At 58.2% G+C, this 57671-nt stretch carries 46 protein-coding genes, 6 tRNA genes and 2 rRNA genes (1 of these 54 running past the window's edge); 6 read left to right on the top strand and 48 right to left on the bottom strand.

The window, feature by feature from the left end:
- The 3 genes from ACTNA2_RS03055 to ACTNA2_RS03045 all read right to left on the bottom strand — a co-directional run.
- Positions 1-647, bottom strand: partial view of an HAD-IIB family hydrolase gene (locus ACTNA2_RS03055; RefSeq protein WP_441048579.1) — the 5' portion only. It extends 151 nt beyond the left edge of the window; 647 of the gene's 798 nt are visible here — the first part of the coding sequence; its start codon is at positions 645-647; its stop codon lies off the left edge, out of view.
- An 83-nt stretch (positions 648-730) separates the two neighbouring features.
- Positions 731-1309: an urease accessory protein UreE gene (locus ACTNA2_RS03050; protein WP_441048578.1), complete on the bottom strand. Its 579-nt coding sequence runs from the start codon at positions 1307-1309 to the stop codon at positions 731-733.
- 3 nt (positions 1310-1312) lie between these two features.
- Positions 1313-1741 (bottom strand): FKBP-type peptidyl-prolyl cis-trans isomerase, encoded by a 429-nt coding sequence (locus ACTNA2_RS03045; protein ID WP_117640821.1) that lies wholly within the window; start codon positions 1739-1741, stop codon positions 1313-1315.
- 120 nt (positions 1742-1861) lie between these two features.
- Between ACTNA2_RS03045 and ACTNA2_RS03040 the strand changes: the two genes are divergently transcribed.
- Together ACTNA2_RS03040 and ACTNA2_RS03035 are read left to right on the top strand one after the other, a co-directional pair.
- On the top strand, positions 1862-2875 hold the full coding sequence (locus tag ACTNA2_RS03040) for a dipeptidase (protein ID WP_441048577.1): 1014 nt from the start codon (positions 1862-1864) through the stop codon (positions 2873-2875).
- 74 nt (positions 2876-2949) lie between these two features.
- Positions 2950-3726, top strand: a complete 777-nt coding sequence (locus ACTNA2_RS03035; protein WP_441048576.1) for a M48 family metallopeptidase — start codon at positions 2950-2952, stop codon at positions 3724-3726.
- Between the two features lie 6 nt (positions 3727-3732).
- Here ACTNA2_RS03035 and folB read toward each other — a convergent pair whose 3' ends face one another.
- The 40 genes from folB to uvrA form a co-directional block, all read right to left on the bottom strand.
- Complete coding sequence (gene folB, locus ACTNA2_RS03030) at positions 3733-4218, bottom strand: dihydroneopterin aldolase (RefSeq protein ID WP_441048575.1); 486 nt, start codon at positions 4216-4218, stop codon at positions 3733-3735.
- Between the two features lie 43 nt (positions 4219-4261).
- Positions 4262-4843, bottom strand: a complete 582-nt coding sequence (locus tag ACTNA2_RS03025; protein ID WP_195838586.1) for an HD domain-containing protein — start codon at positions 4841-4843, stop codon at positions 4262-4264.
- A gap of 2 nt (positions 4844-4845) precedes the next feature.
- Positions 4846-5403: a GTP cyclohydrolase I FolE gene (gene folE / locus ACTNA2_RS03020; protein WP_441048574.1), complete on the bottom strand. Its 558-nt coding sequence runs from the start codon at positions 5401-5403 to the stop codon at positions 4846-4848.
- Between the two features lie 67 nt (positions 5404-5470).
- Positions 5471-6052, bottom strand: coding sequence for an anaerobic ribonucleoside-triphosphate reductase activating protein (gene nrdG, locus ACTNA2_RS03015; protein WP_441048573.1), 582 nt, complete (start codon positions 6050-6052; stop codon positions 5471-5473).
- A 426-nt stretch (positions 6053-6478) separates the two neighbouring features.
- A complete protein-coding gene (gene nrdD, locus ACTNA2_RS03010; RefSeq protein ID WP_427718616.1) occupies positions 6479-8701 on the bottom strand; it encodes an anaerobic ribonucleoside-triphosphate reductase in 2223 nt (740 codons plus the stop codon).
- A gap of 567 nt (positions 8702-9268) precedes the next feature.
- Positions 9269-9463 carry a hypothetical protein gene (locus tag ACTNA2_RS03005; protein WP_195838587.1) on the bottom strand — a complete coding sequence of 65 codons (195 nt, stop codon included), beginning with the start codon at positions 9461-9463 and terminating at the stop codon, positions 9269-9271.
- A 204-nt stretch (positions 9464-9667) separates the two neighbouring features.
- Positions 9668-9742: transfer RNA gene (locus ACTNA2_RS03000), tRNA-Val, on the bottom strand.
- Between the two features lie 3 nt (positions 9743-9745).
- Positions 9746-9821 (bottom strand) — tRNA-Gly (locus tag ACTNA2_RS02995).
- A 185-nt stretch (positions 9822-10006) separates the two neighbouring features.
- Positions 10007-10510 (bottom strand): alpha-amylase family glycosyl hydrolase, encoded by a 504-nt coding sequence (locus tag ACTNA2_RS02990; RefSeq protein WP_441048572.1) that lies wholly within the window; start codon positions 10508-10510, stop codon positions 10007-10009.
- Between the two features lie 365 nt (positions 10511-10875).
- Positions 10876-10951: transfer RNA gene (locus tag ACTNA2_RS02985), tRNA-Gly, on the bottom strand.
- Between the two features lie 42 nt (positions 10952-10993).
- Positions 10994-11067: transfer RNA gene (locus ACTNA2_RS02980), tRNA-Cys, on the bottom strand.
- A 35-nt stretch (positions 11068-11102) separates the two neighbouring features.
- Positions 11103-11178: transfer RNA gene (locus ACTNA2_RS02975), tRNA-Gly, on the bottom strand.
- Positions 11179-11283: 105 nt separating this feature from the next.
- The gene (locus ACTNA2_RS02970; RefSeq protein WP_441048571.1) at positions 11284-12030 is read right to left on the bottom strand and encodes an anti-sigma factor antagonist; all 747 of its coding nucleotides are present in this window, start codon (positions 12028-12030) and stop codon (positions 11284-11286) included.
- Between the two features lie 81 nt (positions 12031-12111).
- Positions 12112-14457, bottom strand: a complete 2346-nt coding sequence (locus ACTNA2_RS02965; RefSeq protein WP_441048570.1) for a GAF domain-containing SpoIIE family protein phosphatase — start codon at positions 14455-14457, stop codon at positions 12112-12114.
- Between the two features lie 59 nt (positions 14458-14516).
- Positions 14517-14606 (bottom strand) — tRNA-Leu (locus tag ACTNA2_RS02960).
- A 594-nt stretch (positions 14607-15200) separates the two neighbouring features.
- On the bottom strand, positions 15201-16229 hold the full coding sequence (locus ACTNA2_RS02955; protein WP_154517434.1) for an ABC transporter ATP-binding protein: 1029 nt from the start codon (positions 16227-16229) through the stop codon (positions 15201-15203).
- The gene (locus tag ACTNA2_RS02950; protein ID WP_154517437.1) at positions 16230-17321 is read right to left on the bottom strand and encodes an ABC transporter ATP-binding protein; all 1092 of its coding nucleotides are present in this window, start codon (positions 17319-17321) and stop codon (positions 16230-16232) included.
- A 2-nt stretch (positions 17322-17323) separates the two neighbouring features.
- Positions 17324-18214 (bottom strand): ABC transporter permease, encoded by an 891-nt coding sequence (locus ACTNA2_RS02945; protein ID WP_370450642.1) that lies wholly within the window; start codon positions 18212-18214, stop codon positions 17324-17326.
- Between the two features lie 59 nt (positions 18215-18273).
- Positions 18274-19311 carry an ABC transporter permease gene (locus tag ACTNA2_RS02940; RefSeq protein ID WP_304212150.1) on the bottom strand — a complete coding sequence of 346 codons (1038 nt, stop codon included), beginning with the start codon at positions 19309-19311 and terminating at the stop codon, positions 18274-18276.
- A gap of 157 nt (positions 19312-19468) precedes the next feature.
- The gene (locus ACTNA2_RS02935; protein WP_441048569.1) at positions 19469-21145 is read right to left on the bottom strand and encodes a peptide ABC transporter substrate-binding protein; all 1677 of its coding nucleotides are present in this window, start codon (positions 21143-21145) and stop codon (positions 19469-19471) included.
- 295 nt (positions 21146-21440) lie between these two features.
- The gene (secG, locus tag ACTNA2_RS02930; RefSeq protein ID WP_006236144.1) at positions 21441-21695 is read right to left on the bottom strand and encodes a preprotein translocase subunit SecG; all 255 of its coding nucleotides are present in this window, start codon (positions 21693-21695) and stop codon (positions 21441-21443) included.
- Between the two features lie 164 nt (positions 21696-21859).
- Entirely contained in the window at positions 21860-23413 is a 1554-nt protein-coding gene (gene gpmI / locus ACTNA2_RS02925; protein WP_441048568.1) for a 2,3-bisphosphoglycerate-independent phosphoglycerate mutase, read from the bottom strand.
- Between the two features lie 5 nt (positions 23414-23418).
- Positions 23419-24186: a triose-phosphate isomerase gene (gene tpiA, locus ACTNA2_RS02920; protein ID WP_154517452.1), complete on the bottom strand. Its 768-nt coding sequence runs from the start codon at positions 24184-24186 to the stop codon at positions 23419-23421.
- Positions 24179-25369: a phosphoglycerate kinase gene (locus ACTNA2_RS02915; RefSeq protein WP_304212190.1), complete on the bottom strand. Its 1191-nt coding sequence runs from the start codon at positions 25367-25369 to the stop codon at positions 24179-24181. Before ACTNA2_RS02915 ends, tpiA begins: the two co-directional genes overlap by 8 nt.
- A gap of 140 nt (positions 25370-25509) precedes the next feature.
- Positions 25510-26535, bottom strand: a complete 1026-nt coding sequence (gap, locus tag ACTNA2_RS02910; protein WP_154517458.1) for a type I glyceraldehyde-3-phosphate dehydrogenase — start codon at positions 26533-26535, stop codon at positions 25510-25512.
- A 193-nt stretch (positions 26536-26728) separates the two neighbouring features.
- A complete protein-coding gene (gene whiA, locus ACTNA2_RS02905) occupies positions 26729-27658 on the bottom strand; it encodes a DNA-binding protein WhiA (RefSeq protein ID WP_441048567.1) in 930 nt (309 codons plus the stop codon).
- Positions 27659-27664: 6 nt separating this feature from the next.
- Positions 27665-28585, bottom strand: a complete 921-nt coding sequence (gene rapZ / locus ACTNA2_RS02900; protein WP_427718645.1) for an RNase adapter RapZ — start codon at positions 28583-28585, stop codon at positions 27665-27667.
- Positions 28586-28684: 99 nt separating this feature from the next.
- Positions 28685-29371: an N-acetylmannosamine-6-phosphate 2-epimerase gene (locus tag ACTNA2_RS02895; protein WP_154517496.1), complete on the bottom strand. Its 687-nt coding sequence runs from the start codon at positions 29369-29371 to the stop codon at positions 28685-28687.
- Between the two features lie 70 nt (positions 29372-29441).
- Entirely contained in the window at positions 29442-30407 is a 966-nt protein-coding gene (locus ACTNA2_RS02890) for an ROK family protein (protein ID WP_427728775.1), read from the bottom strand.
- A gap of 170 nt (positions 30408-30577) precedes the next feature.
- On the bottom strand, positions 30578-31498 hold the full coding sequence (locus ACTNA2_RS02885; RefSeq protein ID WP_427718650.1) for a dihydrodipicolinate synthase family protein: 921 nt from the start codon (positions 31496-31498) through the stop codon (positions 30578-30580).
- A gap of 68 nt (positions 31499-31566) precedes the next feature.
- The gene (locus tag ACTNA2_RS02880; RefSeq protein WP_154517502.1) at positions 31567-32418 is read right to left on the bottom strand and encodes an acetylxylan esterase; all 852 of its coding nucleotides are present in this window, start codon (positions 32416-32418) and stop codon (positions 31567-31569) included.
- Complete coding sequence (locus ACTNA2_RS02875; RefSeq protein WP_441048566.1) at positions 32411-33388, bottom strand: acetylxylan esterase; 978 nt, start codon at positions 33386-33388, stop codon at positions 32411-32413. Before ACTNA2_RS02875 ends, ACTNA2_RS02880 begins: the two co-directional genes overlap by 8 nt.
- Positions 33389-33468: 80 nt before the next feature.
- Positions 33469-34296, bottom strand: a complete 828-nt coding sequence (locus ACTNA2_RS02870; protein ID WP_154517508.1) for an ABC transporter ATP-binding protein — start codon at positions 34294-34296, stop codon at positions 33469-33471.
- A complete protein-coding gene (locus ACTNA2_RS02865) occupies positions 34297-36312 on the bottom strand; it encodes a dipeptide/oligopeptide/nickel ABC transporter permease/ATP-binding protein (protein WP_154517511.1) in 2016 nt (671 codons plus the stop codon).
- 3 nt (positions 36313-36315) lie between these two features.
- Entirely contained in the window at positions 36316-37272 is a 957-nt protein-coding gene (locus ACTNA2_RS02860) for an ABC transporter permease (RefSeq protein WP_370450641.1), read from the bottom strand.
- A 157-nt stretch (positions 37273-37429) separates the two neighbouring features.
- Complete coding sequence (locus tag ACTNA2_RS02855) at positions 37430-39037, bottom strand: ABC transporter substrate-binding protein (RefSeq protein WP_427718660.1); 1608 nt, start codon at positions 39035-39037, stop codon at positions 37430-37432.
- 364 nt (positions 39038-39401) lie between these two features.
- Positions 39402-41288, bottom strand: a complete 1887-nt coding sequence (uvrC, locus tag ACTNA2_RS02850) for an excinuclease ABC subunit UvrC (RefSeq protein ID WP_154517564.1) — start codon at positions 41286-41288, stop codon at positions 39402-39404.
- 60 nt (positions 41289-41348) lie between these two features.
- The gene (gene murJ, locus ACTNA2_RS02845) at positions 41349-43646 is read right to left on the bottom strand and encodes a murein biosynthesis integral membrane protein MurJ (protein WP_427728764.1); all 2298 of its coding nucleotides are present in this window, start codon (positions 43644-43646) and stop codon (positions 41349-41351) included.
- Positions 43647-43649: 3 nt separating this feature from the next.
- The gene (gene ybaK / locus ACTNA2_RS02840; protein WP_427718664.1) at positions 43650-44150 is read right to left on the bottom strand and encodes a Cys-tRNA(Pro) deacylase; all 501 of its coding nucleotides are present in this window, start codon (positions 44148-44150) and stop codon (positions 43650-43652) included.
- Between the two features lie 134 nt (positions 44151-44284).
- Entirely contained in the window at positions 44285-47164 is a 2880-nt protein-coding gene (gene uvrA / locus ACTNA2_RS02835) for an excinuclease ABC subunit UvrA (RefSeq protein WP_427728763.1), read from the bottom strand.
- A gap of 193 nt (positions 47165-47357) precedes the next feature.
- Between uvrA and ACTNA2_RS02830 the strand changes: the two genes are divergently transcribed.
- The 4 genes from ACTNA2_RS02830 (at position 47358) to ACTNA2_RS02815 (ending at position 53480) form a co-directional block, all read left to right on the top strand.
- The gene (locus ACTNA2_RS02830) at positions 47358-49511 is read left to right on the top strand and encodes an LTA synthase family protein (RefSeq protein WP_441048565.1); all 2154 of its coding nucleotides are present in this window, start codon (positions 47358-47360) and stop codon (positions 49509-49511) included.
- 145 nt (positions 49512-49656) lie between these two features.
- Positions 49657-50487: an Mrp/NBP35 family ATP-binding protein gene (locus ACTNA2_RS02825; RefSeq protein ID WP_441048564.1), complete on the top strand. Its 831-nt coding sequence runs from the start codon at positions 49657-49659 to the stop codon at positions 50485-50487.
- Positions 50488-51759: an NAD(P)/FAD-dependent oxidoreductase gene (locus tag ACTNA2_RS02820; protein WP_427718675.1), complete on the top strand. Its 1272-nt coding sequence runs from the start codon at positions 50488-50490 to the stop codon at positions 51757-51759.
- A gap of 80 nt (positions 51760-51839) precedes the next feature.
- Entirely contained in the window at positions 51840-53480 is a 1641-nt protein-coding gene (locus tag ACTNA2_RS02815) for an NAD(P)/FAD-dependent oxidoreductase (RefSeq protein WP_441048563.1), read from the top strand.
- A 65-nt stretch (positions 53481-53545) separates the two neighbouring features.
- Here ACTNA2_RS02815 and uvrB read toward each other — a convergent pair whose 3' ends face one another.
- From uvrB to ACTNA2_RS02790, 5 genes are all read right to left on the bottom strand, one after another.
- Positions 53546-55786 (bottom strand): excinuclease ABC subunit UvrB, encoded by a 2241-nt coding sequence (gene uvrB / locus ACTNA2_RS02810; RefSeq protein ID WP_441032771.1) that lies wholly within the window; start codon positions 55784-55786, stop codon positions 53546-53548.
- A gap of 51 nt (positions 55787-55837) precedes the next feature.
- Positions 55838-56419, bottom strand: a complete 582-nt coding sequence (locus tag ACTNA2_RS02805; protein WP_154517536.1) for a lytic transglycosylase domain-containing protein — start codon at positions 56417-56419, stop codon at positions 55838-55840.
- Complete coding sequence (gene coaE / locus ACTNA2_RS02800; protein ID WP_154517538.1) at positions 56412-57053, bottom strand: dephospho-CoA kinase; 642 nt, start codon at positions 57051-57053, stop codon at positions 56412-56414. Before coaE ends, ACTNA2_RS02805 begins: the two co-directional genes overlap by 8 nt.
- A gap of 192 nt (positions 57054-57245) precedes the next feature.
- Positions 57246-57361, bottom strand: a 5S ribosomal RNA gene (gene rrf / locus ACTNA2_RS02795).
- A 148-nt stretch (positions 57362-57509) separates the two neighbouring features.
- Positions 57510-57671, bottom strand: a 23S ribosomal RNA gene (locus ACTNA2_RS02790); the annotation flags it as partial.

Here is a 57671-nt window from a genome sequence, read left to right as displayed (position 1 = left end):
AACGCCATCATTTCGTTAGGTGAGATCCCCAGCGCACGACCATAATCGGCAAGCGCGGACCCCTTGCCCGAATCAAAGCCGATAAAGTCGGTCCATTCGGTTCCCGACGTCATCACATCGACCCGGTCGCCAAAGCGACGGACGAAATACTCCAGCGCCGTCGGCTGCTCTGTCTCGGGCGTTTGAAACGCGATCTTAATGACGTCCTCGTCGATGTCCTCGGGGCGGTCGACCACCGCCACATCGCAATGGACCTCGTAGCGCAAATGGTCGACGAATGCATCGTTGCCGCTCATGGTGTAGAGGTGTCCCTCGCAGGAAAGGGTCACGTCGGCATGGGGATACGCAACCACGGCATTCGCGATATCCATAGCAAGGTTACGCTCCATGGAACGCTTGACAACGGCACGCCCCTCGCTCATCACGAGGGCTCCGTTTTCGCATACATAGGCGAGCTCATCGGCCACCGGGGCAAACAGATAGCGCAAGCTCGCATATTGACGGCCGCTCGCCGGCATAAACACGATGCCACGACGATGCAGCTCATCGATGAGCTCAAAGGCCTCGGAACGCGGCTCGCACTCCCCCGGATGCAGCAACGTGCCGTCCAAATCGCATGCAATCAGCTTGATTCCCTCAAGACCCATATGCTTTCCCCCACAGCACCTCATCAACAGCAAGACGGACTTTGAATAGCTGCCTCTCAAAGTCCGTCTTGCCCATACGCACGTTAACCGCGCGCCTTTTTTACAATCGTAAAGTCGGGAGCCATGCTCACAACGGCATACGCCGCACTCGACGCAAAACGCCGGTCCGTATCGAGTTCACGGCTAACCACCGAGAGCATAACGCCCTCGACGCCCCGGAGCATGCGGCCCAAAACAGGCTGCACCGGCGTATACATGCGCACGGTATGCTCGTCCGAATCGCCTCGGAAAAGCGGCGCATGCATGTTGCCGATCTCCCAGCACGCATGCGCGAGCGCAATCGGATCCATGCGGTCGACTTCGACCAAATAGACCTCGGCGCTGCGCAGGCGCACGACAACCGCCACGGGCACCATGCCCGAACGGTCGATGGCGAGCACGTCGCCGTCGGCAAGACGACTGCCGTCGGCAGCATCTAGCCGAACATCGACCGTGCGCCCCAGCTCCGTCACGCCCGCAAACGCGCATACGTCAGCCTGGTCCCAATCGAGCAGCAGCTCGTCAACTTCAAAGATGCCACCCAGCTCCCGACGAAGCAGGAGTTCATAGGACGGATCGTTGAGATTTCCCAAGCATGTCGTCGAAACCAAGCGTTCAGGCATACTCTAATCCTCGACCTCGACGAGCTCGATATCAAAGTTGAGATCCTTGCCGGCCAGCTCGTGGTTAGCATCGAGCGTCACGGCCTCGGGCGTCACATCGATGACAACGGCAGGGACAGGCATGCCGCTCGGCGTGGACAGGAAGAGCTTCATGCCCTTCTCGATCTGCTCGATGTTGGGAACCTGCTCGGCCGGGAAGGTGATAACCATCTCGGGATTGTGCTCGCCGTAGGCATCGGCAGCAGGAATGTGCACGGTCTTCTTCTCGCCCACCTGCATGTCGACAACGGCGGCATCGAAGCCCTTGATCATCTGACCGGCACCGCAGGTGAACTCCAGCGGCTCGCCGCGATCGTAGGAGCTATCGAACTGCGTGCCGTCGTCGAGCGTGCCGCGATAATGAGTCTTGACCTTCTTGCCCTGGTTGGACATGGAAACCTCCGTGATAAGGGCGGCACACAACGCGGGCCGCCATGAACGTATGGCGCTAACTATACCCTAGTCATACAATTCGAAGACAGTTTGCAAAGAAACGCTGCAACCGGAGGAACCATGGCATATCCCGTATTTGACTTGCACTGCGACACCGCCGACCGCATCGGCTGGGCCACGCTCGATCTCGACCTGCGCTTTACCGCCGGCACCGACGGTTATTTCCCCGGCGACGAGACGCATCCGCAAGATTTCGACCTCATCGAGGGCAACGCCTGCGCCATCTCGCTCACAAAGATCGGCAACACACCGTGGGCACAGTGCTTCGCCACGTTTGTCCCCGACGAGATTCCCTCCGCCCACGCCGCGCGCTTCCAGGCACAGATCATGGCGCATATGAGCGGCCAGGCCATGCTCAACCACGATCGCATGGTCAACGTGCGCAGCGCCGCAGACATTCGTCCCGCGCTCAAGGACGGCAAGGTCGCCTGCATCCACACCATCGAAAACGCCACGTTCTTTGCCGAGGACCCCGCACTGATCGAGGTGCTCAAGAGCTTGGGCGTACTCATATCATCACTCAGCTGGAACGCGCAGGGGCCGCTCGCGAGCGGACACGATACCCACGCCGACCTCACCGCCGCCGGCATCGAGGCACTTACGCAGATGGAGCACGCCGGCATGGTGCTTGACGTCTCCCATCTCAACGATGAGTGCTTTGACGAGGTCGCCGTCCGCGCCACGCGTCCCTTCGTCGCCAGCCACTCCAACTCCCGTGCGGTTTGCGGCGCCAAACGCAACCTTACCGACGACCAGTTCCGCACCATTCGCGACATGGGTGGCATCGTCGGCCTCAACTACTGCAGCGAGTTCCTTTCCAACGACGCAACCGACAAGACCGCCGCAGACGTCACCTTCGATCAGCTGGCGGCACATATCGAGCACTGGCTCGACCTGGGCGGCGAGGACGTCATCGCGCTCGGCGGCGACTGGGACGGCGCCACGGTGCCCGCTTTCCTCTCCGATGCCAGCAAGATGCCCGAGTTCCAGAACATGCTCTCCAAGCATTTTGGCAAGACCGTGATGCAAAAGCTCTGCAGCGACAACGCGCTTGCCTTCTTTGAGCGTTATTAATTTCACATCCCTTGAGCGGGCCGGCATGCCGAACGGTCGACATGCCGGCCCGTCCCCAATCTGAAGGACCGCTTTTGACGCAGCAGTTTACGATTTCCGTATCCCGACCGGATGGGATGCCCATCCCCGTCGTCGTTACCAAAAAGCGTGTCAAGAACTTCAACCTACGCGTCACATCGAGCGGTGAGGTCCACGCCAGTGCGCCGCTCGGTGCCAGCCGCGAGCGTATCGAAGCATTTGTGAAGCGCAACAGCGCCTGGATTATCAGCCGACTTGCCCAGCGCGAGCAACGTCAGGCGACGGAGCGAGAGCCGCTCAGCCCCTCGTCCATCATTGCGCTTTGGGGCAAGCCCATCACGGTACAAGATGCGCTCGATCACAACTTTGCATTACCCGCACCGCGACCCAAACAGGCCACCTTCGCAAGTTTTATGGGTACCGACGAGCCAAGTGGGCGCGCGCAGGCAAAGCAGCGCACGGCCCTCGACGGCCTAACGCCCGATGAGCTCCAAGCCCGCATCGACCAGCTCTATACATCCGAGGTCACCACGGCGCTGCGCGATATGGTGCGCACATACGAAATCGCAATGGGTGTCGCCGCTTCCCGCGCTTCCGTGCGCAGCATGAAAACGCGCTGGGGCTCGTGTACGCCCAAAACCGGTGCCATTCGCATCGCACGCGAGCTTGCCGCCTACCCCGTCGAGTGCCTTGACATGGTTGTCGCCCACGAGCTCGTCCACTTGCTCGAGCCAAGCCACAATCAGCGGTTTCACGCCCTGCTCGACACGTACTGCCCCAACAATAGAGCTCTGTCGCAGCGGCTCAAGCAGCCACCCATAGAGACGTATTAGAACCGGTTAGCGCACGCGCTCGATCTCGACACCGCAGCTTGCCAGGGGAAGACCGACGGGCGCCCAAGGCTTATCGAGCTTAACACGCACACCGAGCAGCAGAGGGTAACGACGTAGCAGCATCTGGGCCACGCCCTCGGCTGCGGCCTCGATGAGCTTAAACGTATGCTCGCGCAGATAGCCATCGACATCGTGGCACACCGAGCCGTAGTCAATCGAGGCATCCAGGTTATCGTGCTCCCCTGCTGCACGCAGGTCGGCATAGAGCACCAAGGACACGATGAACTTCTGACCCAGGGCGTTCTCCTCGGGATACACGCCGTGGTTGGCAAAGACCTCAAGACCTTCAACGGTGATGCGATCGGCATGGCGCAGATCGTCATAGCTCACGTGGGGCACCGCCGTTGCGGTGGATATTTCGCCCCTTCCACGGCGGGCGAGCTCGGCGCCTTCAGTCTTGGTTGCATTCTCGGGCAGTTTCTTGTTACCCATCGCGATCGTCTCCTTCGTTTAGAACCCCGACCGCGCAAACCAACTACACGCGAATCGACAGGTTCTTTTTATCATCGCTCCAGTTGCAGGCATTGCGCGCGGGGCATGCAAAGCAGGCGCGCGACGCTTTGTCGGCTGCATAGAGCAGACGCTCAAGCGGTTGGCTGTTCACGCGCAGCTTTCTATGGCCTAAAATGGCCGTCTTAATGGCCGCGGCATCGGCCGGATCAAATGCCACGTCATCGGGCATGCCGCCAAGAATCGCATCAGCGACGCGCTCGCTTGCAACATCATGGGATATACCCGATTCATACTGTTCATCTTTGCCGATATCGTGAAGAAGTGCCGTGGCGTAGATGACCTCGCGGTCAAATTCGAGCTGTTCCTCAAGATTCTTAATCCACATAATGCGCGCGACATCCAGCAGATGGTCAATACCGTGGCGGCAGAAGATGCGCCCCGATTCCAACTGTGCAATGTTGCCCAGGTGCCGCCGGAACAGCCCGTTGGCACAAATGTAATCAATGCGAGGCATGGCGCCAAAGGGAGTCAGGCCCGAAGCCATAAAGCCGCGACGCGGCGTCCCCTCATCGGTCTTCGATGTAAAGTCGTTGACGACTCTCATGGTTAGCGGTCCAGCATCCTAAAGAATCGCTCCTCGAGCGCGGGATCGGTCTCAAAGACACCGCGACGAGCAAGCGTTACGGTCTTGGTACCGGGCTTTTGCACGCCGCGCATGGTCATGCACATATGCTCGGCTTCCATCAGCACGATCGCCCCTTGGGGAGCAAGATATTCCATGAGGGCATCGGCAACCTGCGCGCACAGCTGCTCCTGCAGCTGCAGACGACGGGCATAGACCTCAACCGTGCGAGCAAGCTTAGACAGACCCGCCACGCGACCGTTAGGGATATAGCCGATCGCAGCCTTGCCATAAAACGGCAGCAGATGGTGCTCGCACAGCGAGTAAAACGTAATGTCGCGCTCGATAACCAAATCGTTCGAAGCGACGGCAAAGGTTTTGGACAGGTGCTCCTCGGCACGCCGGCCCATACCGCCGGCAATCTCGCCATACATACGGGCGACGCGTGCCGGGGTCTCCAGCAGGCCCTCACGAGTTGGGTCCTCGCCTATACCTTCAAGCAGCAGCTTAATAGCAGTCTCGACTTTTTCCTGATCGACCATCTGGGCCTCACTTTTTTCGATTTCGCGTTCGCGCTATGGTACCACGCTGGCACGCAACCTCTTCCAGCTACATAGTATGGGTCGAATAGACCGGATCGTCCCGCCAAAGCTCCACAGCGTCGCAAAGCGCAACGCCCTCGCGCGCAGCACGAGCGCGCGAGGCGTTCATGTCGATCACGCGCTGATTGCTCGAGCCCCTAAAGCGCAACGAGATATCGTACAGATCTTGAACGAACGGACCGTCCACCAGCATGTCGAGGCAAGCAAGGATACGGTCCGTCACGTCGGTATGGTGACGGCCACCCGGCATTAGTTCCTCGAGCACGTCACCGGTAAAGCACCAAATGGTCTTCCCAGACTCCACAGGGTAGGTCGCACGCACGCGTTCGATAAAATCAACGAGCCCCGCCTGGTTCTCGGGTTCCATAGGCTCCCCGCCCAGAATCGTCAGGCCATCAATAAAGGGATGATCAAGACTATCGATGATTTTGTCCTCGACGGCACGATCGAACGGTTCACCCGCGGCAAAGTCCCACGCGACGGAGTTAAAACAATTCTTGCACCCACGACGGCACCCACTCACAAACAGAGAAGTACGAACGCCTTCTCCATCAGCAATGTCGAAATACTTAATGTTCGCGTAGTTCATAGGTAACCTTCCTGGGGGTCTGGAGCATATCATCCCGTCCTCAAACATTCTCGGCCTTCGGTCTGCGAAACTGCGGGCGGGACGATATGCTCCAGATCCCTCGCGAGCGACACTCGGTGAACAAAGCGAACATCGAGCATAGGGTTCGAGGTCCAATAAAAACTGGGTCGCGGCTCAACCGCCATCGCAAGTAAATCGCAGCTGCAGCTCGAATTATTACCGCCAAGAACTTCGAGGAGTGGGCAGACCGCATGCTGCATCTCAGCTACATCAACTTGGCTGCCCCGTAGCGAGGCCCCGGACCTTTGCTCGATATGAGTTCCGCACGAACAGGAGGCGCCAGTGGCGCCTCCGTCGTGAGCCAGGACTGTCCGAAATAGCGAGTAAAGGTCCGGGGCCTCGCTACGGGGCAGCCTGGGGTGGTTATTAGAGATGCAGCACGCGGTCGCGGATCTCCTCGGTTCGACCCTGGTTCCAGAACTGGGTACCGATGTAGCCGCACGTGCGACGGGCGACATTCATCTTCTCCTGGTCACGATTGCCGCAATTGGGGCACTCCCACACCAGTTTGCCATCGTCCTCGACAATGCGAATCTCACCGTCATAGCCGCACACCTGGCAGTAATCGCTCTTGGTGTTGAGCTCGGCGTACATGATGTTGTCGTAGATGTACTGCATTACGCGAATGACCGCCTTGAGGTTGTCCTGCATGTTGGGAACCTCAACGTAGGAGATAGCACCGCCCGGCGAAAGCTGCTGGAACATGCCCTCAAACTTAAGCTTGTCGAAGGCATCGATCTCCTCGGACACGTGGACGTGATAGCTGTTAGTAATGTAGCCCTTGTCCGTCACGCCCGGGATAATGCCGAAACGGCGCTGCAGGCACTTGGCGAACTTGTAGGTCGTCGACTCAAGCGGGGTGCCGTACAGCGAGAAGTCGATATCGCTTTCGGCCTTCCACTCGGCGCACTTGTCGTTCATGTGCTGCATGACGGCCATGGCAAACGGCGTGCCCTCCTTCTCGGTGTGGCTGTGGCCCGTCATGTACTTGACGCACTCATACAGACCGGCGTAACCCAGGCTAATGGTGGAATAGCCGCCCACGAGCAGCTTGTCGATCGTCTCACCCTTCTTAAGGCGCGCCAAGGCACCGTACTGCCAAAGAATCGGCGCAGCATCCGAAAGCGTGCCCATCAGGCGCTCATGACGGCACAGCAGGGCGCGGTGGCACAGCTCAAGGCGCTCATCGAAGATCTTCCAGAACTTGTCCATGTCCTGATGCGAGCTCAGCGCAACATCGGGCAGGTTGATGGTCACAACACCCTGGTTAAAGCGACCATAGTACTTAGGCTTGGTCGGGTCATAGTTCAGAGCGTTGGCGACATTGTTAAAGCCGTTGCCCGAACGGTCGGGCGTCAGGAAACTGCGGCAACCCATGCAGGTATAGCAATCGCCGTTGCCGGCGGTCTCGCCCTTAGACAGCTTGAGCTCGCGCATCTTCTTCTCGGAGATGTAGTCGGGCACCATGCGCTTGGCGGTGCACTTGGCGGCGAGCTTGGTCAGATAGAAGTACGGCGAATCCTCGCGGATGTTATCGTCCTCGAGCACGTAGATGAGCTTGGGGAACGCCGGGGTGATCCACACGCCGGCTTCGTTCTTAACGCCCTCATAGCGTTGACGAAGCGTCTCCTCCACAATCATGGCAAGGTCGTGCTTCTCCTGGGGCGTACGGGCCTCATTGAGATACATAAAGACCGTCACGAACGGCGCCTGGCCATTCGTGGTCATAAGGGTCACGACCTGATACTGAATCGTCTGGACGCCGCGACGAATCTCATCGCGCAGGCGTTCCTCAACGACCTCGCGAACCTTCTCGGCAGATGCCGAAACACCGAGCTCCTCAAGCTCGCGAGCGACCTCGCCGCGAATCTTTTGACGGCTCACCTCAACGAACGGGGCGAGATGGGTCAGCGAAATAGACTGACCGCCGTACTGGGAGGAAGCAACCTGGGCGATAATCTGCGTCGCGATGTTGCAGGCGGTCGAGAAGCTGTGCGGCTTCTCGATCAGCGTACCCGAGATAACGGTGCCGTTCTGGAGCATGTCCTCCAGGTTCACCAGATCGCAGTTGTGCATGTGCTGGGCAAAGTAATCCGAATCGTGGAAATGGATCAGGCCCTCATTATGGGCATCCACGATCTCCTGGGGCAGCAGCACGCGTTGGGTCAGGTCCTTGGAAATCTCGCCGGCCATATAGTCGCGCTGAACGGAATTGACGGTCGGATTCTTATTGGAGTTCTCCTGCTTAACCTCTTCGTTATTGCACTCGATCAGCGACAGGATCTTGTCGTCGGTCGTGTTCTTTTGGCGCTTCAGGCTCTGAACATAACGATAGATGATGTAGCGGCGAGCGACCTCGTAGCAGTCGAGACGCATGATCTCGTCCTCGACCAGATCCTGGATCTCCTCGACCGATACGGTATGGCCGGCCTTCTCACATGCCTCGGCGACGTTTTGCGCCGCGTAGATCACCTGGCGGTCGGTAAGACGAGAGCCCTCCTCGACCTCCAAGTTGGCGGCGCGAATCGCATTGACGATCTTATCGATGTCAAAGGCAACCTCGGTGCCGCTGCGCTTGATGATCTTCATCCTCTTGCCTCTTTCGCGTCGTAATCCCATTGCGCTTCAGAGCCAAACGATGCCTGGCAGGGCTTGTCCCTGTCTTGCGGCGCCGTCGCGCAATCTGTGTTCTCGATAAACCATAGGTCCTCATGCGGACAATCCTCGCGGCCGATCAAGCGGCTCAAAGGCGTGTCCAAATGGGACGAACAAGGTCTTCGTTCTCTGTCCGCCATCTATCATACGACAAAGACGCCTCTATATCCTGTATTCTTTTTTTAGGTCAAACACAACATATAGTGTTTCAGCAGGTCAAAGCAATTGGTCATTTTACAGACACATTAATTATGAGGGTTTCTCGGCAAGTCGGTAAAACGTTACCAACGCGGCTACCTGCAAGGCAGTTATAAAACCCCCTAGTCAAGCCGCCGACAAATCCTACCAAAACCAAGCCGCTCACGCGAAAAGAATCCAAAAGATTATGCTTGACCAACATGTTGCGGTCGAATGCCGGCGGACGGAGCGACGGGGCTGCAAACGCTCGGAAGACTACAGCCCCGGCACTCCGTCCGCCGGCATTCGATAGGCGAGGAGCTATTAGTTCTCTTCGCGAGCTATCATGCGGCCGAGAGCCGCTGTAAAGGGATCGAGCAGCACGCCGGCGATAACCACAAAGGCCCACCCCTTTGTGACAAGGCCCGCCCAGCGCGCGAAGAACGTACGGCCTTCAATCGTTCCGAATCCTCCCTGGAAGGCAATCTCGCCAAAACCGATCACCATAAAAGATTGCACGGGGGTCAACCATGGAAACGCGGGCGACGTGCACGGTTATGATCAAAATAATCATCTCCCACGAGACCAAGAGGCCAATAACGACAAATTATGCTGGGCAGCAAATGCAACGTGAAAAAGCGACCGAGGTCGATAATTTGACGGCATATTATGTGTGTTTATAACAAAACAGTCCAGAAGCAAAGCCTCTGGACTGCGAACATTTGGTGGGCGTTACAAGATTTGAACTTGTGACCTCTTCCGTGTCAGGGAAGCGCTCTCCCCCTGAGCTAAACGCCCAAATGGAGCGGACAACGGGGCTCGAACCCGCGACCCCAACCTTGGCAAGGTTGTGCTCTACCAACTGAGCCATGTCCGCTTACGGAGATTAATCTTACGTGATACCCGCATCCTATGCAAGAACTTTTTTTGAAAAGTTTTGCGACGCCCTCGCGAACCTCACGAAGACATCAGCCACCTCAACGTCAGGACGTCGCAAAAGAACGCATGAACCTCGGGGCATGACCAGACAAAGTCCGGCCGCTCGGGCGTAAACATATGCAGCTACCACTGACCGTCCGCAACACGCGTCCAGGCGGGGCCGCCAAAGTTGGCATTCCAATTGGTGGGAGGCAGCTCGCCATGTTCGCCGCGACCATCGCGGAATATATAACGGGCGCGCTCGGGCGATCCAGGGCCGGCGGCAAGAGCGGCTTTGAACCAGGGGTGCTGGTTGGATGAATGATTGGGCACGATGTCGACGATGACCTTGATGCCGCGTGCGTGAGCCGCAGCGACCATGTCATCGAAGTCGTCAAGCGAGCCGAGACGTGGGTCGACATCGCAGTAGTCCGCCACATCATAGCCACCATCGACAAGAGGCGATGGGTAAAACGGGCTCAACCAGATGGCCTCGATGCCCAGCCGCTCAAGATAGTCCATCTGCTGGGTAATGCCCGCGATATCGCCCAGACCCGAACCAGTCGAATCCTTAAACGAGCGCGGGTAGATCTGATAGATCGCGGCATCGGACATCCATGGGCGCGAAGAGGACTTTTCTGTAGCCATGGAGCGCGCCTCCCTTGCAACGAGGTTTTGCGAGATGCCCACGATGATACGCCCAAAGCTGTTATTCGCGGCAAACAACGCCACAGCCACGCCCCAAGACGCTCGCTCCCTCTCGGGTTCGAGCCTCTGCAATGGGTACGAAAAAGCCCGGCTACCGTGGTAGTCGGGCTGTTGTACTTGGAGCGGACAACGGGGCATCCGCGTATCCGCTTCGCGGATCCGCACCGGCTTCGGCCGCCTGCCGGCGACCTCGCCAGCTCGCTACAAACGCTCCGCGTTTGCTTAACGCTCGCTCCCTCTCGGGTTCGAGCCTCTGCAATGGGTACGAAAAAGCCCGGCTACCGTGGTAGTCGGGCTGTTGTACTTGGAGCGGACAACGGGGCTCGAACCCGCGACCCCAACCTTGGCAAGGTTGTGCTCTACCAACTGAGCCATGTCCGCATATGTAAAACAAAACGGGCGCCGGAGCGCCCGGATGTTGCCTGGAGGCGAAGCCCGGATTCGAACCGGGGGTAAAGGCTTTGCAGGCCTCTGCCTTACCACTTGGCCACTTCGCCGAAAAAGGACCGTTAAGAACGGTCCGGAAATGCAATGGAGCGGACAACGGGGCTCGAACCCGCGACCCCAACCTTGGCAAGGTTGTGCTCTACCAACTGAGCCATGTCCGCTTGCGGGTTATTAATTTACGCGAGTTATCCAAAAGACGCAAGTACTTTTTTCAAAAAAGTTGCCCAAAGCAAGTTCACGCAGGAAAATCATGTCAACCCAAGGCGCTAAGCGCACGATTCCAATGCCGAGCTAAACAGCTTCACTATCCGAACGCGTGTGCCGGCACCATCCGTGCGACGGGCAACCTCCACATTATCGACGAGCATGCGCATAAGCTTGATACCGCGTCCGCGTTCCTCGGATGCCATCGGTTCGCTCGACCCATCGATAGAATAGCCAGCGCCTCGATCAAGCACCTCAAGCACAACACGGTCCCCATAGGCCTGAATCGTCAGGATGCAGCCAACACCGCCCGCATGGTCATATGCGTTACCCAATGCCTCCCCCAACGCTAATGCGACGTCATAGCGCTCATCACGCCTCAGGGGAAGCGATTCGAGAATCTCGGCCACACGGTGCCGATAATACGGGAGATTCTCGATGCCTCGCTGCACCTTGACGCTCTTGCTCCATCGCGGCAACTCCCCCACCGGAATGGCGGGAATTGACTCCCGCACCGGACCCGCAACATGAAGGATGTCGACAAGTCGGGCAATCTCCAAAAAGCGAACGACCTCATCGGAGGCGTTAACAAGCGAAAGCAGCCCTTCTCGTCTCATAAGCTCTCTGGCACGCGTAAGCAAAAACGCCAAACCCGTCGAGTCGATAAAAGCCACGGTCTGGCAATTGATGACAACACGGCGCACGCCCCGGTCGATTAAATTATCCAACCGTCGGCGCAGCTCGGGCACCGAGGCGATATCGATATCGCCCGGTGGCGTCAAAACCGCTATGTCATTCCACTCATTCATGCGACCATGGTTCCCCAAAAGAGCTCGCTCGATGCACACTTTTCTGCAACCGTTAGGATTCTGTATGCCCAACGTCGCGACCTACGATCGACCCCGTAAAAACTCAAGGGACACCAATGCAATGTCATCGTCCAGTGCCGAGTCGGTAAAGCGGTCAAGCTCGCCCAAGACCTTACCGCAGATGCCCGATACGCCCTCACCCGAAACAGAGAGTAGAAGGTCGCGCAGGCGTTGCTCGCCAAAGAAAGCACCCGAGCGGTCGCGTGCTTCGATCGTTCCGTCGGTATACATAAACAGCATGTCACCAGGATCGAACGTAAACACGCCCGTCTCGTACACCATGCTCTCAAAGGCACCGATCACGCCCGATTGGCACCCAAGGAGCTCCACTTCTCCCCCGCAGGTCTCTCCTCCGCCATGCGGCGTCGACGACGGCCTAATGACCATAGTGGGAGGATGTCCCGCAGAGCAATAGGTAGCGCGGCCCGCTTTAAGATCAATCTTGGCGATAAACGCCGTCACAAACGTCTCGACCCTCGAAAAGCCCATGAGCATGCTATTGAGCGAGCGGGCCATGCGAGCGGGTCCCGCACCCTCCCAGGCATAAGCCGTCAACGCCGTCTTGACGAGCGCCGACATCGACGCCGCCTCAATTCCTTTGCCGGAGACATCGCCCAATATCATAACGGCGCAATCGTCGGGAAGACGGATAAGCGTATAGAAGTCACCACCGACCAACGCCGAATTCGTTGCCGACAGGTATACCGAATCGGTTGCGATGCCCGGAACGTCGCCTAGCGAATTTCTCATGCCAATCTGAAGCGTCTGAGCGATATGACGCTCTTCACGCTTTTGAGACTCGCCCTCATAGATCAGCTCAAAGTCGTGTGCCAAATGCACCATGTAGTCGTATTCAAGGTCGTCGATTGGCTCCTGGCTGCCATCACGGAGCAGCAAAACGCGCCTCGTCGGTCCCTTGGCGATATCAGCGGGCACGATTGCATCGTTGCTTCGCGTACCATCCGCCTCCGAGCGGCAGCGCCCCGCCTCGATACCGGAATCGACATAAAGTCCCTGACACGGCAGGCCGTGGGCTCTCAACCATGCGCCCATAGTCGTGGATTCGTCCACGCGCGTAAGGCGCACGTGCTTGAGGTCGTCGGCGCTCGTCCCACCCAGCACCGATGTCTCAAATCCATCGGAAATTGCCCCCAGGCGCGCCGCCGGCGTCGTGACAGAAAAGAAGAGTGACTCCGGATCGCCCGGCAATGCCACACGACTGCCGCCTTCAAAATCGATGACATAGGTTCCGAGGCCCGCATCATACTCCACGGGGCAGAAATGGCAACTGAGCACAGCGCAGATTTCGGTCGATACCGCACGCGAGGCGGCAATAGGATCATCGAGATAGGCAAACAACTCATCGCGCAGCACGTTGAGAGAACGGCCAAGCTCTGCCGTGCGACGTGAACGCAGACTCGATGCCATGCCGACTAGTTGGATGGAGAGATAATCGCAAATGACCTCGAGCACGTTGACATCATAGGCAAGCGGCGCCTGCGGACGTTTCCAACCGACCTCCAACACACCGAGCACCTGAGTGCCATAAAACACGGGAAGACATATCTCGCTGCGGTATGGAGGCATATCTTGCACGCGTAGCAGGTGCTTAGAACGATTGTCCAGGTCCATAAACATACCCGAGGCAACCCTATCGCCCTCGAGGTCCTGCTGAATCGACAGGCGGCAGGCACGAGACTCACGGAGCACATACGTCGGGATACCCGCACCATACGGCATAAACTCGGGCAGGTAGCTGTCATACAGCTCCTTGGAAACACCGCGAAGCTTAAAACCGCCGCTCTCAGAAAAATAGATGGCAGCACCCGAGGCATCGAGGGTTCCTACAAGCTGGTTCAAAACGGTATCCAACAAACTAGGCAGCTCATCGGAGCCCACCGTGCTCATAATGACCGACAACGTGCCCGAGAGGCGCTTATTCGCCACTCTGAGCTCCGAAAGCGCACGCTTGAGCTGACGGTCATGCGAATACTGCTCTTCGATACTATGGAGCGCCACGAGAACACGCGGCGCACGGCGGCCAAAGATACGAGGCGGCGTAACCGAGCCGGCACAAACTAGGACGGGAATAAAGGAGCCGTCACTGAGCTTAAGCATCAACTCGCTCTCGGTACCATTGGTCTCAAAAGGAAGACGATGTTCTGTCGCGCGTTCAAATGCTGACGAGTACAAGAGATCTTTAACGTCCCCGTTGATCACATCGGAACGTTCCTCGCAGATCAAGTCGAGCAAGCGATTGTTTACATGCAAAATGGTTCCGTCGAGCTCGCAGATAATGACAGCATCGCTCGTAATATCGACCAATTGGGCAACGTCAACCCACTCATTGCGCTCAAGCGTTTCCATCGTGAACCTCACCGTCTATCGGTAACAAAAAAGCCTCCGAAGAGGCTTCTCAAATGCGATGGTGTCGGAGGCGGGACTTGAACCCGCATGACCAAAAAGCGGTCACTAGCACCTCAAGCTAGCGCGTCTGCCAATTCCGCCACTCCGACATGCTATGTTGTTGATTCGCAGTTCGTTTTGCTGGACCCGCGCTTTCAACGAGGAAGATAATAACCTATGATTCGAGAACTGTGCAAGCACTTTTTTCAAAAAAGTTTACGAATTTGAAAATGCGCAGGTAAATCTATATGTCCAGGCCGGAATGGGGGCAACTTCCCAACGCATTCCGCAGGGGGCGGTACATTTTGATTCGCGCTTCGCGCTACAAAATGTACCGCCCCCTGCGGAATGCGTTGGGAAGTTGCCCCCATTCCGGCCCTACAGCCACATACTCCAAGTACGATTCTCAAACATATACTGGGGCTGATGCAAATTTGGTGGCTCGGCTTTGCCGAGCCCTTTTATGGGGAGGCCGGAGCTAAAGCTCCGGCCTCGCTCAATTTCTTATTAGATTAAGTGAGCGATCAAGGAATCGCCCCCCTGCAGTGGTAACACAGGGTCCGTGCTGGACTTAGTTTTCAGAACATTCCGCAGACCAGGAAACCCCCTTATCCGCAGCTCCGAAGGAGCAGGATAAGAGGGTTTCCATGGTCGAGGACGTTCTGAAAACTAAGTCCAGCACGGGCCCGAACGATAACAACCGACTACAGGTCGATGTGCGATTCCTTGATCGGGAACGGCTCGGCGAAGTGGCAGGCGCAGCAGTGGCCCGGAGCAACTTCCCTAAACTCGGGAAGCTTCTCGGAGCAGATGCCCTGCGCGATCGGGCAGCGCGTGTGGAAACGGCAGCCAGTCGGCGGATCCAGCGGTGACGGCGGATCGCCGGCGAGGATGATGCGCTTACGGGACTTTTGGATATCCGGATCGGGAACCGGCACGGCAGACAGCAGCGACTGCGTATACGGGTGGTGAGGCTCGCTATAGAGCGTCTTCCAGTCAGAGACCTCGACCACCTTACCCAGATACATAACGGCAACGCGATCGGAGATGTGCTGAACGACGGACAGGTCGTGGGCGATAAACAGATACGCCGTACCAAACTTGTCCTGCAGTTCCTTAAGCAGGTTCAGAACCTGGGCCTGAATGGACACATCCAGAGCGGATACCGGTTCGTCACAGATAATCAGCTTGGGCTTCAGCGCAAAAGCGCGGGCAATGCCGACACGCTGACGCTGGCCACCCGAGAACTCATGAGGATAGCGATTGATGTGCTCGGGGTTCAGTCCGACAACGTCGAGAAGCTCGCGGACGCGCTCAATGCGCTCCTCCTTGGTTCCCACGCCGTGAATGGTCATGGGTTCGGAGACGATCTCGCCGATGGTCATGCGAGGATTCAGCGAGGCATAAGGATCCTGGAAGATAAACTGCATCTCGCGACGCATATCCTTGATCTCATGCTTGCTCATTTCGGCAACATCTTTACCCTGGAAGAACACCTTACCGGCGGTCGGCTTGGTCAGGCGCATGATGGTGCGACCCGTAGTGGACTTACCGCAACCAGACTCACCAACCAGACCAAAGGTCTCACCAGGATAAATCTCAAAAGAGATGTCGTTTACAGCAGAGACGACGCGCTTGGAAAAACGCTTGGCGAACATGCCGGACTCTGCGGGGAACTCCTTAGAGAGGTGCTCGACCTTCAGTAGCGGAGTGCGCTCGTTATTGTCTGCCATTTACGCCTCGCCTCCCTTCTTGGAATCCTTACGCGTGCGGGACGTCTCAGGGGCGTTCTTGAGGAACTCGGGGTCACCGGAATAATGGCACGCAGAATAGTGGCCGGACTCGGTAACAAAACGCTCGGGGCGCTGCTTGCGGCACTTATCGGTCGCATAGGGGCAACGAGGCGAGAACACGCAACCCTCGGGCAGGTTCATGAGCGAAGGCGGGTTGCCGTGAATCGGAGTAAGCGGCTTCTTCTCATCGATGGCCTGCTCCGGGATGGAGCGAATCAGGCCCCAGGTATAAGGGTGACGGCTCTCGTAGAAGATTTCCTCAGCAGTACCGAACTCGACGGGACGGCCGGCGTACATAACCATGATCTTGTCGGCCATATCGGCGACAACACCCAGGTCATGGGTAATCATGATGATGGCGTTACCGTTCTTCTCCTGCATTTCCTGCATAAGCTCAATAATCTGAGCCTGGATGGTAACGTCCAGGGCAGTCGTGGGCTCGTCGGCAATCAGAATATCGGGATCGCAGGCAAGGGCCATGGCAATCATGACGCGCTGACGCATACCACCAGAAAACTGGTGCGGATACTCATTGACGCGTTTCTCGGGCTCGGGAATACCAACGAGGTCCAAAAGCTCGGTGGCGCGCTTGAGCGCCTCCTGCTTGGAGTAGCCACGGTGCAGACGAAGGCCCTCACCCACCTGCTTGCCGATCTTATAGACCGGGTTCAAGGAGGTCATAGGATCCTGGAAGATCATCGCAATATCGTTGCCACGAATGTGCTGCATCTCTTCCTCAGTCATCTCGAGGATAGAACGACCGCGATAGCGAACGTCACCGCCCTCAATCTTTCCCGGAGGCATCGAGATAAGACCCATGATGGTCATGGCGGTCACGGACTTACCGGAGCCGGACTCACCGACGACACCCAGGGTCTCGCCACGATCGAGCGTGTAGGACACACCATCGACAGCGCGAACGACGCCATCCTCGGTGTGGAAATACATCTTAAGGTCATCAACCTCGAGCAGATGCTGGCCCTCGGGAACCGGCTGGTCCTTCAGGTCCACATAGTTCTTGTTCTTCTTCATCCTTATGCGTCCTTCATCTTGACGTCGAGGGCGTCGCGCAGACCGTCACCCAGCAGGGTGAAGGCGAGCACCGTCGAGAGAATTGCCAGACCGGGCATGATCATCATCCAGGGAGCAGTCAGAAGATACTGCTGACCGTCCTGAATCATGGAGCCCCACGAAGGCGTAGGCGGAATAACGCCCATGCCGAGGAAGGACAGAGCGGACTCGGTCAGAATGGCGCCACCAATGTTCATAGTCGCGTAGACCACGATGGAGGCAACGGAGTTCGGGAAGATGTGACGCACGACGATACGAGCATCAGATGCACCCATCGCGCGCGCAGCGTCAACATAGTCGTTTTCCTTGACCGTCAAGATCGCGGATCGGAAGACGCGCGCAATCGAAGGCCAGCCAAGAATACCGATGGCGATAAAGACGTTCTGAAGACCACGGCCGATAACGGCGATCATGGCGACAACGAACAGCACGTACGGGAACGCAAGGAAGATGTCCGCACAGCGCATGATGATCGTATCCCAGATGCCGCCGTAGAAACCGGCCAGAGCGCCCATGACCAGACCAATCACCGTGGAGATCGCAGTGGCCATAATGCCGACGGACAGCGAAACGCGTGCACCGTAGATAACGCGGACGAGAATGTCACGGCCAAGGGAGTCGGTGCCAAACGGGTGCTCTGCACACGGAGCCAGCAGCGACGTCTCGGCCATGGTGGTCGAATCGGAAGCCGTCGGCGAACCGAGCCAGGGCTTAGCCCACAGATCTGCGGTCAAGGCAACCACAACGACGATAATGATCCAGCAGACACCGATAACGGCGAGCTTGTTCTTACGAAGACGCTTAAAAGCGTCGCCCCACAGCGTGCGAGACTTGGCGGGAGCAGATGCGGCCATGGTGGCGGTAGCCTGCTCCTGAGACTGAGAATCAGTTTCCTGCATGAGACGTACCTCCCTTAGGCCTTATCCGACGGACCGCCAAGGCGGATGCGCGGGTCGAGGAATGCATAGCTAATGTCGACGAGCAGGTTGATCACCATGACGACGACGACGATGAGCGTAACGCCGCCCATAACGATGGGCCAGTCACGCATGCTAATGGCGCGATAGACCTCATAGCCGATACCGGGCCAGTTAAAAACCGTCTCGGTCAGGATGGCGCCCGAAAGCATGGCACCAAAGTCGACACCAATATAGGTAACGACGGGGATAAGTGCATTCTTAAGCGCATGCTTGATGATGATCGCGCGATTGGAGAGACCCTTGGCCTTTGCCGTACGGATGTAATCCTGGCTCATGACGTCAAGCAGCTGCGAGCGCATAATGCGAGCGGCATAAGCGGTCGAAACCGAAGCCAGCGTAATGGTCGGAAGCACATAGTGCATCCAATCCTGATACTGAGAACTGGAACCACCGGCACCCGAGATCGGCATGGAGAATGCGCCGCCGGTGGCATCCTTGAGGATGACGCCAAAGAACAGCTGCAGCAACATACCGAGCCAGAAGGCCGGGACGGCAACGAGGATTGACGTGGTGAGCGTTACCAAAATATCCCAGAAGGAATAACGCTTTACCGCCGAAATGATACCCGCACCGATACCCATGATTGCCTCGAGTACGATGGCGCATGCGGCAAGTTTGACCGTATACGGATACTTCTGGGCAAAGATTTCCGTAACCGGCAGCTTGCGCTGATAGGAATTACCCAGATCGCCATGAAGCAGGCCGTTCATGTAATACAAGTAACGGTCCACGAGCGACGTTTGAACGGGGTCGCCGTTCTCGTCAAGGATCGCGTTGCCGTCCTCGTCCGACTGGACCAGGTGATAGCGCACGCGAAGCTGAAGCTCCACCTCGGGGGACAGAGCCTTGTCTCCACCGATCAGCTTGATCGGATCTCCCGGCACGATATTCTGGAGGGCGAACAGAATCAGCGTAACGCCCAAAAATACCGGGATGAACTGAAGCACACGTTTAACGATGTACTTACCCATACCACTCCCCTATCTAGGGATTAACCTAAATGGGATGCCGATCGCCAGACCGGCATCCCAAAATTACCATCAGCCAGTTTACCCCAGGTTAGGGAGAACTGTATGTTTCCCATGAGGTCTACGTAAATACTTGACCCTCACGGAAGCTGCAAAACTCTTAGGCGAGCTCAGCGGTACCCAGATCGGCGTGCTTCTGCGGATCGACATAGAGGTACTTGATGCGATCGGAGCCGGCGATGGTGTGCGTGTAGAACATCAGCGGGATGACCGGGCAGTCAGCAGCGACCATTGCGTCGGCCTCCTGCATCTTAGCGACGCGCTCTTCGTCGTCAATCGTGGTACGGGCCTCGTCGACCTTGGCGTCGAACTCGGGGTTGTTGTAACCAGAACGGTTGTCGCCACCGAGGGAGTCGGAGTGGAACAGCGGATACAGGAAGTTGTCCATGATCGGGTAGTCGGCAATCCAGCCCAGACGACCGAACTGATAGTTGAGGTTCTGATACTGTTCGAGCAGGGCAGACCACTCGGGGGTATCGGAGACGGCGTTGACGCCCACCTTGGCGAGGTCGCCGATGATGGACTCCATGATCTCCTTGTGGCCACCGTCCTGGTTGTAGGACAGAGTCACGTTAATGCCACGGTCACCGTTGGCGTCGGCAGGAGCAACCTTGTCGAGGTACTCGTTAGCCTTGTCGACGTCATAGGCGCAGAACTCCCATGCGCCCTCCTTGTAGCCATCGATACCCGGAGGAACAATGCCGTCAGCGGGGGTGCGGGTACCCTTGAAGATGGTCTTGCAGATGGCCTCGCGGTTGATGGCCAGGGAGATGCCCCTGCGCAGATCGGCGTTGTTGAACGGCTCGGCCGTGGTGTTGCAGGTCAGGTAGTAGGTGGAAGGCTCGGCGCCGAGCAGCATGCGCTCGCCGTCGCCCATGGTGTAGCCGTCCTTGGACTCGCCGCGATCCTTCTTGGCGGCGTCGATCTGAGCAACGGGAACGTCGCAGATGTCAAGGTTACCGGCCTGGAACTCCTTGTAAGCGGTCTCCACGTCCTTGATGACCTGGAAGTGGATGCCATCGATCTTGGCCTTGTCGCCATAGTAATCGTCGAACTTCTTGAGGTTGATCTCCTGACCATCCTCCCACTTGCCGTCCATCATGAACGGGCCGTTACCGATCGGGGCAAGGTAGAAGCTCTTGACATCGGACTCGGCGCACTCGGGAACCGGGGACAGAGCCGGATGAGAGGCGACGAAGGGGAAGTCGGCGTAAGCGGAAGTCAGCTTGACGACGAGGGTCTCATCGTCAGGGCAGGTAACACCGCTGAGCTCAGTAGTGTTACCGGCAAGCAGATCGTCATAGCCCTCGACCATGGAAAGGTGATAGGAGACCTCGGAAGGACCATACTCTTTAGCGACAGCGGACTTGGTGCTGACCAGACGCTCCCAACCGAGCTTGAAGGACTTGGAGGTAACGTCATCACCGTTGTGGAACTTGGCCTTCTTGATCTTGAAGGTAAACTCGGTGGCGTCGTCGTTGGCCTCGAAGGACTCGCAAGCCAGCGGAACGATCTCGCCCTTCTCGGCGTCATAAGAGGTCAGAGCGTCAAAGAGCTGGTACTCGACCTGAGTGCCCTGGTCCTCCTGGACATTGTAGGGGTCGATGCAGACCGGGTTATTGATGTAGAAGTTCAGCGTCGAACCGGACTCAGAACCGGAAGCGTCGCCGCCCTTCTTGCCGCATGCGGCAAGAAAAGCCATGGAGCTCGCAGCAAGGGTACCGCCGACAAAGGCGCGACGACCCATAACGGGCTGGTGGAACATAGAATCAGCCATGCCATCCTCCTTATGAGATAGGACAAAGAAATGTTCAGTCGGACATATGTCGAGACAATCCGATCCGAACTATCGAAACGCCGCCCGTTGCTATGGCTGGTTATGCACAACAGGCCAACGTTTTCAATACAGTAGCGCATTTTATGCACGGTTTGAGGCTAATTCCGGTTAACGGTCGAGAATTTCTTTAGTTGGGCGCAGTATGTGGTGATATTCTGACTCTGTTACAAATATGTAAACAAAAAGGGTCCCGCACTTGCGGAACCCCTTTTCAATTATTTTATGCGGCTCGTGCTTAGTAGCCCACGATGCCCTGCGGGAAGAAGAACATGCACAGCACGACGCACACGGCAAACACGACAGCCATGATGACGGTCAGGCGGTCAAGGTTCTGCTCCATAACGCCCGTGGCAGAGCTGGAGTTATACAGCGAGCTGGCGATCATATCCGAAACGCCGGTGCCCTTACCGGAATGCATCAGGACGAGAATCGTCAGCGCCACGGCAGAGACAGCCCAAACTACAAACAGCAGAATCTGAAACGGACCCATAGAGAAGCTCCTTAATAGAACAATTCAAACTCTAGTACTGTACCACAACCCCCGACACTCCCCACCTGCCATTTGGGGACGAGGTAGAAATGGCAAAAATACCAAAAAAGGGGGTTGCCCGAATATGGTCAACCCCCTTGCAAAGAAACGCTTGGCGTTTTCTCTTAGGCCTCGGTCGCGAGCACGCGGCCCGTCATCTCGGCGGAAGGCTCCAGACCAGCCATGGTGAGCATAGTCGGGGCGATATCGGAAAGTCGACCGTCCTTGATACCGGTGAGCTGTGCCTTCTCATCAACGATGATGAACGGCACGCGGTTGGTGGTGTGAGCCGTAAACGGATGCTTGGAACCGTCGGAAGCAACGTCAAACATGTGATCGGCGTTGCCGTGGTCGGCGGTAATCAGCGCAAAGCCGCCCTTAGCGAGAATCGCCGGGACAACCTTGGACAGGGCATCGTCAACAGCCTCGACGGCCTTAACGGCCGCGTCGAAGACACCGGTGTGACCAACCATGTCGCAGTTCGCGAAGTTCACGATGTAGAAATCAGCGCGGTCCTCGTTGATGGCAGCGACGAGCTTCTCGGTAACCTCGGGAGCGCTCATCTCGGGCTGCAAATCGTAGGTAGCAACCTTGGGGGAAGCGACGAGCACGCGCTCCTCGCCCTCCTTGGGCTCCTCGATGCCGCCGTTAAGGAAGAACGTCACGTGGGCGTACTTCTCGGTCTCGGCGGTGTGCAGCTGCTTCAGGCCATTGGCTGCGATTACGTCGGCCAGAACGTTCTCGGGGAACGTCTTGGGGAAGGCGACCTCGACGTCAAACGTCGGATCGTATTCGGTCATCGTCACAAAGTGCGAGAGCTTGATCTGCTCGCGCTCAAAGCCGTCGAACTCCTTGTCCGTGAACACGCGGGTCATCTGACGAGCGCGGTCGGGACGGAAGTTGAAGAAGATGGCCGCGTCGCCCTCGTGGATACCCTCGTTGTGGGCAGCGAACGGCTCAACGAACTCATCGCCGCGCGGATCCTTCTCGTAGTAGGCCTTGATACCGGCAACGGGGTCGGTATCGGCATCGGACGCATTGACCATGACGTCGTAGGCGCGCTCGATGCGCTCCCAACGGTTGTCGCGGTCCATGGCCCAATAACGGCCCGAGACGGTAGCAACGCGAGCGTCGCAACCAGTCTCCTCGGAGATCTTGGCCAGGAAGGCGCAGAACTCGCTCATGTAGCCGGCACCGGACTGCGGATCGACGTCGCGGCCATCCATAAAGGCGTGAACGCGAACGGTCTTAATGCCATACTGGGCAGCCATCTTGACCAGGGCCTCGACATGGTTCATGTGAGAATGAACACCGCCGGGGCTCATAAGGCCCATGAGGTGCAGGGTCTTGCCCTCGGCCTTGACGTCATCCATAGCCTTGACGAAAACCTCGTTCTTGGCGATGGAGCCGTCCTTGATGGCGTTGTTGATGCGCGAAAGCTCCTGAAACACGATGCGGCCGGCACCGATGTTGAGGTGACCCACCTCGGAGTTGCCCATCTGGCCGTCGGGAAGGCCCACGTCCTCGCCCGAAGCACCGAGCGTGGTGTGAGGATACTTCTCGTACAGGCTATCGAGGAAGGGCGTCTTGGCGGCAGCGACGGCGTTCTCGCCGTCGGCCGGAGCCAAGCCGCAGCCATCCATGATGATTAGGAGTGCAGGAAGATGACGCTGTGCCATATGCCCTACTCGCCTGCCTTGACGACCATAGAGGCGAAGTCGGCAGCCTTGAGCGAAGCGCCGCCCACGAGGGCGCCGTCAACGTCGGGCTTGGCAACAAGCTCAGCGATGTTGGCGGGCTTGGCGGAGCCACCATAAAGAACGCGGATGCCGTTGGCGAGCTCCTCGCCGAACATCTCCTTGAGGGTCTCACGGATAGCGCCGCAGACCTCCTGAGCGTCCTCGGCGGTAGCGGTCTTGCCGGTGCCGATGGCCCAGATGGGCTCGTAGGCGACGACGACCTGCTTGGGGCAGGTGATCTCAAGACCCTCGAGACCAGCCTTGACCTGGTTCACGACATGCTCGACATAGGTGCCGGCCTCGCGAACCTCAAGGGACTCACCGCAGCAGAAGACGGGAACAAGACCGGCGGCAACGAGAGCCTTAGCCTTCTTGTTCTGGTCCTCATCGGTCTCGTGGAAGTAGTCACGACGCTCGGAGTGGCCGATGATGCAGTAGGTGCAGCCAGCGGACTTGAGCATGTCGCAAGAGGACTCACCGGTGAAGGCACCCTTGGCCTCCCAGTACACGTTCTGTGCACCGAGGGCGATGGGGGCAGCCTGAATGCGGTCATGAACCGTAGTAATGTCGATGGTCGGAGGGCAGACGAGCACCTCGACGCCAGCCGGAACCTCGGGCAGAGCCTGGGCCAGCTCGTCGGCGAGCTTGGCAGCCTCGGCGACGTCGTTGTTCATCTTCCAGTTACCAGCGATAAGAAGGGTGCGATTAGGCATCGAGAAGCGCCTCCACTCCGGGCAGGGCCTTACCCTCGACGAGCTCCATGGAAGCGCCACCGCCGGTGGAGATCCAGCTCATCTTGTCGGCCAGGTTAAACTTGTTGACGGCTGCGACGGAATCGCCACCACCGATGATCGAGGTGCAATCAGCCTCGGCGACAGCCTCGGCGATAGCCTGGGTGCCGTGAGCGAAGTTGTCGAACTCAAAGACGCCCATGGGGCCATTCCAGAATACGGTCTTGGCGCCCTTGACGGCCTCGGCGTAGAGCTCCTCGGTCTTGGGGCCGATGTCCATGCCCTCACGGTCGTCGGGGATAGCGTCGGAAGCGACAACCTCGGGGACAGCGTCCTCGCCAAAGTGGTCGGCAACACGGTTGTCGATGGGGAGCAGGATCTTGACGCCCTTCTCCTCGGCCTTCTTGAGCATCTCGCCAGCGCGCTCGACCCAGTCCTCTTCCTTGAGGGACTGACCGACGGTCATGCCCTGAGCCAGGAAGAAGGTATAGGCCATGCCGCCACCGATAATCAGGGTGTCGGCGGAGTCGATGAGATGATCGAGAACGCCGATCTTGGAGGAAACCTTGGAACCGCCGACGATGGCGACGAAGGGGCGCTCGGGCTCGGCGAAGATACCGGTCAGCGTGTCGACCTCCTTCTCCAGAAGGAAGCCAGCGACTGCGGGCAGGTAAGCGGCGGGACCCACGACGGAACCCTGGGCGCGGTGAGCGGTGCCGAAGGCGTCGAGGACGAAGACGTCGCCATAGGAAGCGAGGGTCTTGGCGATCTCGGGATCGTTCTTCTTCTCACGCTTGTCAAAACGGACGTTCTCGAGAACGAGGACCTTGCCCGGCTCGACGGCGGCGACGGCCTCGGCGGCCTTCTCGCCATAAGTGTCGGCGACAAAAGCAACATCGAGACCAGAGAGCTCGGCGAGCTTCTTGGCTACGGGCTCGAGGGAAAGCTCGGGCTGGAAGCCGGTGCCCTCGGGACGGCCAAGGTGGCTCATGAGGATAACGCGAGCATTGTGCTCAACGAGATAGTTGATGGTGGGCAGGGCAGCCTTGATACGGGTGGTGTCGCCAACGACGCCATCCTTGATAGGCACGTTGAAGTCAACGCGGACGAGAACGCGCTTGCCGTCGACATCGATGTCGCGGACGGTCTTCTTGGTAAAGGCCATGTTTGCTTCTACCTTTCGTACGTGTCTGCCTCCCATTACGGCAGACGATTTCTTATAAAAAGGGCGCGACCTTAGGGTGTAAGCCCTATAAGGCCGCGCCCTTTTTTAGACGCTCAACGAGCTATTCGCTAAAAGCCAAATTAAGCAACGAACTTCTCGAAGTACTTGATGGTGCGGACCATCTGAGAGGTGTAGGAGTTCTCGTTGTCGTACCAAGAGGTAACCTGAACGAGGGTCTGGCCGTTGCCGAGGTCAGAGCACATGGTCTGAGTGGCGTCGAAGATGGAGCCATGGGTCTCGCCGATGATATCGGTGGAGACGATGTCGTCCTCGTTGTAAGCGAAGGTCTCGGAGATGGTGGCAGCGTAGGCCTTCATAGCGGCGTTGACCTCGTCGGCGGTAACCTTCTTGTCAACGACAGCGTAGAGGTTGGTGAGGGAGCCGGTCGGCGTCGGGACGCGCTGGGCGGCACCGATGAGCTTACCGTTGAGCTCGGGGAGAACCAGGCCGATAGCCTTGGCAGCACCGGTGGTGTTGGGGACGATGTTGACGGCGCAGGCGCGGCTACGACGCTTGTTGCCCTTGCGCTGCGGGCCGTCGAGCGGCATCTGGTCGCCAGTCCAGGCGTGAATGGTGGTCATGATGCCGGACACGATGGGAGCGAAGTCGTTCAGACCCTTGGCCATCGGGGCGAGGCAGTTGGTGGTGCAGGAAGCAGCGGAGATGATGTTGTCCTCAGCGGTCAGCGTCTCATGGTTGACGTTGTACACGATGGTGGGCAGATCGCTGCCGGCCGGAGCGGAGATGACGACCTTCTTGGCACCAGCGTTGATGTGGGCCTGAGCCTTAGCCTTGCTGGTGTAGAAGCCAGTGCACTCGAGAACGACGTCGACGTCGAGGTCGCCCCAAGGCAGGTTGTTGGCGTCGGCCTCCTTGTAGATCTTGATCTCCTTGCCGTCAACGGTGATGGAATCCTCGCCAGCGACGACCTCGTGATCGCGAGCATAGTTGCCCTGCGTGGAGTCGTACTTCAGCAGGTAAGCGAGCATATCGGGAGAGGTGAGGTCGTTGATAGCGACGATCTCGGAGCCCTCATGACCGAACATCTGACGGAAGGCCAGACGACCGATGCGACCGAAGCCGTTAATAGCAACCTTTACTGCCATTGTGTCTCCTTTCGTAAGGCCCCCGCAAGCTACAGCGCCCGCCGTTGAGGCCCACAAACTAACCACTCGCCTAATATACCTTTTTTTTGACTTGAATTTCACGAGAATGCTCGAAATTGAAAATCAAATTTGCTTTAAAACGTTTTAAAGCATAAAACGGCAGTTCAAGTACTATATAAACTGCCGCTTTAAACTACCTGTTCGCTTCAATGAGCTTTTCAAGACGCAAAACACGGTGATATAGGGCCGACTTTGACAAAGGAGGGTCGGCCATCTCCCCCAAATCTCGCAGTGAGAGATCGGGATAGCGCTCACGTAAGTCACAAAAGGCCGCCAAGGCATCCGGGAGCACATCGCGCATGCCGCGTCGCTCAAGCTCCTCGATAAGCGCGAGCTGATGTTGGGCAGCGCCGGCGCTTCTCGTCTGGTTGGCCAGCTCAGCATTCACGCGACGATTTACGTCGTTTTTCACCAACTTGACCGCACGGGCTTCCTCGATTTCGGCAACGCTGCGCTTGGCACCAATCAATTTGAGCAAATGCTCAATCTCCTCGGCGCTCTTGATGTACACGGCATATGATCCTCGCCGGGCGTTGACGCGTGCATGAACCCCGACCTGCCCCAACAGGTCGCAAAGCCCCTTGGCGTATTGTTCGCCCTGCACCGCAATCTCCAGGTGAAAATCGCCACGCGGGTCTGCCACAAAGCCGCCGGCAATTAAAGCGCCGCGAATGTAGGCGAGCCTGCAGCAGGGCCGGGCGACGATATGGCGCGGCACACCGGCGACGAGCCCTCCCCTGCGGTCGAGAATGCCCAGCAGAACCAAAGCCTTATCGAGGTCGGGCTGGTCGGGCAAGGTGATGAGATAGTTTCGCACCTTATGCAAGACCGACTTGCGAACGGTAAACTCCGTTTTGAGCTTGAGGATGCGGTGCGTCAGCGTAATCATCGTGCGTGCAACGGCACCCGTCTCGGTCGCAACCGTCAAACGGTACCGACCAGAGCCCGCTAGCGAAAGCGTGCCACTCACACGTGTAAGAGCGGCAAGTGTCGACAGATCGCAATATTCACATTCGGGTTCGCAGCGCGCAAGCTCGTCACGCACCTCGGCGGTAAACGACATTCAAACCTATGCTTTCGTATTGGCACGCGACAAGTCGCGGTGAGAAATGCTCACGTGATACTGAGCACCTTCCAGGTATCGGGCCGTAGCCTCTGCAATGGCAACGCTGCGGTGCTGGCCGCCCGTACAGCCGATGGCAATGGAAAGCTGCGGCTTGCCCTCCGCGATATAACCCGGCATGACCGTATCGAGCAACTGCGTCCAAACCTTCCAGAACTCCTGAGTCTTGGGATGGTCCAGGACAAAGTCGGAGACCTTCTTATCGAGGCCGGTCAACGTGCGCATCTCGGGGTCGTAGAATGGATTAGGCAGGAAGCGAACATCGATCATGATGTCTGCCTCGACGGGCATACCATGCTTAAAGCCAAATGAGAAGACGTGGACGTCCATGAGCTGCTGGTCGGACAGCTCTGAAAAAGCCGCACGCAGCTTATTGCGTAAAGCAGAGGTACGAAGGCGGCTCGTATCGATGATCATATCGGCTCGGTCGCGCACGCCCTGGAGTTGTAAACGCTCGCGCTGGATGGCGTCGGCCGTGGTCTCCCCCGGCTTCGCAATGGGATGGCGGCGGCGGTTTTCGCTGTAGCGGCGAATCAGCACCTCATCAGATGCATCGAGAAACACAATGTCACAGCTCATCTCGCGCTCTTCCAAGGCGGCAACGGCGTCAAGCAGCTCATCAAACAGGCCTTGGCTGCGAAGGTCACAGGTAACAGCAAGATGTCTACCCACACCCGTATTGATGCCAACAAGCTCTGCGAGCTGCGCAATCAGGCGCGGAGGCAGGTTGTCGATACAAAAATAGCCCATGTCCTCAAACACATGCATGGCTTGCGTTCGGCCCGATCCGGACATTCCGGTGATGATGACGATATCGGGAATGCGCTCCGTGCGCTCCGCCGCATCCATGGCATCTCCCTTTTGCATGTGCTGCCTCCTAAAATAAGCGCAGGACCCGGCCAGCGGATCCCGCGCGATCAATTGCCTTAGTTGAGTATACCGCCCCAAGCGGATACGGGGCCCGTCTTACGCCTCAAGCGCAGCCTTGAACCAACTCGTAATACTTGTGGGGTGCGTAATGGCAGTGCCAACGACAACGGCCCAGGCGCCGGCGTCAATCGCGGCGCGAGCCTCCTCGGGCGTATGCACACGACCCTCGCAAATAATGGGAAGACCGGGGAACTCCTCGGTTGCCTGGCGCAAAAGCGGCAGGTCGGGGCCGTCTGCCATGGTGCAATCGATGGCGGCGACGCCATGCGAAAGCGTAGTGGAAACCAAATCGAAGCCCATGTCGACCGCGCGGCGGATATCCTCGATCGTGGCGCAGTCCGCCATCAGAAGCACGCCCTCCTCGTGCAGCGGACGAAAAGTGTCCTCGAGCGACTTGCCATCGGGGCGCGGACGATCGGTGGCGTCAATCGCCACGATGTCAGCACCGGCAGCAACGCAGGCGCGGGCGTGACGCAGCGTCGGCGTGATGTAAACGCCCTCGTGTCCATCCTTCCACAGGCCGATAACAGGAACCTCACAACGACCCTTAATGGCAGCAATGTCGGCAAGGCCCTGGCAACGAATGGCGGCGGCGCCTCCGAGTTCGCAAGCGCGAGACATTTGAGCCATGGTCTCGGGCGTACGAAGCGGCTCGCCCATATACGCCTGAACGCTCACGATGAGCTTACCCTTCAGGGATTGAATTAAAGGATCGACGGTCATAAGGCTATAACCTTTCTCAGAACAGCCTCCCGAGGCGTGTCGTCTCGGGAGGCTCCTACAGCAGATACGTTTACTTTAACGAGGCAAGAAGATGCTCGGCGGCACCGATAAGCGGTGCGTCGCCCTCCAGAGAACCGATGAGGATCGGCGTGTCCTGAAGCGGATCGAGCGCTTGGCTGGCATAGCCCTCGTGTACCGAATCCTTCCACGTCTGCGAACGCCAATCGGGTCCCTGGTGAATTACGCCACCCGAAAGCACGATGACCTCTGGATCCAGAATGTTGGCGAGCGAGCCCAAGCTAGCGCCCAATGCAAAGCCGGCATCGTGGATGACCTCGGTCGCCTTTGCGTCACCCGCACGGCACAGGTCGTTCACGTCGCGGCCAACCGAGGGACGGCTGGGGTCAACACGACCGAAGCGCTCGTCGTACATGCGCCCAATCGACGTACCCGAAGCCACCGACTCCAGATGGCCGGAACGCCCGCAGGCGCAGGGAATGCCGGCGGCAGCCGAGCACTCGATGTGGCCCATATGGCCGGCAGCACCATGGAAGCCCTGCATCACGCGGCCGTTCTCGACATATGCGCCTCCGATACCCGTGCCGATGCCCAGACACAAGACGGAGAACTTGCCCTTGCCGACGCCCCAATGGGCCTCACCCAGAGCATGAGCCTGCACGTCGCCTACAACGGCAACGGGAAGACCGAGGTCCTCGCGCAGACGCGGCCCCAACTGAACGCCGGACCAGCCGGGCATGATCTCGTTGGCATACGCGATGGCGCCCGTCTTGGGATCGACGACGCCAGCGGCACCGATACCGACGCCAAGGACCTCGACATCGGGATTCGCCTCGAGAGCGGCCTTGATGGACGCCTCGATACGCTGGAAGACGGCCTCACCGCCCTCTTGGGCCTCGGTGGGAACCTCAGCCTCAAATACGGGATGGGGCACGCCGCCATCAGCCGGATATTCCATAATGGCGGTCGCAATCTTGGTGCCACCGATATCAACGGAGCAGATGTACTTGTTCTCCATGTCGCTCTCCTTAGGAGATAAAAACAACTACAGGAAATAAAGGCGGTGTTATCGCCGCAGCTTGCTAAAGGCTTCCCGAGTGCCCGGGGTTGGGGTGAAAGCGGTCGGGCATTGACCTAATGGGTCACGCTCGATCGCTTGAGCCCCAAGATCGGGTGCCCGGGAAAGCTTTACAGGAGACCGTTGTCCTGGAGGACCTTCCTAATCGCCTCGACGTTCTCGCCGGTCATGGCCTTCACCGGGCGCGGCATGGTCGGGCTGTCGAAAATGCCCATGAGGTTCATAGCGGTCTTGAAGGCGCCAACGCCACCGGCATAGCCCTGGACGCCCGAGGTGACGTCCCAGATGTGCGAAATCTCATTGAGGCGATCCTGCTCGGCTTTGACGGTAGCCCAGTCACCAGCCTGAGCGGCCTTCCACTGGCGCACGTAGCCCTCGGGCTCAACGTTGGCGAGACCCGGGACAGAGCCGTCGGCGCCACCAAGGTAGGCACCGTCGACGACGACCTCATGGCCGGTGAGGATGCTCATCGGATGGCCGTTCTTCTCGTTCTCCTGAACAAGGTAGCGGAACGAGACGTCGTCACCCGAGGAATCCTTGACGCCAGCAAGGACGCCCTCGGCGCCGAGCTTTGCAAGGAGCTTCCAGGGGAGCTTGGTGTGAACGCACACGGGAATGTCATAGGCAAAGATGGGCAGGTCGAGCTCCTCGTGCAGGATGCGGAAATGCTCCTCGACCTCGGTCATGCCCTGCAGGGCATAGAACGGGCAGGTGGCGACGAGCGCATCGGCGCCCAGCTCCTGAGCAACCTTACCGTGCTCAATCATGCGCTCGGTCTCGGTATCGATGATGCCGACCAGAACAGGAACGCGGTGGTCGACGATTCGAACGGCCTCGGCGATGATCTGTCGACGACGCTCGTCGGTGGAGAAAACGACCTCACCCGAAGAGCCCAGGAAGAACAGGCCATCGACGCCGGCGTCGATCATGCGGTTGATGCTGCGCTCAAAGGAGGCAACGTCGAGCTGGTGATCTTCGGTATCGGGAACAACGACGGGAGGAATAACGCCGGTGAATTTCTGAGTTGCCACAAGAATCTCCTTAGTTGTCTGGCGGGTGGCCCTATGCCGCCCACTCTTGTTGGCAGTGTCCAGGCCGTCTAGGCCAAAGAACACAGGTAGAACGCTTGGTTAAAGAAGTCGACGACTTCGTTTTCGAACGCATTGATGCGTTCGTGAGCATATTTGGCATAGATAATATGCCTCCGGTCACACTCAAGACCGTTGAATACGGCAAACTGGCCCTTGGGATCGCTCACGGCATCCATGAGCGATGTACCCATGAGTACCGATCCGCGCACCCGAGACGACAGCGCTTCGAGGCCGCCGGGAAGCGGATTGGCAACCGCCGTGCAGGCAAGGCCCCGCTCGTCTAGAGCAGAAACCGCAAGCGCGACTCCACCGCCAAGGCCCTCGCCCCATGCAAAGATGCGGTCGGGGTCCATGCCGTCAAGATTGCGCGCGACCTTTGCCATTGCACAGCCCCAGCGGACGCGTTCAACAAAAACGGGCGAGGTAACCCCCTGCTTCAGCTCGCTGAGCCCAATCACATCGTCGTCCAGCGCAAGCACGGCATATCCCATGGCGGCAAACCTCGTCATGTGATGCCATCCACGTACGGGTCGGTCGATGTCGTGAAACATCAGGCATAGCGGCACAAGCTCGGATGCCCGGGCGCAACCTGAGGGCTCAATCAAACGGCCGTGTACGACTTCCCCGGCAAGTTCAAAGGAAACCTCGGAGTAACGCGCGCACGGATTGGCGAAATCAATCGCCGTGACAGTCAGTCCGCAAACCTCAAGGTCCGAAGCGGCTGCCTCCAACTCGGAAACATCCGCCAAGGCATCGCCACGCCAATCACGGAAATCGGAGAGCCTTGACGAAACCGTCCCAGAGATCCCCGCAAGCTCGGGGTCAATCAGCTCATTGACATTGCTCTCGCACTTAGACATGAGCCTCCCCTTCCTTGCAGAAAAACGGAATGATCAGATCGTCAAAATCCTGAATCTCCTCGTGGCCAAAACCCTCAAAGAACTCATGGCGCTTCTCGCAGGTCAGGTTGTTGTAGACCGCAAACTGCGTCGCCGGTGGACAGACGATATCAGCCGTTCCCGTGCCAAACAGCACGGGGCATTTGACCATGGGGGCAAAATTCTTGGAATCGAAATACGCCAGCTTGGCATAGGCCTCGTCAATACGAGTCGAGTCCTCGTCAAACCAGCGAGACCAATAGCGCAGGCCCTCGTAGGCAATGTCGTCGGCATCCAAATCCCAGACCAGGCGGAAATCCGACAGGAAAGGATAGAGGATGGCGGCACGATTGATAAGCTCGCTGTTAAGCGCGCAGGTCGCAATGCCCAAGCCACCGCCCTGCGACGCACCGTTCACAAAAACACGGGCAAGATCGATGCCCTCGAGCTCGCGAACAATGCGGCACAGAATGCGGATATCCTGATGCAAGCGTACGTAGTAGAGATTGGCCGGGTCGCCGTCGATACCGGCAACGATATGCCCGGCAACCGTTGTGCCTTCAAATCCACCAATATCCGCGGAGGGGCCACCCTGACCGGGGCAGTCGAGGGCGACAAGTGCCATGCCCATACCCGCAAACGATGCCTGCTCGAACCAGCTGCGGCTTGCGCCCGGATAGCCGTGGAACTGTAGCACCAGCGGCACAGACGCGTCCGAAACCGGCTTGAGATACTTGGCATGCAGGCGGGCGCCACACATGCCGGTATACCAGAGGTCAAAAAACTGGCAGGTCGCAGCATCGGCAATCGATGCCGCCTCGACCGAATAGTCGATCTCGACGGCGTCAGCCTCGGCCATGCGGACGTTCCAAAAGAGATCGAAATCTGATGGACGAGGCATGGTGCCCCGATAACCACCAAATTGCTGTTGTAGCTCCTGAGCGCTTGGCATGGCTCGTGAACCCAACCTTTCGAAATCGCAACGAGGGTGGGCCCGGCAAGGGAGCCGGGCGCACAGGAGGGAAAGCGAACCTACTCGCCAAGCTTGGGATGCAGCAGCGACGGCGCAGCACCGAGCAGCATCTTGGTGTAGGGGTCCTGCGGGTTCTGGAAGACCTGCTTGGCCTCGCCCTGCTCGACGATTTTGCCGCCGTTCATGACGATGATGTCGTCAGAGATGTAGCGGACCGTCTGGATGTCATGGCTAATGAACACCATAGCCAGGCCGAGCTCCTTCTTAAGATCGGTCAACAGGTTGAGGATCTGCGCGCGGACCGAAACGTCCAGAGCCGAGGTGGGCTCGTCGGCGATGATGGCGTCAGGGTTCAACGACAGGGCACGGGCAATTGCCACGCGCTGGCGCTGACCGCCCGAAAGCTGGCCGGGAAGAACCTCGGCGGCAGAGCTGGGCAGACCGGTGAGCTCCAGGAGTTCCTTAACGCGCTTCTCCTGCTCGGCCTCGGTACCCAGGTTGTGGACGCGCATGGGATCGAGCAGCTGCTCACGAACGACCATGCGAGGGTTGAGTGCCGTCGCGGGGTTCTGGAACACGACCGAGATGACGCGGCCCATGTGACGACGATCCTCGGCAGTACGCTTGGTGACGTCCTTGCCCTTAAAGTAGACCTTGCCACTCGTGGGGGCCTGCAGGCCGCACATGACGTTAGCAGTGGTGGACTTGCCGCAACCGGACTCGCCGACGATGCCGATCGTCTGACCGGGCATGAGCTTAATGGTCACGCCTTGGACGGCATGAACCAGATTGGGGTGCAGGATCGAACCGGTACGGGTCCTAAAGGTGACGTGGACATCGTCAAGGAAGATAATCGGCTCGACGCCGTTGACCGCAGTCTCGCTCATCTACATCACCTCCGCATGAGGGGTCAAACCATTTGCCTTGAGCACCTCATCGGGGAGCTCGGAATAGAAGTGCTCGGTGCCGGGCACGCGCTTGAAGACCGGACGGGTGTCCAGGCCGATGTGCGGATGGCTTGAGCGGGGCGCGAAGCGATCGCCCTTGGGGAAATCGCGCGGGCTGGGGACGGCGCCGGGCACCTGGTGCAGGCGGCCCGAACCGCTCTCGATGGACAGAACGGAGCCCAGAAGACCGCGGGTGTACTCGTGAATCGGGTTGGTGAGCAGCTCCTTGGTGGGCGCCTGCTCGATAACCTGACCGGCGTACATAACCGTGATGTTATGGGCGACCTCGGCGACCAACGCCAGGTCATGCGAAACGAAGATCATGGCAAAGCCGAGCTTGGCCTGAAGATCGTTGAGCAGCTTAATGACCTGCTTTTGGACGGTAACGTCCAGAGCGGTCGTGGGCTCGTCGCAGATGACCAGCTTGGGGTCGCGGGTAAGGGCCATAGCGATCAGAACGCGCTGACGCTGTCCACCGGAAAGCTCGTGCGGATAGCTCTCGAGCGTGCGCTTGGGGTCGAGGCCGACGAGCTCCAGGAGCTCCTCGGCGCTGCGGGTGCCGCCGCGCTTGGTGAGCTGCTTCATCTGGGCGGAGATGAGCATAGAGGGGTTGAGCGAAGACAGGGCGTCCTGATAGACCATGGCGATATCGGTACCGCGCAGGCCGAACCACTCCTTCTTGCTCATCTTGAGCAGGTCACGACCCTCCCAGAGGACCTCGCCGGAAAGATGCTCGTCCTCATCGGTCAGGCCCATGATGGCCAGCGTGGTGATGGACTTACCGCAGCCGGACTCGCCTACCAGGCCCATGGTCTGGCCGGGACGGACGTCAAAGTTGACATGGTCGACGACGTTGATATCACCGTGGTGCTCAAACTGGATGCAGAAATCGCGGACCGAAAGAATCGGCTCAACGGACTCATCGGGCACATGGCGGTCGTTACGCTTGAGCTCGACATCGCGCAGGGCGCCAAGACGGGCGGACAGGGACTGGGCCTGCTCCTTGTAGGCGCGAACGGGGTCGGAGACCAGCAGGTCGGCCTCGCGGCGCTTGGAGGAATCGGTCGGATCCAGGGCGGCGGAAGGAGCAGCGGCCATAGCGTCGGTAATGCCCTCGGAGAGGATGTTGAGCGCCAGGCAGGTGATCATGATGGCCAGACCCGGGAACAGCGCCTGCCACCAACGACCGGCGAGCACGCCACCGCGGGCGTCGGCGAGGATGTTGCCCCACGTAGCAGTGGGCTCCTGGATGCCAGCGCCGATAAAGGTCAGCGAAGCCTCGAAGATGATGGCGTCGGCGACCAGGGTGACGGTGAAGACCATGATCGGGGCAATGCAGTTACGAAGAACGTGCTTGATCAGAATCCACGGAGCCTTGGCGCCGGAGACGATGACCGCGCGGACATAGTCCTCACCGTACTCGGATACGATGTTGGCACGCACGATACGGGCGATCTGCGGGGTGTACATAAAGCCGATCGCAAAGATAATCGACGGCACGGAGTTGCCCAGGATGGAAACGAAGACGGCTGCGAGGGCGATACCCGGGACAGACATGATGATGTCCAGGATGCGCATAATCGTCTCGGAGACGGCCTTGCGCGAAACCGCAGCAAGAGCACCGACAACGGAGCCACAGACCAGAGCCATAGCGGTAGCACCAAAGCCGATGATCAGCGAGTAACGGCCACCGTAGAGCATACGCGAAAGGATGTCACGGCCCTTGTCGTCGGTTCCGAAGATAAACCCGTTGCCGGGCGCCTGGCGAGCCGTAAAGATCTCGACCGGGCTATAGGGGGCAAGCAGGGGGGCAAGAATCGCAGTCAGGGCGACCAGCACCAGCACGATGGCGGCAATCTTAGAAGACAGCGTCATCTTCTTCCAGCCACCGAGCTTGAGCCCCTTGGAGGCAGCCTTCTCGAGCTGCTCGGTTTGCTTCTCTCGAATCTTTACCATAATCTACACCGTCCTGATGCGCGGGTTGATGAGCAGGTAGAGCATGTCAACCACGATGTTGATGATGATGAAGGCAAGAGCAACGACGATGACGACGCCCTGAACCAGGTTCGCCTCGTTGCCCTGAACGCCCTGCAGGATCGCAGTACCCATGCCGGGGAGGTTGAAGATGACCTCGATGACGACGGCGCCGCCCATGAGATAGCCAATCTTAAGACCGAGGGTGGTGACCGGGGTGATCAGCGCGTTGCGAAGAACGTTGATGCCGACGACGACCTTCTCGGGAACGCCGGCGCCGCGAGCCATACGGACATAGTCCTTGTCGAGCTCCTCGACCATGGCGGTACGCACGATACGAGTCATCTGACCCGTCAGCGGAAATGCCAAGGCGATGGCGGGCATGATCATGCGTCCCAGATAGCCAGCCGGATTCGTGGTGAAGTGCGGCAGGGCACCCGATGCCGGGAGTACCTTAAGGTAGGAGGAGAACAGCAGGATCAACAGAACGGCAAGCCAGAACGACGGGGTTGCCAAGCCGGCGATGGAAAAGACGCGGATCACTTGGTCCGGCCATTTATCGCGATACAGGGCCGCGATGACGCCGAGCAAAAACGATACGACCGCACCGATGGCAAGACCGATGAAGGTCAGCTGCATCGTGACGGGTAGGGCCGTGGAGATGCGCTTGGCAACGGAGTTGCGAGCAGCACCATAGGTGCCCATGTCGCCATGGATCAAATTGCCCATATAGCGCACGTAGCGCACGGGCCAGGGGTCGTCCAGACCATACTTCTCATGGTACTCGGCAACCGCCTCGGGCGAGGCACCGTCACCCAACGCCGTGTAGGCGGGGTCGGTCTTGGAGAACGACATAAGGAAGAACACCAGGACGGTGACGCCCAATGCCATGATCGGCAGCGCCACGAGACGCCTTCCAATCAAACGTAGAAAGTTGTTCACGTTCTCTCCCCTTTCTTTTGTCGGTAGGACCAACTGGTATATGAGTACGGACACTCATTACAAGACCCGAGCGACATCGTTGCCGCCCGGGTCTTTGTTTCAACTATGAGGATACGGTCCCAACGGCCGACATCCTGCATATAGACTCAAGCGAGTCTTACGCCTTGACGGTCGCGACACCCTTAAAGGACATGCTCGTCGTGCCGATGCCCTTGAAGCCATCGAGGGCCTCGCCGTTGGGCGCAGTGGACGGGTCGTTCCAGGAAGCGGAGACGGTCTTAACGTGGACAACGGGGTACAGAACGGCGTTGTCGGCGATGATGTCGAAGCACTCGTTCCACTTCTTCTGCTGCTCGTCGCCCTCGGCGGCAAGAGCCTCGTCCATAAGGCCGTGGAGCTTCTGCCACTCAGCGGACTCCTTCCACGGGCAACGGGTCTGCATCCAGACGTTGTCGCCGTACCACCAGTTGAGCAGCAGGTCGGGGTCTGCGCCGAAGCAGGAAGGATCGCCAGGGGCAAGGAGGATATCGTAGGCCTCGCCGCCGTCGATGGCAGCATAGGTGGCCGGCGAAGTATCGGTCTGGATGGTCACATCGAAGCCGAGAGCGTCGAGGTCGTTCTTGACCTGGGCAGCCATACCCTTGATCTGCTCGTTATCGGTGGTGCGCAGGGTAATGGCGCCCGGGGTGATACCGGACTCCTCGATAAGCTTCTTGGCCTTCTTGGCGTCGGTCTTGTACACCGTGGAGGCCTCATGATAGTTGGTGAAGCTCTTGGGCAGGTAGCAGCTGGCAGCGGTAGCAAGGCCGGCGAAGGTGTTGCTGATCATCTTCTCGGTGTCGAGCGCATACATGACAGCCTGACGGACCTTGACGTCGTTCCAAGGCTCCTTGGCGACGTTGAACATGATGAAGCGGGTGCCGAAGCCCTGGACGTTGTCAATCTTGCAGCCAGCGCCCTCGAGCTGGTCGACGGCGTCAGCGGTAACGAGCTCCATGACGAGCGTGGAGCCTTCCTGCTGAGCGGTGACGCGAGCGGTGGGGTCGGTCAGGATGCTGTACTGGATCTTCTTATCCTCGGCAGCATACTCACCGTTGTACTCGGGGTTGGGAACCAGGGTGATCTCGGTATCGGAGATAGAATCGTACATCCAGGGGCCGGAGCCGATCGGCTGCTTGGCGCGATCCTCCTCGCTCTGGGCGGCAGGAGTAACGCGAATGATGGCCAGACGATCCTTGAGCAGGGAGAAGTTGGGGACCTTGGTCTTGACCGTCACGGTGCTGGCATCCTTGGCCTCGATGGACTCGAAAGGCTGGAAGAACGGAGCGTAGGTGGCAGAAGCGGCGCAAGCGGTGTAGGAGGCGACGACGTCGTCAGCGGTAACCTCGGTGCCATCGGAGAATTTGGCGCCCTTGCGGATGGTGACCTCGAAGGTGGTGTCGTCCACGGACTTGGGATCATCGGTGGCGAGCTCGTTGAAAGTGCTGTAGTCGTGGTAATCGATGCCGTAGAGGCCCTCGACGACGTGCCAGTTAGCGCCCAGGCCCACGGCGGAGCCAGTGCTGGCGGGGTCGAAGCTGGACGGAGCGTAAGCGGAACCGGCAGTGATCACGCCGCCGCCACGGTTGGCGGAATCGGCGGGAGCGGAACCCTCGTCGCTAGAGCTGCCACCGCAGCCAGTGAGACCAAAGCCGGCGACAGCAGCGACGCTGCCGGTGAGGCCAAGGAACGAACGCCTGGACATACCCTTATTGATGATGGCCATGTCTTCTCCTATCAATAGAGAATCTTACCCGGGAGCACCTAAACTTGCCCCCGCGCAACTTGCGGACGATATATACCTTACCTACCGACAAACCCAACTGAGGTGCCGCGCTCGGCGACCGATACATACATACGCTTGAACGGTATTTACTACCGTTCACCGAATTCGTTGACAAACGATACAGCAGACAGTATGTATCGGCGAGGTGAGATATCAGTCTTCGTCAACCCGCAGGATAGCAGGGTTTTCGCTTGGGTTAGTCAAACGTTTTAGCGTTAATAAAACCCGAAACCTGCAGGCAATCATGGCGAAATAAATGGTTGAAAATCGCGCAATCATGTATATCAGTTATTTATGCTCGTGTTTAGCTATCGGAATGGCCAGCCGCGGCCTCGGCACGCTCGGCATTCCATGCAACGAGCGCCTCGTGGACCGCCTTGGCAACATCGGCAGGTATGCCGCGAACTTCCGCGATCTCTTGCTCACTCGCCGCGCGCAACCGCTTCATCGAGCCAAAATGGCGCATAATTGCACGTTTTCTAGTGGGTCCCACGCCTGGAACGTCATCGAGTACCGAAACCGTCATAGCTTTATCGCGCAATTCGCGATGGAACGTGATGGCAAAACGGTGCGATTCGTCGCGCACCTGCTTGATGAGATAGAGCGACGCAGACCCGGTCGGAAGTACGACAGGAGTCTCGTCCCAAGGCACGAAAACCTCCTCATCGGCCTTTGCCAAACCACAAACTGGTATATCGAGCCCAAGGGCCTCAAGTTGCTTAATTGCAGCCGTCAATTGCGGCTTGCCGCCGTCGACAACGAGCAAATCGGGGCGCGAGCCAAAACGTTCGTCGGTCATCCGCTCGGGAGCATAGCGACGCCCCAAAACCTCGGACATCGAAACGAAGTCGTTCGCCTCGTCCAATTCGGCCTGGATTTTAAAGCGGCGGTACTGGCTCTTGTCGGCGTGGCCGTTGGTAAACACCACCATCGAGGCGACCGTAAAGGTGCCATGAAGCGTAGAGATATCGAAGCACTCGATTCGCATTGGCGGCGCAGGTAGCGCCAAGGCGCTCTCAAGCTCCAGGAGCGCTCGATTGGTGCGATCGTCGGCGTATCCCGTGCGCATCATATAACGCATGAGGGCATGACGCGCATTTTTAGATGCCATATCGAGCAACCGGTGTTTTTCGCCGCGCTGAGGCCTATGGAGATGACAGGAACGCTCGCGCTTGTCCGAAAGCCACTCCCCTAGCGCCTCCGCATCCTCAAGCTCGACGGAAAGGTTCACCTCGGCTGGAATATCAGCCGTCTCGTCGTAATAGCGCTTGAGAAAGCCCGATTGAAGCTCCTCTTCATCGACATCCAGGCCCTTATCGAGAATGAACTCACAGGTTCGAACCGTTCGCCCCTCGCGCACAACAAACACGCAGGCGGCCGAAATGGTCTCTTCTCGATAGAAACCAATCACATCGAGATCGACACTCGACGGAAAAACGACCTGCTGTCGGTCGTCCAGGCCCCTAATAACTTCCAAGCGACGCTTGACGCGCGCCGCCCGCTCAAAATCGAGCGCTTCGGCGGCGTCCGTCATCTCGGATGTAAGCTCATCAACGACATCTTTACGATGGCCCGACAAAAATCGCTCGACGCGTTTAACGTTTTTAGCATAGTCGGCTGGAGAGATCGCACCGACGCATGCCCCCGGGCCGCGGCCAACATGGAAGTCAAAGCAGGGACGCCCGTTTTGAGCGCAAATCATATTGACGATATCTTCTTCGCCCTTGTGGGACTCGACGATACGGCGGCATCGACGCCATTCCGCACAAGAAGCCGAGCAGATCGGGATTACCTTGCGCAGCGTATCAATGGTCTCGCGCGCCGCGCGGCTGTCGGTGTAGGGACCAAAATAACGCGTTCCCGGCTTATGACGCTCACGAGTATATTTAATAGCTGGGAACAGATCGCTCTTGGTGATAGCGATAAAGGGATAGCTCTTATCGTCCTTAAGGTCGACATTAAAGTACGGATGGTATTGACCGATCAGGTTGCGCTCGAGCACCAGCGCCTCGTGCTCGTTCTCGACAACGATATAGTCAAAGCTCGCAACCAGCTGCATCATCAGTGGAATCTTTTGGCGCTCGTCCTGCAACGTCACATATTGACGCATGCGCGAGCGCAGATTTTTAGCCTTGCCAACGTAAATGACATCGCCCTTGGCATCTTTCCAAAGGTAGCAGCCAGGCTGCATGGGCACACGCGAAACCTGTTCGGCAAGCGTTGGAATGTTGTCATGACCTGCCACGACTGCCTACCTGCGGCGAAGAAGCGCGGAGACCTCAGGCATCTTTAGAAGGACGGCAAGGCCAAAAGTCACGGCAAGTGAAACCATGCCCGCGATGCAAACATAGCCCAAGGTAATAAGAATCGATCCGCCAAGCGCTCCGACAAAACTCTCGAGCGCCCACAAAACGCCGGCACCCGCTGCGGCACCCAGGCCGCCGAGCAAAAGGCCATAGAAACAGCCGTGCAGAATAGATTTAACCTGAAGACCCTGCAGACGACGACGCAGCCACCACAGCGAACAGCCGACCAGAATCACATAGTCGACAACATACGACATCGCAATCGCAGGCATGCCATAGCCCAGCACCACACCAAACAGCAGAACCGAACCAGCCTGACCGATGGCAGAGTATAGGCAATAGCGACTATAGGGCTTCATGTCGAGCAACGCCGAGAAGCTCTTCTGCATCAACACGACCACGCCGTAGAGTGGCAGGGAGAGCGCCAGATAAACCAGAAACTCGGACACAAGCGCCACACCCGACTCGTCGAACTTGCCGGCGCAATAAATCATGTTGAGCGGACGGGCAAACACAATGAGATATAGAGCGAAAGGAATCAGGAAGAAGAGCATCTGGGCCACGCCGCGCGAGATACCAACGCGCACGCTGTCATAATCCTTTTCCTGGGCATCGTGCGAAAGCTCGGTATAAAGCGCCGTCGAGAGCGAGGCGGCTATCAAGGCATAAGGCAGTGTGTACCAAAGGCGCGCATAGGCAATTACAGAAGGACCGGTCTCGGGCTGCACCACCAGCGCGGCTGCGTTGGTAATGGAAGTCGACACGAACATGCATACCGTAGCGAGCAACGTCGGGACGCCGAGCGCGAGCGTCTGTCGCAGTGCAGGATCCTTAAAGTCGATATGAATATGAGGCCGGACACCATGCTTACCGAGTGCGGGAATCTGGCACGCCATCTGGACAAAAACGCCAAGCGTCGTGCCGAGCGAAATCAAAACGACGCCCGCCTGCTCACCAAAGCAGGCAGATACGGGAGCGAAGCCCATAAAACTCGCAATGACAATCACATTGTTGAGTACCGGGGCGAACGTCGACCAAAAGTAGTCACGATGCGCGTTAAGAACGCCCGAGAACACCGAGCCCAAGCCGTAGAACAAAATCTGAATGGCAAAGAAACGGAACATGAATGCAGCGGTATCCATGCTTCCGCCATCGCCCGAAAGGAACGACTGCGTCCAGATAAAGCCCGGAGCAAACACGGTGCCCAACACCGAAATGCCGCCCAGCAGCAAAAGCAGGATGCCGAGCAGATTACCTACGTATTCGTTTGAGGCGTCGCGACCCTGCTCGCGACGCACGCCCATGTACACCGGCAAAAAGGCGGTAACCAACATACCGCCCATCACGAGCTCATAGAGCATATTGGGCAGGTTGTTGGCGACCTGATAGGAAGACGAGAGCAGCGACATGCCGATGGCGGCAGCCATAGCCCAAGTACGGATAAACCCGGTGACGCGCGACACGATGGTCAGTGCAGTCATGAGGCCGGCAGAACGGCCAACCGTAGAGTAGTCCGACGAGCCCATATCATCTACGTCGTCCTGTGATTGGGGGCTGACTTCAGTGTGTTGTCGAGAATCAACCTCGATATCAGGCTCATCGATTATCGCGAAGGGGTCGTCGACCAAAACGGCATCATCGGCAGAAAAAGCTCCGTCAACAGGCGTGACATCGTTGTCAAACGAAGCGTCATCGTTAGCTACGGCATTATTACCAAACACCGTGTCAACTTCCCTGGCGGCAGCGGTTCGACCAGAAAACGACAATAGATCCCAATCATCGTCCTCAACAGCAACGCCCTCGACCGGATCGGTCGAGCCGAGCGGTGACCACTCGTCATCCAAAAGCAGCTGCTCGCCATCACCGTCGGTTGCAGGCCTCGCGGGACGATCGGCTGGGACACCCTGCAGTGCGCCCTTTCCCTGAGCCGCCATCAAAAACACCGCCGTCTCATCGGGACGCGGCGCACGAGACGCCCCGGCGTCAGGCATCCGTCCGGCACGGGATTGAGCCGCGGCCAAAAACACCGCCGTCTCATCGGGACGAGCCGAAGAGAGAATCGTGCGGGGAGGCACCGTACCGGCGCCGGCGGCACGCAAATACACAGCCGTCTCCCCTGGATCTGCAGCAACGGACCAAGCGTTTCGAATCTGGTCATCGACCGAAGAAGCCTCAGGCGCGGGCGTCTGAGAAGCCGAACCCTTTGCAAAGTGAGCTCCGCGCTTCGATTCTTCCTGCGGCATCGCTCAGTCCTCCCTCGTGATCGGGGCAACCGTCGCCCCGCAAAATGCAACTAAGTCGTCGGGGGCAAGCTCAAGTTGATAGCCACGCTTACCGCCTGAGATAAAAATGGTATCCCAAAGGACGCATGTCTCATCGATCAGCGTCCGAAAGCGTTTTTTCATGCCGACTGGACTGCAGCCGCCCCGGACATACCCCGTCGCGGCAAGCAAGTCCTTGACATGCATCATGGTCAGCGACTTTTCACCAGCGGCGCGCGCTGCGGCCTTTAGGTCAAGCTCGTCGGCAACGGGAATACAGCACACAACGTGTTCGTTGGACGGCGTCACGCAAACCAAGGTCTTAAACCCCTGGCCAGGCTCCTCGCCAAGTTGTTCCAAAATTGCAACGCCTAAACCCACCGACTCATCGCCATCGTCTTCATACGTATGGAGAATATAGGAGATGCCGGCGTTTTCCAGCTCGCGCATCGCATTGGTTTTCGGCGTCTTTGCAGCCTTTGCCATGGCATGTCCCTTCCCTCGCATTCGAACGTAACGCCTAAGTATATGTCCAATTTAGCCGCATACGTCATCTCGACACACAGAAGCGCCACCGAATCGAAAGGAATCGGTGGCGCTTCTCGTACGACGGCGTCTCTTTACTGGGCGTCGAGTTGTGCCTGACGCTCGCGGTCGCGCTTGAGCAGCGGTGCCAAAAACTTGCCCGTGTAACTCTGCGAACATGCCGCGACCTGCTCCGGCGTACCCGAGACCACGACGGTTCCGCCGCCATTGCCGCCCTCGGGACCCATATCGATCAGGCGGTCGGCAACCTTGATGACATCAAGGTTGTGTTCAATCACCAGCACCGTGTTGCCCGCATCGACCAAGCGCTGCAGCACATCGAGCAGCTGGCGGACGTCCTCAAAATGAAGGCCGGTCGTCGGCTCGTCCAAAATATAGAACGTCTTGCCCGTCTGGCGTCGATGAAGCTCCTTGGCGAGTTTCACACGCTGCGCCTCGCCGCCCGAAAGCGTCGTGGCAGGCTGCCCCAAACTCACATAGCCCAAGCCAACGTCATACAAAGTCTGAAGCTTGCGCTTAATCTGCGGGATATTCCCAAAGAAGGCCAGCGCCTCGGTGACGCTCATGTCGAGCACGTCCGAGATGGTCTTGCCACGGTAGGTGACCTCGAGTGTCTCGCGGTTGTAGCGTTTACCGCCGCAAACTTCGCAGGGAACGTAGATATCGGGAAGGAAGTGCATCTCGATCTTGATCTGTCCGTCGCCCTTGCACGCCTCACAGCGCCCGCCACTCACATTAAAGGAGAAACGGCCCGGCGAGTAGCCGCGCGCCTTCGACTCCGGCGTACTCGCAAACAGCGCGCGAAGATCATCCCACAGGCCAATATAGGTAGCAGGGTTGGAACGCGGTGTGCGGCCAATCGGCGACTGGTCGATATCGATAACCTTATCGATACACTCGATGCCCTCGATTTTCTTATACGGACCCACAGGGCGCGTCGAACGGTGAATAGCATTCGTAAGGGCAGGCGCAATGGTGTCGGTAACCAGGGAGCTCTTGCCCGATCCCGACACGCCGGTAACAACCGTAAGCGTACCAAACTCGATCTTGGCAGTAACGTTTTTGAGGTTGTTAGCTCGAGCGCCCGTAATTTTAAGGCAGCCGCGACCGGGCTTGCGCCGTTCATCAGGCACCCGGATCATTCGTTTGCCGGTCAGATAAGCGCCCGTCATCGACTCAGGACACGCCATGATATCGGCAGGCGTTCCCGCCGCGACTACGTGTCCGCCGTTGACGCCGGCGCCGGGCCCCATGTCGATCACGTAGTCGGCGGCACGGATCGTGTCCTCGTCGTGTTCGACGACGATGACGGTATTGCCGATATCGCGCAGACGCTCAAGGGTCTTGATCAGGCGCTCGTTATCGCGCTGATGAAGGCCGATCGATGGCTCGTCCAAAATGTACAGGACACCCATGAGGCCGGCGCCGATCTGCGTTGCCAGGCGAATACGCTGCGCCTCGCCACCAGAAAGCGTCGCCGAGGCACGATCGAGCGTCAGATAGTCGAGTCCAACATCGACCAGAAAACGCAAGCGCTCCAGGATTTCCTTGACGATGCGCCCGCCGATAAACTGTTGGCGCTCGGTGAGCTCCAGGCCCTCAAAAAACTCGAGCGACTCACGGCACGACAGGCAACAAACCTCGTAAATGGACTTGCCGCCCACGGTGACGGCGAGCATCTCAGGGCGCAAACGAGCGCCGTGGCAGCTCGAGCACGGTTCCTCGCGAATGTACTTCTCCAAGCGCGCCTTGGTGTTCTCGTTCGTCGTCTCGGTATAGCGTTCGTACAGGATGTTGCGAACGCCCGAAAACTTGGTATCCCACTGGCTACGACGTCCGTCGAGCTTTTGGTAGTCAACCGAGATCTTCGTATCGCCCAGGCCATCCAAGAATGCACGACGCACGCGAGGGGGCAAGTCCTCCCACGGCGTATCGGCGCTTACCTTAAAGTGTTTACAGACCGCAGCAAAAATCTGCGGGTAGTAGTTCGAATTGCCAAACAGGCTACCAAAGACTCCGTCGGCAATGGACTTCGAGGGGTCCTCGATCAGCGCCTCGGCATCAACGGTTTTCTTAAAGCCCAGGCCGTCGCACTCAGGACATGCGCCATAGGGAGCGTTAAACGAAAAATCACGCGGCTGAAGATCGTCAATGGAGTGTCCATGCTCCGGGCACGCCAAGGCCAACGAATACTCCAGCAGCTCGCCCTCGGTCCCCTCGGGAGCATCACGATCGGGCAGCATGTACACATTTACATTGCCGTGAGCCAGCGCGGTCGCCTGCTCAACGGACTCGGCGATACGGCCCAGAGAGTTCTCACGGATCACGATGCGATCGACCACGACCTCGATATCGTGCTTGAACTTCTTGTCCAGATCGATTGGATCGTCGAGCGAGCGCACTTCACCGTCGACACGCACGCGGCTAAAGCCCTCGGCGCGAAGGTCCTCAAACAGTTTGGTGTACTCGCCTTTTCGCCCGCGCACCACCGGTGCCAGCACAAACGCGCGGCGACCCTCCCCCGCCGCCAAGACCTTGTCGGCAACCTGGTCGGTCGTCTGGCGCTCAATGACGCGGCCGCATTCGGGACAGTGCGGGGTGCCCACACGGGCGAACAGCAGGCGCAGATAGTCATAAATCTCGGTTACGGTGCCAACCGTCGAGCGAGGGTTTTTAGACGTCGTCTTTTGGTCGATCGACACCGCCGGCGAAAGGCCGTCGATTGAATCCAAGTCGGGTTTGTCCATCTGGCCCAAGAACTGGCGCGCATAGCTCGAAAGGCTCTCGACGTATCGACGCTGGCCCTCGGCATAGATAGTGTCAAATGCCAGCGAGCTCTTGCCCGAGCCAGAAAGACCGGTAATGACCACGAGTTGGTCACGCGGAATGGAAACATCGATATCACGGAGGTTGTGCTCACGAGCGCCGCGAATAACGATAGAAGAATCAGACATGGAAGCTCCTTGCCTCCTATTGCATCGAATCATACTGCCGATGAGTTTAGCGCACTCGACGCGCACAGATGTTCGTAATATAAGATTCGCAGACCTTTAGCTTTGCGTATCGGGCGCTTTGTTTCTCGAAATGCCGTGGAAAGGTTACAGTAATCTAAAACTGAACTTAATTTGCTGTAACAGAGGAACGTCCATGACCGAAGATATCCCCCTTGAAATCACTTCGAGCGACATGGCCAATCTGCCCATATTCATCGCCGTCCTTATCGTGGCCACCGTCGTCGTGCGCGTGTATTTTTCAATCAAACACAATGAAAAGCCGCCCATTGCCCGCGTCTTTTGGTGCGCGACGCTCCTCATCCCGCTCGGCATGGTAGCTGCATGGATTACGAATCAATTGCTCGTAAATGAGGACAGTTCCCTATGGGTCCTTTCTTATTCGGCGCTCGGTGCTGCCGCCGTCATACTTCTTGTCGAGCCCTTGGTTTCGGGACTTATTGACCAAACCGATCTTGCGACGGGAACGGTTGCCTGTATTTGCCGTGACATCCTTGTCATCGCCGCTGTTTCAGCGCTCTCGTTCGTTTCACTCGAAATTGCCTGCAACGAAACGTTCTATCGCATTCCCGCCAACTCATTCGGGTTTTCCGTCGGGCTGCTCGCGACGGTTCTGCTCTCCCTTTATTTGCTGGGACAGCGTCATGGAGGCGTCATGGTCCTCGTGCCCGTCGTCTGTTGCATCCTTGGCATTGCCGAGCACTTCGTCATAACGTTTAAAGGCGAGGCCATCCTGCCAAGCGATATCTTGGCCCTTGGCACCGCAATGGAAGTGAGCGAGGGATACGAGTTTACCTTTACCGCCGGAATCGTAACCTCTCTAGCCCTGCTAGAGATTTCCCTGGGGCTTCTTTCGCTTATCCGACCGCGAAAGGTCCGTACGCCCACCCATGTCTTCCCCGCAATCGCCGCTAACCTCTGCGCTTTTCTGCTAGTGACCGTTGTGGGGCTCTCGGGCTTTTCCAGCATCGACTTGGAGCAGGCGCTGAATTTTGGATTTGACCGTTGGCAGCCCATCACCACGTATGCGTCTCAGGGTTTTATCACTTCGTTCACCGAAATGGTCAACGAGTTGCCCATTGAGAAGCCCGAAGACTATACGCCCGATGAGGCGCAGAGCATCGAGCAGGAGCTCGCCGCCACCTACGACAGCACGTATGGCTCGAGCGAGCAGCGCGCGGCGGCCGTTGCCCAGTTCAATGAAATCAAGCCGACGATTGTTGCCGTCATGAACGAGAGTTTTAGCGACCTTTCGTGCTTTGAGCAGCTCCAGGCGGCCGGGTACACCGGCCCCGCATTCTACAACTCGCTTCCCGACACACTTGTTCGCGGCACCATGCTCGCTTCGGTCGCCGGTGGCGGAACGGCGAACTCCGAATTCGAATTTTTGACCGGAGCGACAACGGCCTTTGTCGGATTAGGCAAAATCCCCTATCAGCTATATCAGATGAATGGCGTCAACAGCCTGGCAAAGGACCTTAAGGAGCTTGGGTATACCGCTACCGCTATGCACCCGCAAAACCCCGTCAACTACCATCGAGATAAAATCTATCAGCAGCTGGGCTTTGGAGACTTTCTTTCAATCGGCGATTTCGAAGGTGCGCCCTGTTACCATGCCGGCGTATGCGACTACGCCACCTACGACAAGATACTCGACCTGCTTAGAACCGACGAAGCCCCGCAGTTCATCTTTGACGTCACGATGCAAAATCACGGCGGCTACGACTATGGCACCGTTCCCGCCGAAGAGCTGACAAACTATTGGGTCGAGGGAGCCAGCGAGGGCGCCAATAGCGCGCTCAACACCTATCTTACCTGCATCAACGCATCCGACCGGGACCTCGAGTACTTTATCAACGAGCTCCGCAATATCGGCAGACCGGTTGTTCTTGTCTTTTTTGGCGACCATCAGCCGAGCGCCGCAACGACTCTCAACGACGAGCTGTACCCTCAGGAAGATACGGCAAGCCACGCTTTCCGTATCTATCAGTCGACCTATTTCGTCTGGGCTAACTATGAAATCGCCGGCAATACCGAGCTCAACGTCTACGACACCGTCGGGGCAAACGAGATTGCAGCCATTACCCTTAATAAGATCGGCGCCCCGCTCACCGACTATCAAAAGGCTCTGCTTGCAACAAGGTCAGATGTGCCCACCATCAATGTCGCCGGCTATCTTGGTGCCGACGGGCTGCGCTACGACTTGGAATCTGAAGACAGCCCATACGCCTCGACGATCGACAAGCTGCAGCGCATCCAATACCTCGAGTTCGCCAGCAAAGTTCAGTAAACCCGCTCATTCGCTTGGGCCCATCGTATTGCAAGCACGCTCGGCCCAAATGCATCACAAATGACTCCCGCTCGCAAACGAGGGTACAATGACGCTCGTGTCACATCACGGGGCCCCGGCCCCAACATATACAAAGGAGTCATACATGGGTTGCGAGCACGCACAGGCCGCCGGCGGACAAACGTCGCCGTCGCAATTTGAGGAGAACACGCTGTCCGAGGTCAAACGCGTCATCGCCGTGCTTTCCGGCAAGGGCGGTGTCGGCAAGTCGTTTGTCACCGGTGCCATCGCCACCGAGCTTGCCCGTCACGGCCACAAGGTCGGCGTCCTCGATGCCGACATCACCGGTCCCTCTATCCCCAAGATGTTCGGTATGAGCGGACGCCACGTCCATGCCCTTGGCAACCTTATGCTGCCCGAAATCTCCGAGCACGGCGTCAAGGTCATGAGCTCCAACCTGCTGCTCCAAAACGAGACCGACCCCGTCCTTTGGCGCGGTCCGGTCATCGCAGGCGCCATTAGGCAGTTCTGGAGCGAGACCTCGTGGGGCCCCATCGACTACCTGCTGGTCGACATGCCTCCGGGAACAGGCGACGTCGCGCTCACCGTCTTCCAGTCACTGCCCGTCGACGGCATCGTCATCGTCACGAGCCCGCAGGATCTGGTCTCGATGATCGTCGCCAAGGCGGTTAACATGGCCGAGAAGATGAACGTCCCCATTCTGGGCATTGTCGAGAACATGAGCTATATTGAGTGCCCCGACTGCGGCAAGAAGATCAAGGTCTTTGGCAAGAGCAAGCTCCCCGAGGTCGCAGAGCGCTATAACCTCGACATCTTGGGCCAGCTTCCCATTAATCCGGCACTCGCCGAGGCCTGCGATAAGGGCGAGGTCGAGACCGCACTGCCCGATGGCATGTTGCCTCAGGCAGTCTCTGCCGTCGAGGCCATTGCCCCGCACGAGACCGACGAGGCCTAAGTGAACACGAGCGCCTTCTATGACGTCCTGGTAATCGGCGGCGGGGCTTCAGGCCTCGCCGCCGCCATTACGGCCGCACGCGCGGGTAAAAGCGTCTGCATCGTTGAGCGCGATGTCGCGTGCGGCCTTAAGCTGCTTGCGACCGGCAACGGTCGCTGCAACCTCTCCAACGAATCGATTGATCCTCAGCGGTATAACCACCCCGCATTCGTCGAATCCGTCATGGGCCCCCAGCCCGAACAAGAGCTTATGGGTTTCTTCTCCTCGCTGGGCATCATGACAACCTCCGAGGAAGGCCGGCTGTACCCGCGCTCGCTTCGCGCCGAATCGGTGCGCGACGCGCTTCTCAACGTTTGCGACCGCCTGGGTATCACTTTAATCTGCGGAGCCAACGTTGCCTCGGCGCACAAAGCTTCCGAAGGCTGGGCACTCCAAATAAACCGTCCAGCGCGGGCACTCAAGGCAAAAAAGCACGACGACCGAAAATCGGAGCTCCGCTCGCTTCGGAAAGCACTCGCCGATGTCCCTCGCAAGAACGAGGCCCTGGAGGCACATGCCGTAATTATCGCCACGGGTGGCAACCCCACCGGTATCGCCGATACGTTTAGCCTCCCCCTCACTTCGCTGCGCCCCATCCTCTGCCCCGTATCGGCAACGGTCGTTGGCGATCGGGCGGCACTCAAGACGTTGGATGGTCTGCGCGTCCGCGCCCGCTTGACGCTCACCCGTAACCATAGTGAGCTCTGGCACGAAGACGGTGAAGTACTGTTTCGAACCTTCGGTATCTCGGGCGTCGCTGTCTTCAACCTCTCCCGTCGTATCCAGCGCGGCGATACGATCCTGCTCGACGTTTTCCCCGACCTCTCTAAAGACGAGTTGCTCGATATGCTTAACCGGCGCGTTAAGCTGCTCGGCGGCTTTTCGCCCCGCGATCCCCGTTGGCTCGACGGCATGCTCGCCCCGCAACTCTCCCGCGTCGTCTGCACAGCGTTCGAGCAGTGCCATCCAGGCTCCAACGATGTCGTCCACCTGGTCTCGTTCCTCAAGCACTTTAAGTTGCTCGTCGAGGGAACAGCCGAGGAGCGCTCGGCGCAGGTCACGCGTGGTGGCGTATCTGTCGAGAGCATCTCAACACCCAGTCTACACGCGTGCAGCGTTGTCGACGCCCCGCTTTACGTCTGCGGCGAAGCGCTCGACATCGACGCCGATTGCGGAGGCTTTAACCTTGCGTGGGCCTGGATCTCGGGCATTCGCGCTGCAAGCAGCCTGTAGCCGCACAGTCTATAATCAAAAACGCATTCGGGCCGTCTGGGATACCGGACGGCCTCTTTCTTGCCTCTAAGGAGACCTCGATGATCGAACTCACCCAAGTCAACGCGTCACTCGATGAAGCCGGCGATGAAAATGCCTGCCTCATTGTTGGCAAGCGATTCGCCAAGCGCGTCCTGCGTTGCAAGGACTCCGAGATCAAGTCCATCGAGCTCCACCGCAAGTCAATCGACGCTCGCAAAAAACGAGACGTCCATTTTATCCTGAGCTTTCGTGTTGAGCTGGCTAGTCCCCACCTCGAGCGAGAAGCGATCGACAGCGTTGCCGAGCGTGACCGCTCGCGCGTACGCGCGATAGAAGACGATGAGCCTTCATTCCCCTCCCCCGTCTCCGACGCACCCAAAGAGCGCCCTGTCGTCGTCGGCGCCGGATGCGCCGGCCTTTTCGCTGCGCTTACGCTCGCCAAAGCAGGTCTTAAGCCCTTGCTCATCGAGCGCGGCGACCCGGCATTTCGCCGCTCGCATTCGATCGACCTCTTTCTAAAGGAGCGTATCCTCGACCCCGAGAGCAATATCCAGTTTGGTCTGGGCGGCGCGGGGACCTTCTCGGACGGCAAGCTCAATACGGGAACCAAAAATCCCGCCCATCGCCTCATCCTCGAAACCTTCGTCGAGGCGGGTGCGCCCCGCGATATTCTGTGGGATGCCAAGCCGCACATTGGCTCCGACATCCTTCCCACGGTTGTTACCGCTATATCCCAGCGCATCGAGCAACTCGGAGGTGTCGTCCGTTATCGAACAAAACTCGTCGACATTCGCATCGACGCGTCTGGCGCCATCACCGGTATTGATGTCCAATCATCCCAAGACGCCGCTTACGAGTCAATTGAGACAAAGCACCTCATCCTCGCCTGCGGGCATTCTGCTCGCGATATTTTTGAACTCCTTAAGGACCACAACGTGGCCCTCGCACAAAAGACCTTTGCCATGGGCGTTCGCATCGAGCATCCGCAGCGCGACATCGACCGAGCCCAATATGGAGCCTCGGCGGGACATCCTGCCCTCGGTGCAGCCCCCTACAAACTCGTCGCCCATCTTCCCAACGGCCGCAGCGTGTTCTCGTTTTGCATGTGCCCCGGCGGGCAGGTTGTCGCCGCCTCTTCCGAGCAGGGCCACCTGTGCGTCAACGGCGCCAGCCTCAATGCCCGCGACGGCCGTAACGCAAATGCCGCCTTGCTCGTTAACGTCACGCCCGAGGACCTTCCCGACGATGACCCGCTCGCCGGCATCGAGCTCCAGCGCGCCTGCGAGGCGGCCGCCTATCGCCTGGGCGGTTCCAACTGGAACGCACCGGCACAACTCGTCGGAGATTTCCTCGCAGGACGCGCCAGCAAGGCGCCCGGAAAGGTAAAGCCCACCTATCCGCTCGGTGTGACCTGGACGGCAATTGACGAAGCCCTGCCGCAGCATATCGTCGAGTCGCTCCGCCTGGGACTTCCCCTACTCGGAAAAAAGCTACGGGGCTACGACCGCCCCGATGCCGTTCTTACCGGCGTGGAGACTCGTTCGAGCTCACCGGTCACTGTCACCCGAGACCGAACGTGCCATGCCGTGTCGACCCCGGGCCTCTACCCTTGTGGTGAGGGAGCTGGATATGCCGGAGGCATCATGAGCGCGGCCACCGACGGTATCCGTTGTGCCGAAGCCCTGATCGCAGACCTCTAGCGAACGAATTCCAGCGCGCAAAAGACACAGGCCCCGAGCTCCCTATGGAGCTCGGGGCCTGTTCGCTATTTCTTAAACCGTGCACCCTGGCGTTTTCTACCCGATGCGAACGTGGAACCCTTGCGGGCCTGCGAACGCAAGCGCTCGATCGTCTCGTCCTCAGACGCACCCTCGAGCATCGCCCGAATCTGAACGACAGCATCACGCAGGCGCGCCGCCTCCTCAAAGTCCATGGCGGCAGAAGCGTTACGCATATCCTCTTCCATGGTTTCGACGATCCGCACAAGCTCGTCATGCGGTAGTTCTTCCAACTGTTCCGCAAGGGTCTGCTCGGGCGCCACCGTTTCCGGCACACCGCCCTCGCCCGACTCATCGGGCGTATAGAATGCGCCATGGCCAAGAGAGTCGCCCTTCGAGCGTCCCTTGGAGCCCACAGTTTTTTCGGCCTCGGCAATAAAACTTGAGATGTCGTTGATGGCCTTGCGCACTGTCTTGGGCACAATGCCATGTTCGTCGTTATATGCCATCTGAATCTCGCGACGGCGCCGCGTCTCCTCGATGGCCGCTTTCATCGAATCGGTCACAACGTCTGCATACATGATGACTTCGCCATCGGCGTTACGGGCCGCACGGCCAATCGTCTGAATCAGCGAACGGCGGTTGCGCAAGAAGCCTTCCTTATCGGCATCGAGAATTGCCACCAGTGAGACCTCGGGAAGATCCAAGCCCTCGCGAAGCAGGTTGATGCCAACGAGAACATCGATCTTGCCCTCGCGCAGCGTTCGCAGGATCTCGACACGGTCCATTGTCGCCGTATCAGAGTGCATGTAATTGACCTTAATGCCCGCATCAAGTAGATGGTCGGTCAGGTCCTCGGCCATGCGCTTGGTCAACGTGGTCACCAGCACGCGCTCCTTGCGGGCAACGCGCTCGCGAATCTCGTCCTCAAGATCGTCAATCTGACCGCGAACGGGACGTACGTCGATCTTGGGATCGAGCAGGCCGGTCGGACGAATAATCTGCTCCACGTCGTTTTGGCTCACCCGCAGCTCGTAGTCGCCCGGCGTTGCCGAAACATAGATGAACTGTGGAATCCTCGCCTCAAACTCATCGAAGCGAAGCGGACGATTGTCGAGCGCCGAGGGCAGGCGAAAGCCGTGCTCCACCAGGGTCACTTTACGCGAACGGTCGCCTTCATGCATGCCACGAATTTGCGGCACCGTCACATGGCTCTCGTCTATGATGCAGAGCATGTCCTTGGGAAAGTAATCGATTAGGGTAAACGGTGGTTCACCCGGCTTACGCCCGTCCAGATGACGCGAGTAGTTCTCGATGCCGTTGCAAAAGCCCATCGTCTCGAGCATCTCGAGGTCATAATCGGTCCGTTGCTGTAGACGTTGCGCCTCGAGCAACTTGTCGGTCGCCTTGAGCTCCGCCACGCGCTTCTCGCACTCTTCGCTGATCGACTTCAAGGCCGCCTTGACCTTGGGCTTCTCGGTCACATAGTGCGATGCCGGCCACACGGGAATAGCCTCATACTCACGAAGCATCTCACCGGTAACCTCATCGATTTCGGCGATAAGCTCGACCTCATCGCCAAAGAACTCAAATCGCAACGGATGCTCGGCATAGGGCGGATACACATCGACAACATCACCACGCACGCGGAAGGTGCCACGCGCCAAGTCATAGTCGTTCCGGTCGTACTGAATGTCGATGAGCGCATGGATAAAGTCATCGCGCTCGAGCGGTACTTTCTTGTCGACATTCGGCGCCAGCCCCGCATAGTCCTCAGGAGAGCCGATGCCATAGATACAGGACACCGAAGCAACGACGATCACATCGCGTCGAGAAAGCAACGAGGCGGTCGCCTGATGTCGAAGCATCTCAACTTCTTCGTTAATCGAAGCATCCTTCTCGATATACGTATCGCTTTGCGGCACATATGCCTCGGGCTGATAGTAGTCGTAGTACGAGACGAAGTAGACCACGGCGTTGTTGGGAAAGAATTCTTTGAGCTCGCTCGCAAGCTGGGCGGCGAGGGTTTTGTTGGGGGCCATGACCAGCGTTGGCTTACCGAGAGCTTCGATGGTCTTGGCCATGGTAAAGGTCTTGCCCGAGCCGGTCACGCCAAGCAAAACCTGATACCGGTCTCCGTCCCTCACACCCTGCACAAGCGACTCAATGGCCTTAGGCTGTGAACCTGCAGGCTCATAGGGAGACACGACCTCAAACGGTACCTCGGAGCCCTCAACGCCAAAACGTTTGAGCTCTCCGCCAACACGCTCAACTTCAAAATCCGCCATGGATACTCCTAACTCATACATCTGCAGTATACGCAGGCGGCAGGCATAGTCCTATACGAACCGGTCGGGATAGAGGGTCTTATAGCGAACCCAGGCATTATTGACACGAATCAAATAGGCTTGCGTCTCGGGAAAGGCAATCGCGTTATGGAGCGATGTGTTTTGCTGTGCCCACCCATCGACATTGCCCATTCCGGCATTGTAAGCAGCAATAGCGCTATCCGTCGACCCATTGAAATACGTCAACAGGTATGAGAGGTACGCGCACCCAAATTCGATATTCGAAGCGGGGTCATTCAGGTCATCGGCTGAATACTCGTCCCCGTCGACAAGGCCCTTAGCGATCATATCCTGAGCGGTTTCGGGCATAAGTTGCATGAGACCTTGGGCGCCCTGATTTGATTCCGCCTCGGGATCCCAGTTTGATTCCGACTTGATGACGGCACACACCAGATACGGATCGAGATTATGCGAAATACTGGACTGCTTTACATACGCCTCATAGTCAATCGGATAGAACGGTTTAAAGAAAGCGGCGGGAGCACACGAGTAAACGAGCGAGATAAGGCCAAAGACGAAAACGACAACCAGCGGCACAAGGCGATACCACGTAAAGAAACGCGTCTTAGGCATCTGTCGTCTCCTTATCCATAGCATCCATAAGGCCATGGCGAGCAAGCCACGCGTCCAGTTGTTCAAAAAGCGAGCTGTCGCCCGCTGCGTTATCAATCACGGTCGTGGCGAGACTGCAAAGCGAAGACTCATCGGGTTGGCAAGCACAGCGAGCATCAAAATCGGATGGCTCCATACCACGGTGAATAGCGCGTTCGCGACGGACCGCTAAAGGAGCGCTAACAACCATAATTTCATCCGCAAGGCCAAAGGCATCCTCAAAGCCAGTCGGAGCAGATACTTCGACCGCCGCAAAGGGATAGCGGGGGGACGAAACCGTACAGCAAGCAGGATCGAGAATCCTCAGCGAAAGCTGCTCAATGAGAGCGGGGTGAACAATACTATTGAGCCTTGCAACCGTATCGGGAGAAACAAAAGCTCGAGAAGCGAGAACGTTACGTCGAACACCGCCATCCTCGTCCAAAATATCCCAGCCAAACTCTTCAGCAAGAGCATTGACGATATCCGACCCCGGTACGTACAGCGATTTGGCAAGAACATCTAAATCGATAAGCAGGGCTCCGCGAGATTCCAGAAAGCGGCAGGCAGTCGATTTACCCGAAGCAATATTGCCCAAAACGAAAACGGTAAACATCAAGCTCTCCCTAACGTCAATGCGAGTAATTATCGCGCAAATACAAAGCGACAGTTCAAAAAACAGCCAAACAGTAAGAGAGTCAAAGGAAGAGTCCGTTCACAAGGCACAGCTTATATATAGCGCAAAAAAGGGGGAGGCCGCGAGGCCTCCCCCTTCTCGATTCTCGATGACGGCTCGGTGCCGTCCACCGGTCAGCGGCGCCCTGGCCTCCCACGGGCTGGCCCCGCAGTACTCTCGGCGCGATGGGGCTTAGCTTCCGGGTTCGGAACGGGACCGGGCGTGCCCCCCATGCTCTGGCCGCTGACCGGTGGGCGGCGCCCACCGTATCTTCGGTGCCCGGTGTCCCTCTCACGTGCCCTGGGGGCCGCATGGCGCATAGGGGAGGTGACTCGGGGGCATCCTCGTGCCCGGACCGCGCCTGTGAGCGCTGGGTCCCGCGGGCCGCGAGGTGCGGTTCCGGAAGAGCTCGGGCGATTAGTGCGGCTCGGCTGAGGACGTCGCCGCCCTTGCACCTGCCGTCTATCGACCAGGTAGTCTACCTGGGCCCTTACCGGAAGGAGAACTAATCCCTGGAACGGCTTCCCGCTTAGATGCCTTCAGCGGTTATCCGCGCCG

Origin of the sequence: Collinsella sp. HCP28S3_E9 (genome assembly GCF_052065455.1) — a bacterium.
Taxonomy (GTDB): Bacteria; Actinomycetota; Coriobacteriia; order Coriobacteriales; family Coriobacteriaceae; genus Collinsella.
This window is presented reverse-complemented; position numbering and strand designations above follow the sequence as displayed.

Bases quoted from the DNA above. Each gene is read 5' to 3' on its own strand.
- ACTNA2_RS02970 (WP_441048571.1), bottom strand. From the start codon at position 12,030: ATGAATGAGTGGAATGACATAGCGGTTTTGACGCCACCGGGCGATATC.
- ACTNA2_RS03050 (WP_441048578.1), bottom strand. From the start codon at position 1,309: ATGCCTGAACGCTTGGTTTCGACGACATGCTTGGGAAATCTCAACGAT.
- secG (WP_006236144.1), bottom strand. From the start codon at position 21,695: ATGGGTCCGTTTCAGATTCTGCTGTTTGTAGTTTGGGCTGTCTCTGCC.
- ACTNA2_RS02830 (WP_441048565.1), top strand. From the start codon at position 47,358: ATGACCGAAGATATCCCCCTTGAAATCACTTCGAGCGACATGGCCAAT.
- ACTNA2_RS02890 (WP_427728775.1), bottom strand. From the start codon at position 30,407: ATGGAGAACAAGTACATCTGCTCCGTTGATATCGGTGGCACCAAGATT.
- ACTNA2_RS02805 (WP_154517536.1), bottom strand. From the start codon at position 56,419: ATGCCTAAGACGCGTTTCTTTACGTGGTATCGCCTTGTGCCGCTGGTT.
- uvrB (WP_441032771.1), bottom strand. From the start codon at position 55,786: ATGGCGGATTTTGAAGTTGAGCGTGTTGGCGGAGAGCTCAAACGTTTT.
- ACTNA2_RS03045 (WP_117640821.1), bottom strand. From the start codon at position 1,741: ATGTCCAACCAGGGCAAGAAGGTCAAGACTCATTATCGCGGCACGCTC.
- ACTNA2_RS02870 (WP_154517508.1), bottom strand. From the start codon at position 34,296: ATGAGCGAGACTGCGGTCAACGGCGTCGAGCCGATTATCTTCCTTGAC.
- ACTNA2_RS02935 (WP_441048569.1), bottom strand. From the start codon at position 21,145: ATGGCTGATTCTATGTTCCACCAGCCCGTTATGGGTCGTCGCGCCTTT.
- ACTNA2_RS02865 (WP_154517511.1), bottom strand. From the start codon at position 36,312: ATGGTAAAGATTCGAGAGAAGCAAACCGAGCAGCTCGAGAAGGCTGCC.
- ACTNA2_RS02950 (WP_154517437.1), bottom strand. From the start codon at position 17,321: ATGAAGAAGAACAAGAACTATGTGGACCTGAAGGACCAGCCGGTTCCC.
- nrdD (WP_427718616.1), bottom strand. From the start codon at position 8,701: ATGAAGATCATCAAGCGCAGCGGCACCGAGGTTGCCTTTGACATCGAT.
- ACTNA2_RS02990 (WP_441048572.1), bottom strand. From the start codon at position 10,510: ATGGCTACAGAAAAGTCCTCTTCGCGCCCATGGATGTCCGATGCCGCG.
- rapZ (WP_427718645.1), bottom strand. From the start codon at position 28,585: ATGCAAAAGGGAGATGCCATGGATGCGGCGGAGCGCACGGAGCGCATT.
- ACTNA2_RS03040 (WP_441048577.1), top strand. From the start codon at position 1,862: ATGGCATATCCCGTATTTGACTTGCACTGCGACACCGCCGACCGCATC.
- murJ (WP_427728764.1), bottom strand. From the start codon at position 43,646: ATGCCGCAGGAAGAATCGAAGCGCGGAGCTCACTTTGCAAAGGGTTCG.
- coaE (WP_154517538.1), bottom strand. From the start codon at position 57,053: ATGTTTACCGTTTTCGTTTTGGGCAATATTGCTTCGGGTAAATCGACT.
- tpiA (WP_154517452.1), bottom strand. From the start codon at position 24,186: ATGCCTAATCGCACCCTTCTTATCGCTGGTAACTGGAAGATGAACAAC.
- ACTNA2_RS02855 (WP_427718660.1), bottom strand. From the start codon at position 39,037: ATGGCCATCATCAATAAGGGTATGTCCAGGCGTTCGTTCCTTGGCCTC.
- nrdG (WP_441048573.1), bottom strand. From the start codon at position 6,052: ATGAACTACGCGAACATTAAGTATTTCGACATTGCTGATGGAGAAGGC.
- ACTNA2_RS02895 (WP_154517496.1), bottom strand. From the start codon at position 29,371: ATGACCGTCGATCCTTTAATTCAATCCCTGAAGGGTAAGCTCATCGTG.
- whiA (WP_441048567.1), bottom strand. From the start codon at position 27,658: ATGTCGTTTACCGCCGAGGTGCGTGACGAGCTTGCGCGCTGCGAACCC.
- folE (WP_441048574.1), bottom strand. From the start codon at position 5,403: ATGGTCGATCAGGAAAAAGTCGAGACTGCTATTAAGCTGCTGCTTGAA.
- ybaK (WP_427718664.1), bottom strand. From the start codon at position 44,150: ATGGCAAAGGCTGCAAAGACGCCGAAAACCAATGCGATGCGCGAGCTG.
- folB (WP_441048575.1), bottom strand. From the start codon at position 4,218: ATGGGTAACAAGAAACTGCCCGAGAATGCAACCAAGACTGAAGGCGCC.
- ACTNA2_RS03025 (WP_195838586.1), bottom strand. From the start codon at position 4,843: ATGAGAGTCGTCAACGACTTTACATCGAAGACCGATGAGGGGACGCCG.
- uvrC (WP_154517564.1), bottom strand. From the start codon at position 41,288: ATGCAGCCTGGCTGCTACCTTTGGAAAGATGCCAAGGGCGATGTCATT.
- ACTNA2_RS02815 (WP_441048563.1), top strand. From the start codon at position 51,840: ATGATCGAACTCACCCAAGTCAACGCGTCACTCGATGAAGCCGGCGAT.
- ACTNA2_RS02915 (WP_304212190.1), bottom strand. From the start codon at position 25,369: ATGGCCTTTACCAAGAAGACCGTCCGCGACATCGATGTCGACGGCAAG.
- ACTNA2_RS02965 (WP_441048570.1), bottom strand. From the start codon at position 14,457: ATGGAAACGCTTGAGCGCAATGAGTGGGTTGACGTTGCCCAATTGGTC.
- ACTNA2_RS02825 (WP_441048564.1), top strand. From the start codon at position 49,657: ATGGGTTGCGAGCACGCACAGGCCGCCGGCGGACAAACGTCGCCGTCG.
- gap (WP_154517458.1), bottom strand. From the start codon at position 26,535: ATGGCAGTAAAGGTTGCTATTAACGGCTTCGGTCGCATCGGTCGTCTG.
- uvrA (WP_427728763.1), bottom strand. From the start codon at position 47,164: ATGTCTGATTCTTCTATCGTTATTCGCGGCGCTCGTGAGCACAACCTC.
- ACTNA2_RS02945 (WP_370450642.1), bottom strand. From the start codon at position 18,214: ATGGCCGCATCTGCTCCCGCCAAGTCTCGCACGCTGTGGGGCGACGCT.
- gpmI (WP_441048568.1), bottom strand. From the start codon at position 23,413: ATGGCACAGCGTCATCTTCCTGCACTCCTAATCATCATGGATGGCTGC.
- ACTNA2_RS02875 (WP_441048566.1), bottom strand. From the start codon at position 33,388: ATGCCAAGCGCTCAGGAGCTACAACAGCAATTTGGTGGTTATCGGGGC.
- ACTNA2_RS02940 (WP_304212150.1), bottom strand. From the start codon at position 19,311: ATGGGTAAGTACATCGTTAAACGTGTGCTTCAGTTCATCCCGGTATTT.
- ACTNA2_RS02880 (WP_154517502.1), bottom strand. From the start codon at position 32,418: ATGTCTAAGTGCGAGAGCAATGTCAATGAGCTGATTGACCCCGAGCTT.
- ACTNA2_RS02955 (WP_154517434.1), bottom strand. From the start codon at position 16,229: ATGGCAGACAATAACGAGCGCACTCCGCTACTGAAGGTCGAGCACCTC.